A 54,363-nucleotide genomic window follows, 5' to 3' on the forward strand; every position below is an offset into this window, starting at 1 on the left:
TCACTCCGGAGCGTGATGTCGACTTCGCTCATGGCCTGGAACGGGTGCTTGATGCGCTTCCGCTCACTTCCGCAGTGCGTACTCTGTCTCTCGAAGTCCCGTGAATCCAGCCGCTCGGTCGTCTCGTCGTCGGTGTAGACCCACTCGCTCCCGACCGTGTGGCCCTCGTCGTCGGTGAACCGGCGGAGCCCCAGTGGCTCCCCGTCGACGCGCAGTTCATCCGGCAGGTACGAGAGTCGGTCTTCGTCCCTCGGATGTACCTTCTCGGCGGCCTCTCCTCCGTCCTCGTTCATTCAGAACCGAACCCAGTGGCGATGCGAACGTCAGCTGGGCGTCGTCGTAGCTCCGACGAATGGTGTCCGGGGTCGGGGCCCCGGACTCTAGTCCGTTTCAGACGACCTGTCCACGGATCTCTCCTGCCGGGTTCGCCGCGGTGTGGACGTTCACGTAGGTGTGGTCGCCACGCAGCGCAGTCAGCACGTCGTCGAGTGATTCCCAGCCACAGCCGTTCTCGTCGTCGGGTTCGGTGATAGTTCCCTCGGCCAGCGTGCCGTCGGAGCTCTCCGGCCCGCCCTCGAAGAGGGTCACACCGACCGGCCCGTTCGCGTCGTGTGGGGCGCAGTGGATGTGGGCGGCGACGACGTCCTCGATGTTCTCGACGGTGACCTCGTAGTCGAGCTCGTCGCCGTTCCCGTTCAGCTCGAACGTCGCCTCGCCGGTGGCGTCGGTGTCGACGGGTGGAACCTCGTTGCTGCCACGAAGCGTCGCACCGAACTCCGCCTGGAGCCCCTCGAGCCGTTCGACCTGGACCATCGCGGCGGGTTCGCGCCAGCCGTACACCGCGGGGTCGAGGTCGCCGTCACCCTGGATTCCGGGATGGGGTCTGATGACGTCGTTCTCGGTCAGTTCCGGGTCGCTCTCGGTGGTCCCCTCCGGCTCGCCGCCGACGATGAGCGTCTTCGCGGGTGGGACGAGGTCCTCGAACAGTTCGGTGTTGCGCTCGGTGCCGACGTCGTAGCCGTTGGCGTAGTACGTCCGTGACTCGTTGACTGCCTCGGGGAGTGGGACGGTGTCGAGGCCGGTGATGCCGTCGTTGGTCGCGATGAGCATGCTCGCGAACGTGAGGTACGCCCCGCTGGCGTCGGTCGTGAGGTGGACGGTGTCGTAGTAGGGGAGCCCCGTCTCCCCGGGGTCGTCCTCGGGGACGAGTGGGCTACCGCCGACGGCCGCGTCGCGGATGCTGTTGGTGCTGTCAGCGAGGTCGACGAGCGGGCCGAGGTTGCCGTTCTCGGCGAGCGCTTGCGTCGGTTCGTTGGCCTGGTCACCGACGGCGAACACCTCCACGTCGGGCCGGTGGGCCGCCACGAGTGGCGGTGTGAACGGCTGACCGGGCGTGAGATTGCTCACGGTGACGCGGTAGGTACGGGCCGGCTGGTTCCCGCCGCCCTGGGCCCCCGTGAGCGAGATGCCACCGAGGGCGAGGCCACCGAGCGTCGCCCCGGCGGCGGTCAGCGCCGTTCGCCGGTTCATCGAGAGACCGCTGTCGTCGGTGGTCATCTGTCGGTTCCTCCCGTCCGTTTCGGGTGCTGTCTGGGTGTCATAGTTGGGTCCGCGGAGGGGCCTGGACCGTGCAGGATGCTGGACCGTTCAGGATGGCGGATGGAGCGTATGGCGGGCCAGTGCTTTGTTATAGAGGACGGTCAGCGACATCGGCATGTCATACAGATGTATTGGTTCGGAAAATACCAGATTTCGGGGCCGGTGGCCGGAGGGGCACTGCGTGCGAAGAACCGGTGGACGCTCGTCTGGCCGAGTCAGTAACAGTCCCTTTGCGGACGGTCCGTCACGGACCGCGCGACGGCGACCGTGGTCCCGCGTCAGCCCGACCCCGGCATCGGACAGAGACTCGCCGTGAACACGGCCCGCTCGTCAGTGTCGTTGCGTGCGCCGTGGACGACGCCGCGGTCGTGCTGGACGACGCCCGGAGCTTCGACGAGGGCCTCCTCGTCGCCGCGAATCACGACGACCGTGCCCTCCAGCACGTGGAAGACGTTGGTCGAGTCGCCGTGCTCGTGCGGCGTCAGCTCCGCACCCGGACCGAGCGCGAACGCCTTCACGAGTACGTCGTCGGTCACGACGACCTCCGCGTCGAGGACCTCGCCGTCGTCGGGGTCGAGCTGTGGATAGCTGTCCATGGAGAGTGGGTCGACAGGTGGCTGCAAAACGTTTCTGCCGGTTTCGACCGTCGCGGACGGACCTCTAGCTACTGAACGTCTACAGACATGACGACGCCCGGCTTCGGGATGGCATGGGTCCGACGACACGACGACGGATGCTGGCGCTGGCAGGTCTCACCACGGCGACGGGCCTCGCGGGCTGCCTCGGTGGTGGCGTTCGAGGTGGTCGGGGGATCAAGTTCGACGGTGAGACCGTCCGACTGGTGGGCCTGCCCGACGCTCAGATCCCATCGTACCGGTTCTGGCTCCCCCACGGGACGGGCCCGCGGAGCTACTACCGGGCGGAGCTCGACGCGCTCACCTCCATCCTCCGGCCGGGCGAGGAGGATCCGAACCGGACACGCTGCGTCGAGGAGACGGTGGCTGCCGTCGAGACCATCGTGGACAGTCTCGGACCCGATCCGGAGACGACCATCGACGAGGTCAGAGAGAAGATCAGGCCGACTCGCCGTCCTCGGCGGGCGGGTCGGGGCGGATGGGTGGCAGGCTCGGGTCGCGGTAGGGCGAGCGGCCGAACACCGCGTCCGCGAGGTCCTGCTCCGCGAGCTGGTCGCGGAGCGTGCGGGTGAGCCGGTTCACGGCGGTCACGTCGAGGCCGTGTTCGTCCATCAGCAGACGGAACTGGCCGTCGTCGGTGAGCGATTCGAACTGCTCGGACAGGTCGGCGAGCTCCTCGGGCGAGCGCGCTTTCACCCAGTCGTCGTCGTGGAGGCCGAGGCGTCGTTTCCGTTCCTCGTCTACGACGTGGCGGATGACGACGAGGGCGACGCGCTGGATGGCGCGCTGGCTGCCGAACGCGGTAAGGTCGAGGTCGGCCATGATGCCGAGCGCGCGGTCGCGTTCCCAGGGCGTGAGCGCGAGGTTGTTGCAGAAGGCGTGGGTGATGCGGACCTTCTCCAGTCGGTGCATCCGCTCGCTGTGGCCGGCCATCGCGGGGTGTTGTTCGTCGTGGAGTCGGCGAAGGCTCTCGCTGACGTCCTCGTGGGCGTGTCGTGGCCGCCCGATGAGCGTCGCACTGGGCGTGACGACGTCCCACCGGCGGAAGCGTTCGTCCTTCACCGCGTCGACGCGGCCGAGCGAGCCGTCGCCGGGGCCGGCGTGTACGTCGCGTGGGTCGCGCCGCTCCGGTGGCTCGGGGGACCGAGGGTCGGCCGCCGGAGGGACTGCAGAGTCGGTCATTCGACTCCCCGTTGCTGCTCCAGCGTATAGAAAGGCGGGGCTCCGCGGTTGATATCTCGGCAGCCCCACTTCGCTCACTATGAACCCTTGTGACGAGAATGACTTAAAGGAATCCGCGAGGGTTCCGGGCTGGTCGCGGGTCACGGAGGGCTCGCCCGCTACCGCGAGTACAGCGAGTAGAGGATGCAGCTCAGCCCCGACAGCTGGGTCACGCGCACCAGTACGGTGTGGGCGTCCTGGTACGCGAGCGGGACGATCCCCTCACGGAGGAGGATGCTCCCGCCGAAGGAGATACTGTAGGTCACGGCCGTCAGCAGCAGCAGGCCGATGGAGAGCAGCTGCATCGGGCGGCTGTCGTGTCGGCGGAAGCCCCGGTAGGCCTGGTAGCCGATGAGCAGGCCGATGGCCGTGGACAGCGCTGCCAGTACCACAACCAGCGCCTGCACCGGGTCGCCGATGATGTCGAGCCCGAGCATGGTCAGAGTCTGTGCCACATGTCGGTGAACGTGTCCGCGACGTCCTGTTCGGTTCGCTGTAGTTCCATGTCGAATGTGCCCTCCGTGAGTTCGACCGAGAACCGCTCCAGCGTGGCGAGGTAGACGCTGTAGTGGTTGCCGTCGTCCTGGAGACGGGTCTCCTCGCGCAGCAGGCCACACTCCTGCAGGGACTCGGCCCGTCGGTACACCGTCGGAAGCGAGGCGTCGCACTCCTCGCTCAGCTCCTTGGCCGACTTCGGCCCCTCGCTGGTGGCTTCGAGGATCGCGCGGGCGTACTCGTCGTCGAGCAGCGCGACGACGTCCGAGAGCGCCGGGTCCTCGGTCACTGGCACCGGCTTCGCGTCCTCCGACGTAAAAACTGTCCGTCGTGTTCCGGGTCGGAAAACGCGGTCGGTCCCCGGGGTCCAGTCCCACGAATCGGGGCGTTTATCGGGGGCGGGTGCGGGGCTCTGAGTATGACGCTCGCGGCACGGACACGAGAGGCAGCGGCGGCGCACCCGTTCCTCGTCGACGCACTCCGCGCCGGCGTCGTCAACTACGCCGCGGCGGCGCGGTTCGTCGACGTCGAGGGCGAGACGGAGGCCGTCGCGACCGCACTCCGTCGGTACGCCGAGGCACTCCCCGACTACGCACCGTCGTCCCCGTCGGTCAGGGTGACGATGCAGCGCGGCCTCGGCCGGGTGGCCGACGACGGGGTCACGGCGGACGGCTCGCAGAACGAGCTACTCCTCCGCGTGAACGGCGTGGGCTACGGCCCGGCCGGGGACGGCGACCGGACGGCGGTGCTCGCGACCGGCGCTGTCGACGCGGCGTTCGCCGCGGCCGCGCTCGACCGTCTCGCGCTCGCGGACGTGTCCGTCCACGCGATGGGCTTCGACGGGGACGCGCTGGTCGCACTCGTCGGCCGGCGCGCCGGCGCGGACGCCATCCGGGCGGTCGAGGCGGCCGCCGGCTCGGTGCCCGACCGCCCGGCCGCCGATGCGTGAGGCCGGGGCGAGACGGCTCCGACGGTCGAGCGCGGCCGGACGGGCGACGACGAACCAGAATCCTCAAACGAATCGCGCGAGTTCGCACGGTAGACATGAACGAACCCGTCCGGAAGGGTGACGCGGCGGATATCGGACAGATCGCACTCGTCGGTCTGTTCGTGACGGCGCTGGCGACGGCACAGGTCACCGCGAGCAAGCTGCTCGCATTCGGTATCCCCATCTCGCTCCCGCACACCGGCGAGGCGCTGATCCTGCCGGGTGCGGCGCTGGCCTACGCGCTGACGTTCTTCGCGAGCGACTGCTACTCGGAGCTGTACGGGCGTCGCGCGGCGACCGCGATGGTCAACGTCGGTTTCGCGATGAACTTCGTCGTGCTCGTGCTCGTCTGGAGCACCATCGCTTCGCCCGTGGCCGGCAACAGCGCGGTCGCCGCCGACACGTTCGAGACGGTGCTCGGCGCGAGCACCAACATCGTCGTCGGCTCCTTGCTCGCGTACGTCGTGAGCCAGAACTGGGACGTCTACGTCTTCCACCGACTCCGTGAGGCGACGGACGGCGAGTCGTTGTGGCTCCGGAACATCCTCTCGACCGCCACGAGCCAGGCCATCGACACGGTCATCTTCGTCTCTGTCGCGTTCTACGTGGCTCCCAGAGCGTTCGGCGTGGGCGGCGATCTGCCGGTCTCGGTCATCTTCGCGCTCATCGTGGGACAGTACGTGTTCAAACTGCTCGTCGCCGTGGTCGACACCCCGTTCGTGTACGCGGTCGTGTCGCTCGTCGAGCAGTACGAGGCTGAACGGTCGGAGTAGACCGAGGCTACCTCGAGTTCGCCGTCGCTACCTGTCGTCGAAGACTGGACGCCGGCGATGGAACTCACTCGGGGGGTGGTAGTTCCAGGAAGGGGGGGTTGGGGGGAGTATGGGGGTGGCGACAGCACGTCGCTGCAATTCGCCAAGCTACCCTTGGATTGCAAGGTAGGTAACGTTTGACTCTAATCTGTAAGTGCCATTCGCATCCGACATCTAATCTATTAGAGTCGGGTCCGTCCGACACCACCGTCGACGATGACCGCATCAGGGGATGACAGGCAGCCGCTGTGGCCTTCCTGAAGGGTTAAGAGGATGCACCGAGCAGGGCCGAGCATGGACATCGAATCGTTCTTCGAGGAGATGCCGTTCGCCGACCTCCTGGGTGTCGAAGTGACGGAAGCTGCCGACGGACACGCCGAGGGGCGACTGGAGATGCGCGAGGAACTGTCCTGGAACGCGGACCAGCTGATGGCCCACGGCGGCGTGACGTTCACCCTCGCGGACACCGTGGGTGGAGCGGCGCTCGTCTCGCAGGTCGACCAGCCGGTCCCGACCATCGACATGCGTATCGACTACCTCGACGCCGGGACGGGTGACCTGTACGCGGAGGCCGACGTGGTCCGCTGTGGTGGTGACGTGGGCACCGTCGACGTCGACGTGTTCGCCGCGGAGGACGACACGCTGATCGCGGACGCCCGCGGCGTCTACAAGACGGGATAACCGAACGACGCTCGGCGGCCACGAGTCGCCAGTCCCGGTCCACTTCACTCCCGTCCCCCGACTGTCGGGGCGGCGGGAGATTGCCCGTCAGAGTAAAGCGTGTCCGAACCTGTTCTTCCACAGACCTGCCGCCATGGACTGGCAACCTACCGTCTACCTCGTCCCGTTCGTCTTCTCGATGCTCCTGTCGTTCGGGCTGTTCCTCTACGTCGTCGTCGGCCGGACGCACCTGCTCGACCGGCCGGTCGTCCGTATGTTCGTCGCCCTCACGTTCAGCATCGCTGTCTGGGCCGTCGGCGACGTGTTCCAGCTCCTCACGACCGACCTCGTCGCCAAGCGTGCCTGGCTGGCGGTCCAGTTCATCGGTGCGAGCGCCTCGACGCTGGGCCTGCTCGGGTTCGCGCTCGCGTACACGGACAACGACGAGTGGCTGACGCCGCGGGTGTTCGGTCTGCTGGCCGTCGAGATGGTCGTCGCACTCGGCCTCCTCGCGACGAGCCCGGGGTACCACCAGCTCTACGTAACCGCCGTGGACACGGCAGTGGACCCCGACACCGGGCTGGTGATGCTCGAACGGAGCCTCGGCCCGGCCGCGACGTTCCACGTCGTCTACTCGTACGCGCTCATCCTCGCCGCCCTCGCCCTGCTCCTGCGGGCCGCGGTTCGCTCCGAACAGTTCTTTCGCTCGCAGTCACTGGCCGTCATCGCCGCAATCGTCGTCCCGTTCGTCGTCAACGTGGGCTGGTTCGTCAGCCTCGGTTCGGGAGCGATCCTCGATTTCACCGTCCTCGGGTTCTCGTTCTCGGCCGTCGCGCTCTGGTACGCCATCTCGCGGTACTCGCTGCTCGCAGTCTCCCCCGTTGCACGCAAGACGGTCGTCGAGAACATGCAGGATGCGGTGGTCGTCGTCGACAGCGATGGCCGTATCGTCGACGCGAACCCGGCCGTCGAAGGACTCGGGATGGTGCGACCGACCGCACTGATCGGCGAGACCGCGGTCGAGGTGCTCCCGTCGTTCGCGCCGGTCCTCACGGGCGACGAGCCGGCCGACGAGCTGTCGGTCGAGACAGACGACGGGACGCGGCACTTCGCGGTCACCAAGCAGCCTCTCGAGTCGGCGTCGGCGGGGACTACGCTCCTCATCCTCAGGGACGTGACCGAACAACGTCGCATCGAGCAGCGCTACCAGCGGCTCATCGAGAACTCCTCGGACATGATAACCGTCCTCGGCGCGGACGGCCGCATCAAGTACGACAGTCCGGCTATCGAGGGACTGCTGGGCTACGACCAGGACGAGTGGGTCGGTCGCCGGGGGCGGGAGCGGCTCCACCCCGACGACCAGGACCGGTTGGTCGCGGAGTTCCAGCAGGCGCTCGACGAACGCGCCCACACCTCGCGCCACGAGTACCGGATCCGCCACGCCGACGGCTCCTGGCGGGTGTTCGAGTCGTTCGCGTCGAACCTGCTCCACGACCCCGTGGTCGAGGGCATCGTCCTCAACTCCCGAGACGTGACCGACCGAAAACGTCGCGAACGGGAACTGGAGCGGACGAACGAGCGGCTCGACGAGTTCGCGAGCGTGGTGAGCCACGACCTCCGGAACCCGCTGACCGTGGGCAACGGCTACCTGCAGGCCGCGAAGGAGGGCGATATGGCGGCACTGGAGGTCGTCGAGGAGACCCACGAGCGCATGGAGCGCATCGTCGACGACGCGCTCGAACTCGCGCGGCAGGGGGACACCGTCGAGCAGACCGACGCGGTCGAGCTGACCACCGTGGCGCGGCGTGCCTGGGCGACCGTCGAGACGGGCGACGCCGTGCTCCAGTTCGACGGTGAGGGCACCGTGTCGGCCGACCGGGACAGGCTCCGTCGGCTCTTCGAGAACCTGTTCCGGAACTGTGTCGAGCACGGGACGACCGACGAGGGCGCAGTGACCGTCACCGTCGGGTTCGAGCACGAAGAGGACGCGGACGATGCGACGGTCGCCCGTTTCTACGTCGCGGACGACGGGCTGGGGATTCCAGCCGACCAGCGAGAGCGGGTGTTCGAGTCCGGCGTCACGACCAACGACGAGGGGACCGGGTTCGGGCTCGCCATCGTCGAGAGCATCGCCCGGGCCCACGGCTGGTCGGTGACCGCCGAGGAGAGCGAGACGGGCGGTGCGCGGTTCACCGTCGAGCTGAGCGGGTCGACCGCTGGATGAGCCACCCGGCGGGTCGGTTACTCGAACACCTGCGCCATGAGCGCGGCCTGTCCGCGCCGGAGCCGTTCGAGGAACGCCGACTTCCCGATGCCCAGCTCCGCGGCGACATCGCCGGCGTCGGCGCGCCGCGGTACCTCGAAGTAGCCCATCTCGTTGGCGAGCCGTAGCGCCTCCTCCTGGGCCGGGGTGAACCCCCACCGGCGCGCGACGGCCTCGTCGTCCTCGCTCCCGAGCGGGTAGATGCGTTCGAGGGTGACGCCGACCGCCTCGCCCGCGGCCTCCAGGACGCCCTCGAGCACGTCGTACCCGACGACCGCGCCGGTGTAGGTCTCGATGCCGTCGTCGTAGCGGAGCGCCTCAGCCATGAACCCGGCGTCCGTCAGCTGGTGGACGACGCAGGGGTGCTTCGACAGACAGCGGTAGTTCACCCGGTCGTCCGTCGTCGAGGCGTGGAGGTACCGGATGCGTTCGTCGGCGTCGAGGACCGACGCGATGGCGGGGTCGCCGCTGAACTGGAGGAGCGCGTTCCCGTCGGCACGCCGCTGCGGGGGCTTCGCCTCCACGGCGGTGTCCGTCTCGCGTGTCGCTGTCGCGAGCGGGCAGTCGTCACCGGTCACGGCGAACTCGACGACGAGACACTCCTCGATCATGGGAATCCGTTCGCTGGGGCCACGTATGGGGCTGTCGGCGAACCGAACGTCTTGCCGAAATAGTATATAAACCCCACACATGAACGGGTTAAGCTGTTAGTCGTTGGGTCCCGAAATATGGGACGAACTATCATGGATATCGAGGAGGTCAAACAGCGGGCCGGACCGCGGGAGTTCAGTCCGAAGGACGACATGCCGGAGGAGTACCGGAAGGCGGCGACGCGGATGATCCAGTTCCACGCGAACTCGGAGATCATGGGCGCGTACCTGGAGAAGCCGTTCATCCGCCAGGCGCCGAGCCTCGACCGCAAGCTCGCGTTCAGCGCGAAGGTGCAGGACGAGATCGGGCACGGGCAGCTGCTCTACCGGGCCGCCGAGAGCCTGGGCATCAAGACCCGTGACGAGATGCTCGACGAGCTCGCCGAGGGCGAGGGGAAGTTCCTGAACTGCTTCCACTACCCGATGGACAGCTACGTCGAGACGCCGATGATCGCGTTCTTCGTCGACGGCGCGGCGATGCGTCGACAGGCCACACTCAAGTCCACCTCGTGGGAGCCGTACGCCCACGCGATGGACAAGGTCTGCTTCGAGGAGGGCTTCCACGTCAAGCACGGCGAGGCCATCCTCTACGAACTGATGACCGGCTCGAAGAAGGAACAGGAGATGACCCAGGAGGCGTTCGAGGAGTGGTGGCCGCGCATCATCCAGTTCTTCGGCCCCACCAACGACAAGTCGACCCACCACGGCTTCGCCAGCGAGGTCGGCCTGAAGCAGATGGGCAACGACGAGCTCCGGACCGCGTTCCTCAACGCCTACATCCCGAAGGCCGAGAAGTACGGCCTCGAGATCCCCGACGAGCCGCGCATCTCGAAGAACGACGACGGCACCTACGAGGTCGTCGAGGAGGACCTCGACTGGGACGAGTTCTTCACCATCGCGAAGAACGACTACGAGCCCGGCGTCGGCCAGATCGAGGGCCGGAAGGCGTCCCAGGACGCCGTCGAATGGGTCCGCGAATCGCTCGACAACCACGAGAACCGGCTCTACGGTTCCAGCCAGCCGCAGGCGGCAGACTGAGACCATGATCTGGGAAGTATTCCGACAGGAGAAGTCGGGCGACTACCACAAGCACTGTGGGAACGTCCACGCACCGGACCGGGAGATGGCGCTGCTGTTCGCCGAGATCCAGCACGGGCGACGCAAGCCGACGAACAGCCTCTGGGTCACCCCGCAGAAGGAGATCGGCGAGGTCGACACCGAGGACGCCGCGTTCGGGGGCACGACGGACAAGTCCTACCGGTGGGCCATGACCTACAACTTCGAGGCCGCGGCCTCGGAGGTCGAGGAGTCCGAGAGCGAGCAGGTCACCGCAGACCGCGAGCGCAAGGCCCAGATCGAGAAGGCGGGTGGTAACTGATGGCGGCCGTCGAGGAGCTCTCCGAGCCCGGGTCGCTGTCCGAGGAGGAGCGCGAGGCCGTCCGTCACCAGCTGTTCCGGCTGGCCGACGACGAGTTCGTGCTCGCCGAGCGCTACACCGAGTGGCAGGTCAAGGCTCCCACGCTGGAGTCCGACCTCGCGTTCTCGAACATCGCACAGGACGAGCTGGGCCACGCCCGGCTCTGGTACGACCTGCTGCAGGACTGGGGTGCCGAGGAGTCCGAGCTCATCTGGGAGCGCGACCCGTCGGAGTGGCGCCACTCCACGCTGGTCGAGCTCCCGTTCGAGGAGGGCGACTGGTCGGACCCCGTCCTCCGGTCGTACCTCTACGACGTGGCCGAGGACATCCAGCTCCGCGCGCTGCAGGACTCGACGTACCCGCGCATCCGCGACCGCGTCGGCAAGATCCTCGGCGAGGAGGACTACCACCGCGAGCACGCGGCGAGCTGGCTCGAACGGCTCTGCGAGGAGGACGAGAGCCGTGCCCGCGTGCAGGACGCCCTCGACCGGCTGTTCCCGCACGCGCTGACGCTGTTCGCGCCCACCGACGAGGCGGTCGAGGACCGCATCGACGAGCTCGGCATCCGCAGCGAGCCCCTCGTGACCATGCGCGAGGAGTGGCTCGACGAGGTCGTCCCGTTCCTCGAGTCGCTTGGCCTCAGCGTCGATGACGCCGAGCTTCCAGAGCAGTACGACGTCCACCACAGCCAGCTCGAGCTCCCCGAGCACACGGGGCGAGACCAGTCCCACACCGACGACTGGTTCGACCTGTACGACGAGTTCACGCGCTCGTACCGGGAGCTCGGGCGCACCAGCGCCGCGCGCATCATGAAGGACCCCGACGATGAGTAACGCCTACGACACGGACATCCCGGACTCTGTCGACCCCGTCGACGACGACTGTGTGGAGCCGGCCGGGGAGGCCTGTGTCTACACCGAGTACGTCGAGGGCGAGGCGTACGACGACGTGCCCGCGACCGGCGAGGGCGCAGAGGGCGTCGAGCGCGACGTCTGGGACACCCTCTACGGGATCGAGGACCCGGAGATGCCCGTCTCCATCGTCGACCTCGGGCTCATCTACGGCGTCAGCGTCGACGCCGACGACGGCGAGACCGTCGCCACGGTCGACATGACGCTGACGTACTCGGGCTGTCCCGCACGGGACATGCTCCAGGACCAGATGCGCGAGGCCGTCGAGGCCGTCGACGGCGTCGACCGCGCCGACCTGCGGCTGGTCTGGTCGCCCGAGTGGAACCTCGAACTGGTGACCGAGCAGGGCAAACAGGACCTCCGCGAGTTCGGACTGAGCATATGAGACGCGCAGACCCCTCCGTCACGACCAGCGGCGACCTGGAGGGAGCCGAGTGTCCGTACTGCGGCTCCGAGAACACCGTGCGCGACCACCCGAAGGGACCGTCGCTCTGCCGGTCGATGCACTACTGCAACGACTGCGAGCAGCCCTTCGAAAGGTTCGAATAGCCGTCCGTCTCCTCGTTTTCCGCCCACGAGCGACCGCGTCGACCGCCGGAGCTTTGGTCGTCCATGCTGACCCGGCAGGTATGGACGCGCAGCCGCTCGCGGAGCTCGCTGCCCCCGCCGCCGTGTTCGAGCGGATGCTCTCGCTCGCGGCGGTCGAGCCCCCGGGCAGCGACGAGCCGTACTACGACGAGATGCTGCTGCAGATCGACGAGTCGTCGCTCCGGACGCCTGCCGGGAGTGTGGACGCACCGCTGTCCGCGTACTGCACGGCCGAGGCGGACCTGCTCGACGCGGTCGACGGCGTCGAAGGGGGCCCGGTCACGGCGGTGTTCGACATCGTCGAGCTCCGCGACTGGATGGCCTGGGTGGACGACGGGGGCGAGGGCGTCTCGGTCCGGGTGGACGGCGACCCCGAAACCAGCGAAGCGTCGGCGCTCGTCGTCCGGAGCGGTGCGGCGACCGCCCGCGTGGACTGTGTCCGTGACTCGGGGCTGCTCGCGGACGTCCCGCGCGAGCTGCCTGGTCGGTTCACGGCAGACGAGCGGTTCCGCCTCGCCGACGGGACGCCCGCCCCGACGGTCGTCGAGACGGACGCCGACCAGCTCCGTCGGATCGCCAGCGGCGTCCGCACGGCGGGGACGGCGACGTTCCCGTTCGTCGTCGCGGACGGGGCGCTCCGGTTCGAGCTCGAAGAGGGTGGTCGGGCCAGGGCGAGTGCCGAGCTGGCGGGCGAGGTCAGCGGGCCGGATGTACACAACGAGTACGGCGGGGCGCTCGGGCGTGTCGCCGACGTGCTCACCGGTCCCGTGACGCTCCAGACCGGGCCGGACGCACCGCTGGCCGTCGTCAGCCGCCACTCCGGGTTCACGCTGCGCTACGTGCTGTCGCGGGTAGAATCGTGAGGCAGGTCAGTTCGGTCCCGCTACATCGAGTGTGTAGTCGGACCGGATCCACGCGTCCTCGTTCTCCGAGTCGAAGATCTCGACTCGGCCGTCGTCGGATTCGCGTGCTCTGAATCTCGTGTCGATAGCTGGGGGGCCGTCGGAACTCGTGTTGTTCGCGCTACTCATTGTCTGTGTCGGGCGTTGGCACCCGAATCGAGTATCAGAAGGAGATGGGTCTGCAGACATAAGCTTTCCGCCGTGACTGATTGGGAACATCGAACTATTTAATCACGTACCAGGGCCGCGCCGAGTCGGTGGCCTTTACTCGTCTGGCCGGCGAAGACGTGGCCATGACAGGAGACGGGTGGTTCGTCGGCACACAGCGCGACGACACCGCCACGGGGGCCGAACACGTCCGGGAGGGGCGTGCGGACGCGCCGGCCGACTGGCCCGCACGGGCGGTCGAAGCCGGCTTCGCACCCGACGAGGAGGCGTACTACGCGGCGCTACACGAGGCCTGCATCGCGGCGACGCGGGGCGAGGCGACCGAGGCCGAACGCGCGGGCGACCAGCAGCTCGTCCACGCCGTCCGGGCGATGGACGACTGCACGCGGACGGCCAACGAGCTGGCCGAGCGCCTGAGCGAGTGGGCCGGCGCGCTCTTCGACGAGGAGGGCGGCGGCATCGCGTTCGCCCGCGAGGTCGCCGACCGGGAGCCGACGACGCCCGACGAGGAGCGTGCAGTCTCGCTGGCCGACCGCGTGGTCGGCCTCGTCGACGAGGCAGACGAGCTGGAGGCCTACGTCGAGAGCCGCGCACCGACGGTCGCGCCGAACCTCGCCGCGATGGCCGGGCCGGTGCTCGCAGCGCGGCTCATCGCGCTCGCGGGCGGACTGGAGCCGCTGGCGAAGAAGCCCAGCGGGACCGTGCAGGTGCTCGGCGCGGAGGACGCGCTGTTCGCACACCTCCGCGGACACGCCAGTTCGCCGAAGCACGGCGTCATCTACACCCACGAGTACGTCCGCGGGACCCGGCCCGAGGACCGCGGCTCGGCGTCCCGTGCGCTCGCCGGGAAGCTGACCATCGCGGCCCGTGTGGACCACTACTCCGGCGAGCGCAAGCCCGAACTCGACGAGGAACTGGACGAGCGCATGGCGACCATCCGTGCGCGAGCCGAGGACGACGCATCGGCGGCGGAGGACGACACATGAGCGACGACAGCCACCTTCCCGACGGTGTCGAGCCCCGGACGTTCGACGGCGACCAGCGGCTCGCCACCCGCGGGGAACCGGTGTACGGCGAGCCCGTGCAGGACGGCTGGCGGGCGTGGGACCCGGGTCGCTCGAAGCTGGGGGCGATGCTCGGCCGCGGCATCGAGACCGGGTTCGAGGGCGGCGACACCGTGCTCTACCTCGGCGCGGCGAGCGGGACGACGGTGAGCCACGTCGCTGACTTCGCTGGCCCGACGTACGCCGTCGAGTTCGCGCCCCGTCCGACACGGGACCTCGTCCGGGTCGCCGAGGACCGCGCGAACCTGTTCCCGTTGCTGAAGGACGCACGCAGGCCGGAGACGTACGCCCACGTCGTCGAGTCGGAGGTCGACGTGCTGTTCCAGGACGTGGCGACCCGCGGACAGGGCGACGTGGCGTGTCGGAACCGGCAGTTCCTCGCGGACGACGGCTGGCTCGTCGCGACCATCAAGGCCCGCAGCGAGGACGTGACCGGGCCGACCGAGGTGACGTTCGGGCACGTCGTCGAGACCATCGAGGCGGAGTACGAGGTCGTCACCACGGAGCGGATGGACCCGCTCCACGAGGACCACCTGGCGGTCGTCGCGCGTCCGCGGTGAAGATACCCGACTCCGCACGCCTTTTTAGGCACCCACTCGAAGGAGCGTCCGATGGAGCGAGGGTCACCCGAGGCGTTCGCCGAGCAGGGAACGCTCGGGGTCGAGGAGGAGTTCTTCGTCGTCGACGAGGCCGGCCACCCGGTCTCGGGCAGTGACGAGCTGGTCTACGAGGGCGAGCCCCCAGAGCTGCTGGCCGACCGACTGGACCACGAGCTGTTCAAGACCGTCATCGAGACGCAGACGCCGAAGTCCGAGGGACTGGCGGAGGCCACGGAGAACGTCCACGCCGTGCGAGAGGCGCTGGTCGAGTACGCCACCGAGTACGACTTCCGGGTCGCGGCGGCGGGGCTGCACCCGGCCGCACGGTGGCGCGAGCTCGAACACGCCGAGAAGGAGCGCTACCGCGCCCAGCTCGAGCGCATCCAGTACCCACAGCACCGGAACACCACCGCCGGGCTGCACGTCCACGTCGGCGTGGACGACCCCGACAAGGCGGTCTGGGTGGCGAACCGGATGCGCTGGCACCTTCCGGTGATGCTCGCGCTCTCGGCGAACTCGCCGTTCTGGAACGGCTACGACACCGGCCTCGCCTCGGCGCGGGCGAAGATATTCGAGGGGCTCCCCAACACGGGGATGCCGACCGCCTTCGCGGACTACGACGAGTTCGAGCGCTTCGAGAACCGGATGATAGACAGCGGCTCGATAAACGACCGAGGCGAGCTCTGGCACGACGTGCGGCCGCACTCCGGCCATGGCACCGTCGAGGTGCGAGCGCCGGACGCACAGGCCGACCCGGCAGTCGTCCTCGCGTTCGTCGAGTACACGAAGGCGCTCGTGACCGACCTCTCCGAGCGGTACGAGGACCTGGCGGACCCCGCCGGCACCGACGGCTGCATGCGCCGCGAGGTGCTCGACGAGAACAAGTGGCGGGCGCTCCGGTACGGCCACGACGCCTCGTTCGTCGAGCGCGAGGGCTCGCGCACGGTCGGCCTCGGCGAGGTCGTCGACAGGGAGTGCGACCGGCTCGGCGTCACCGGAATCCGCGACGTGTACGAGGCCGACAGCGGGGCGACACGGCAGCGGCGCATCCTCGAGTCCGATGGCCTCGACGCCCTCTGTCGGGACCTCCTGCTGTGAGCAATGGGTTTTTACCACTCCGAGGCTTGTGTCCTCCTGTAGAGGACATGTCTTCTGACGATACAGACCACGACGAGCACGTGACCGACGACGACTTCGACGAACTCGACGACCGGTCGAGGCGAGACAGAGCCGTCGAAGGGTTCGACCAGGGCCTCGTCGACCTCCTCTCGTGGGTACTCGACACCGAGACCCGCGCGAAGATCTACGTCTTCCTGCAGAAGCGCCCCGGCAGCACGAGCGAGGAGATCGCCCAGGGCACGGGCCTGTACCCCTCCACCGTCCGGGAGGCCCTCGCGGAGCTCCACGACGAGGAGAAGGTCGAACGCGAGAAGCGCGAGAGCGCCGGCGCGGGCAACAACCCGTACGAGTACACGGCCATCGCGCCGAGCGAGCTCGTCGGCGGTGTCGTCGGACAGGTCCAGGAGGAGCTGAACACCGTCTTCAACCTCGACAAGGTGCTCGAAGGTGAGCGACGGACCGAGGACAGCACCGCCGAGCCGGTCACCATCACCGTCGAGGAGGTTTCCGACGCCGACGAGGACGACGCCGACGAGGACGACGAGGGTTCCGCGGCGGACGACGGCCAGCCCACCTCGGAGTAGCTCTCGGCGGGCGGTAACCCGCGGTTTCGACTCTTTTATTGCACGGGCCGGCTTTGGCCCGTGCATGAAGGTCGCGCTGGGCGGGACGTTCGACCCGGTGCACGACGGCCACCGTGCACTGTTCGAGCGAGCGTTCGAACTCGGTGACGTGACAGTCGGGCTCACGAGCGACGAGCTCGCCCCGAAGACGCGCAACGTCGACCGGTACGTCAGACCCTACGACGAACGAAAGGCGGCTCTGGAACGCGAGCTCGACCGCCTCGCCGGGGAGCACGACCGCAGCTACGAGGTCCGCGAGCTGACCGAACCGACGGGCATCGCCACCGAACCACAGTTCGACTACCTCGTCGTCTCCCCCGAGACGCGCGACGGCGGCGAGATGGTCAACGAGGTCCGACGCGAGCGCGGCCACGACCCCCTCACCGTCGAGGTCGTCGACCACGTCTACGCCGAGGACGGCGAGGTCATCTCCAGCACCCGCATCGTCCAGGGCGAGATCGACGAGCACGGGAACCTCACGCCAGGCCGCGACGGCCGGGACGCGACACGCTAGTTACCAGGTCGGCGGCTGGAGTCCGGCCGATTCGAGCACGTCCTTCCACCGTTGCTGGATGGACAGGCGCGATACATCCGCAGCCTCGGCCACCTCGGTCTGACTCCGGCCGTCGCTCGCCACCAGCGCGCCGGCGTAGAGGCTCGCAGCCATCGCCGGCCCCTTCGACCGGTCCGACTCCGGGACCGACGACAGGAACATGTCCACCGCGTACGAGCGTGCGTCGGCGCTCAGGTCGAGCCGGTCGGCGGCGGCCTCCATCTCGGCCAGCCACTCCTCGTTCTCGACCTGGTCCCGTGCGCTGTACATGCCCGGTCGTAGCGCGTTCTCGTACATAAATGGCCTGCCGTCGGAACCCGACAGGTTCATACAGCCCTCGGGTGAAATTCGGGCCGAGCGCGGGTAGCCAAGCCAGGAAACGGCGCAGCGCTTAGGACGCTGTCCCGAAGGGGTCCGCCGGTTCAAATCCGGTCCCGCGCACTGAGCGAGGGAGCGCAGCGACCGAGCGAGGGAGCAGGACCGGATTCTGAACCAGGGAGCGAACGAAGTGAGCGACCGTGGTTCAAATCCGGTCCCGCGCATGCCGTCTCGAACGCCAGTGAGAGACGTGTATGCGCCCCGAACGGATTTGAGGTGGACCAAGGTTCTGCGCCGGGAGCGCAGGTTCTCTGGCGTGGTTCGACTCCGGTCCGGCACGGACCGGAAAAACGGCGCGAGAGCTCTCACCGAGTCCGGATTATGTGAGAACAGATTTCCCATACATACCTTAATATTCAAAAACAAATCGGCATAAAATGCGCGATTGGCCAACAGGCATTAATACCCGAACGGCCATGTCCCGCGTATGAGAGGGCAACGGGGGGTTTCGTCGGTGGTGGCGACGGTACTCCTCATCGCAGTGGTGCTGGTGGTCGCGGTGGCGGCGGCGAACTTCGCGCTGAGCTTCGCGGACAGCACGCAGGAGCCAGCACCGCAGGTCCACGCGTCGATGGACCCGATCGAATCGAGCGACGGCTACCTGAACATCACCAAGAACGGCGGTGACGACGTGCGGGTGTCGGAGCTGGAGATTCAGATCCGGAACGCGAGCGGTGGCGGGACGGTTCGGCTTGTGGACCTGCCAGCGTCGGGTGGGCTCGTGGGTTCGAACTTCGAGGGCGACGGGAGCATGGTTGATAACGGGAGCGGTGTTATCGTGAACAGCCCCGCGAACGTCGAGTGGACCGCCGGCGACGAGATCGGCGTCAGGCTGTCGGACGCCAAGTCGGGCGACCGCATCGTCGTGCGAATCATCCACCCCGAGACGGACAGTATCGTCTGGGAGGATACCGTGACGGTGTCGTAGCTGACACATCGACCGAGTCGACCCCGCAAACCTTTTTCATACCGGCTTTGTTGTCTTTCCCAATGGCGAACATGGCAGCGTTGTTCGGCGAGATACTGTCGGACGTCGATACGGTGGTGCTCTTCTCACCGAGCGGGTCCTACTACGAGCGGTTCGCGGAGGAGGAGGACCTCGACGTACTCGTGGTCGGGACCGAGAACGCGGTCGGGGCCGACGCGTTCGTCGAGCTCCCGCTGGAGTTCGAGAACATCGCCCAGCGGGTGCACTTCGGGCTGGAGGGCGCGATGGAGGCGGGCTACATCGACGACGGCGACGTGTTGCTCTGTGCGACGAACGTGTTCGAGGGGAGCATCGACACGGTATCGCGGGTGCGCGCCGAAGCCTCGGACACCTCGGGCGTGTACGACCTGTTCTCCAGTTCGCGTGCCGACCCGGCCGTCATCAAGGACGTGCTAGAACTGGCCGTCGAGCTCGGCAAGAAGGGACAGAAGGGCAAGCCCGTCGGCGCGCTGTTCGTCGTCGGCGACGCCGGGAAGGTGATGAACAAGTCGCGGCCGCTGTCGTACAACCCGTTCGAGAAGTCCCACGTCCACGTCGGCGACCCCATCGTGAACGTGATGCTGAAGGAGTTCTCGCGGCTGGACGGCGCGTTCGTCATCTCCGACTCGGGCAAGATCGTCTCGGCGTACCGGTATCTGGAGCCGTCGGCCGAGGGCGTGGACATCCCGAAGGGCCTCGGCGCGCGCCACATGGCTGCCGGTGCCATCACCCGGGACACGAACGCGACGGCCATCGTGCTCTCCGAGAGCGACGGGCTGGTGCGGGCGTTCAAGAACGGCGAACTGTTGCTGGAGATCGACCCGGAGGACTACTGAGGATGACTCTGCTCGGTGGGCTGTGGTGGCTCTCACAGCAGACGAACGCGACGGCCGACGGGGCCACGCCAGGCGTCCCGACGTGGGAGGCGCTCATCAACGAACCGCTCGTTCGCGCCGCAGTCGTGCTGTTTCTCGGCATCGTCCTCGGTATCGTCGTCGGCAAGCTGAACCGTCGCCTGCTGAAGGCCGCGGGCGTCCCGGAGATGGTCGAGGGCACGCCGTTCGAGAGCAGCGCGCGGAGCCTCGGCAGTTCGACGGTCGACATCGTCGCCCGGCTGAGCGCGTGGTTCACCTACGGTATCGCGGCGCTGGCGGCGGTCCACGTGGCGAACATCGTTCGGACCGACCAGTTCTGGCTGGGCGTCGTCCGCTTCATCCCGGACGTGTTCGTCGCCGCGCTCGTGCTCATCGTCGGCTTCGTCGTCGCTGACAAGGCCGAACTCGTCGTCTCAGAGCGCCTCCGTGGCGTCAAACTGCCCGAGGTGAACCTGCTCCCACGGGTCGTGAAGTACAGCGTCATCTTCGTCGCGTTCCTCGTCGCGCTCGCCCAGCTCGGCGTGCACATGCTCGCGCTGCTCGTGCTGTTCGCGGGCTACCTGTTCGCGCTCATCTTCCTCGGCGGGCTGGCGTTCCGCGACCTGCTCCGGTCGAGTGCGGCCGGCGTCTACCTGCTGCTCGACCAGCCGTACGGCATCGGCGACCAGATCGAGATCGACGGCCACGAGGGCGTCGTCCAGGAGGTCGACCTGTTCGTCACGCAGATCGAGTCCGACGGCCGGGAGTACATCGTCCCGAACCACCGCGTGTTCAAGACCGGCGTCGTCCGGGTGCGGGAGTAGTCGTCGATTCTCGCGGGCTCTCCGGTCGCCAGTCAGTCGTCCGCCAGCTCCTCGCTCGACATCGGTCGGGCGGGCACGCCGGCGACGGTCTCGCCGGGCGGCACGTCCTCGGTGACCAGCGAGTTCGCGGCCACCTGCGCCCCCTCGCCGATCTCGACCCCGGGGAGCACGATGGCACCCGCGCCGATCATCGCCCGGTCGCCGAGCACCACGTCGCCGACCCGGTACTCCGCCTGCAGGAACTCGTGACAGAGCAGGGTCGCGTCGTAGCCCACGATGACGTGGTCGCCGAGCGTGATGTGCTCCGGCCAGAACACGTCCGGTGTCGCCTCCAGCCCCCAGGAGACGCCCTCACCGACCGTGATGCCGAGCCGACGCATGAGCCAGTTCTTCAGCCGCAGGCTCGGCGAGACGCGGATCAGCCAGATGAGGACGTAGTTGAACGCGACGCGCGGCGGCGACTTCGCGTCCGGCCAGTGCTGGAGGGAGTTGCGCGGACCGGTCGTCGGGTGCGACGTGACCCGTGCATGCCGACCGTCGGTGTCGTCGCTCACGACCAGCCGTAGTCGGGCAGGGGTATTGAAACCGGTTGGTCCCCGGTCGATCGCGTCGGAACCGGCTGGTTTCCAGACGGCATCGTGTGTCTAACAGGTTGTTACCAGTTCGATTCGGCTGCCTACCGGGACGATACCGTGTCGGTACCAAATAGCCGAACCCGCGAACGGGCCACCAGAACGCCGATGTCACGACCGCCGACGCAGACCGGGCAGACGACCCTCCAGAAGCAGGAGTCGGAGTACCAGGTCAGGGGGTACCGACCGGACGACCGCGAGTCGTTCCTGTCCCTGTACGAATCAGTCTGGGAACGAGGACAGACCGAAGCGTGGTTCGAGTGGCGCTTCGAGGCGAACCCGTACGACGACGGCGTGGAGATGGTCGTCGTCGAACGGGACGGAGAACTCGTCGGGGCCGAGCCGTGTCTGCCGTTCCGTCTCGGTGCGGGGGGAACGCGGGTGTCGGTGCTCCAGCCGGCGGACTGGATCGTCCATCCGGACCACCGTCGCCGGGGGCTGTTCACCCGGATGACGGAACGGACGCTGGACCGACACGAGCGGAGTCGCTACGACCTCTACTACAACTTCCCGACGGACGTACTGCTGCCCGGCCTGGACTCGTTCGGCTGGCGGGTCGTCGGGGAACGGCCGACGTACTACCGCATCGAGCGGCCGGCGCGGCTCGTCGACGCGAAAGCCGACGGGGGACTCCCCCGGCATGTGGCGAAGCTCGCGTCGCCGCTGTCGCGACTCCAGCTCCGAGTCAGGGACAAGCTGGCGTCCGTGCCGGACGACATCACGGTCGAGCGGTACGACGAGGTGCCGAGCCGACTGTTCACCACACTCTACCGGACGGGAGCACCCTCGAAACTCCACGTCGCCCGGGACGAGGCGTTCTACGACTGGCGATTCGAGAACCCCGCCTGGGAGTCGACGGCCTTCGTCGCCCGGCGTGACGGGCGGCCCGTCGGTGGTCTGGTCGCCTGTCGGGAGGTGCTGAAGGGAGTGACCTGTACCCGCATCGTCGACGTGCAGCCGATGGACCCGGACGGGGACCGGACGGGCGTGTACGCGGCGCTCGTCGAGGCGGTACTCTCAGACGACACCGCGACGGACGTGTACAAGGTCGAGGGCGACGTGCTCCCCACGCAGGTCCTCACCGGCTGTGGGTTCTGGAGCGACGCGAGGTTCCCGTTGTCGAAACTGGGCCGGCGGACGGTCCACGTGGTGAGACCGACGGGATCGCCCGGCGGTGACCGCTGGCGTCTCGGCGGTCGTGACCCGACCGACCCCGACCACTGGGTACTCTCGCTCGCCGGTCAGGATATCGCCTGAGTCAGCTGCCGGTCCAGAACGAGGCCCGCAGCATCACGAGGATGGGGATGATCTCGATGCGGCCCACCCACATGACGAGGGTGAGCACGAGCTTCGTCGAGCGGGGGAGCCACTCGTAACTCCCGTACGGTCCCGCCTTCCCGAACGCGGGACCGATGTTGAAGAACATCGAGGCGGCGACCGAGAGCGCCTCCAGTTCGGTCACGGCGTTGCCGGCCCGGGCGCTGTCGATGACGACGAACACCGACGCGAGTACGAAGCAGACCAGCGCGACGAGCGTGTAGGCGTACACGTCGCGGATGACGTCCTCGTCGACCACGTCGCCGCTGAGTCGGACCGGGCGCACGGCGTTGGGCGAGGCGGCGACGAACAGGTCCCTCCGGAACGCCTTGACCACGACCAGCCACCGGACGGTCTTGATGGAGCAGGTCGTACTGCCGGACATCCCGCCGATGAACATGCAGAGCAGGAGGATCTGCTTCGCCGGCGCGGACCAGAGTTCGAAGTCGGTCGAGGCGTAGCCCGTCGTCGTGACGATGGAGACGGTCTGGAAGACGCCGTGGCGGAGCGTCTCCTCCGCGGTGCCGTCGAACCGCGCGTCGACGGCGAGCAGGCCGACCATGACCGCGGAGATGGCGACGAGGAGTCCGAGGTAGAACCTGAACTCCTCGCTCCGCCGGATGCGGTTCAGGTCCCCGCCCACGACCGAGTAGATGAGGACGAAACTGGTCGCACCGACGGCCATGAACGGGACGACGGCCCACTGGACCGCCGGGGAGAACGCGCCGACGCTCTCGGCCCGCGGGGAGAACCCGCTCGTCGAGACGGAGGTGAGCGCGTGGGCGACGGCGTCGAAGGCGGTCATCTCCGGCGCGAGCCCGGCGACGTGGAGCGCGTAGTAGGTGGCCGCCGCGAGCGCGGTGAGGCCGATGTAGAGCGTCCAGATGAGCCGGGCGGTGTGCTCGATGTGCGGCGTGAGCTTCGTGACGTTCCGCGTCTGCGTCTCGGTCTCCATCAGCTGTGCGCCACCGACACCGAGTCGCGAGAGCAGCGCCGTCGCGACGATGAGGATGCCGAGCCCGCCGAGCCACTGGATGACCTGCCGCCACAGGAGCACGGGCCGGGAGTGGGCGTCGAAGTCGGTGATGACGGTCGCACCGGTCGTCGTGATGCCGCTCATGCTCTCGAACAGCGCGTCGACCGGGTCGGCGAACTGGCCAGTGCCCGCGAGGTAGAGCGGAATCGCCCCGATGACGGCGACGAGCAGCCAGGCGAGTGCGACGAGCAGGAACGCCTCGCGGCTCCGGACCTGACGCTCGACCGAGAGTCGCTCCATGCCGACCCCGAGCGCACCCGCGACGACGATGGCGACGAGGAACGGAACGACGTCGGTGCCGTCGTAGAGGGCCAGCACGAGCGGGGCAGCGAGCGGGAGCGTCAGTATCTTGCAGATGGAGCCGACGACGCTACAGCTCGCACGCCAGTCGACGCGAACGCGCATTCGTTCCCCGACTCGCGCGGGGGGTGCCTCAATCTATCGCCGATGACGTGCCCGGAGACACAGTCCGCGATCCTGGCTGGAAGACCGCCGCCTCACTCGGTGAGCCGCTCGACGTGGTCGATGCGGCTCTGGACGAGCTCCTCGGTGCCGATGTCGTGGCGGACGTGGAACCCCTCCTCGCCGGCGACGGCGATGGCGTCCTCGGCGATGGCCTCGGCCTCGCTGATGGTGTCGGCGACGCCGACGACGGCGAACGAGCGCGAGGTCGTCGTGTAGAGCCCGTCGTCGCGCTCGTCGACTGATGCGTAGAACAGGAACGCGTCGCCGTCGTGGTCGGCCGCGGCGGCGGCCGCGCTCTCCTTGTCGACCTCGATGCGGGTGCCGGCCTGCGGGTCGGTCGGGTAGCCCTCGGGGACGGCGTACTTGCAGACCGTGGCGCGCGACTGGAACTCGAGTTCGGGGATGCGCGAGCCGCCGTCGCGAGCACCCACGAGCACCTCGTAGAAGTCCGTGTTCAGGATGGGGAGGACGTTCATCGCCTCGGGGTCGCCGAAGCGGGCGTTGAACTCCACGACCTTCACCCCGTCCTCGGTGAGCATGAACTGGCCGTACAGCACGCCCCGGTAGTCGTCGAGGGCGTCGACGGTCGCCTCCAGCACCTGCAGCGCCTCGAAGCTGTGCAGCTCCGTCATGAACGGGAGCTGGAACGTCGCGTCCGTGTAGCTGCCCATGCCGCCCGTGTTCGGGCCCTCGTCGCCCTCGTATGCGCGCTTGTGGTCCTGCACGGCGGGCGTGATGAGGACGTCGTCGCCCGCGACGAGCGCCTGCACGGTGAACTCCTCGCCGACGAGGCGCTCCTCGAGGACGACCTTCTCGTAGTCCGACTCGCGGAGGTACTCCTTCGCCTCCGCCTTGGTGATCTGGTCGCCGGTGACGCGGACGCCCTTGCCGCCGGTCAGGCCGGCGGGCTTGACCGCGAGGTCGCCGTCGTACTCGTCGATGTACTCGCAGGCCAGCTCCATGTCGGTGAAGATGGCGTAGTCCGGACAGCCGGGGATGTCGTTGGCCTCCATGAACTCCCGCTGGAACGACTTGTCCGTCTCGATGCGGGCGTCGGCCTGGCGCGGGCCGAACGCGTAGATACCGGCGTCCTCCAGCGCGTCGACGACGCCCTCGGCGAGGGGCTTCTCCGGCCCGATGACCGAAAGCGTCGCGTCGACGGACTTCGCGTAGTCGACGACGGCGTCGGTATCGCTCGTGTCGAGCGTCTCGAAGCCCTCGGTGAGTGCGGCGATACCCGGGTTCCGGTTGCCGGCACAGGCGTAGAACTCGAACTCGTCGCGGTCCTCGGAGCGGTCGAGCGCGTGTGCGATGGCGTGTTCGCGGCCGCCGCCACCGACCAGGAGCACGGTCTCTGTCATACCCGAAGTCGGTACGCAAGAGAGTGTAATGGTTTCGGTTCGACCGGTTGCAAGTATACACGTGGGTGGATACAAACGGCTCTCCAATCGCTCCATGAGGGTGGCAGCTACTGTGCGGACAGCCCTGTCCCGAGGGCGATGCCGACGCCCATCCCAATCGCGATCCCGAGTGGGATGTCGTCCATCGCGACCCCGAGCGAGACGCCGATTCCCGCGCCCAGTGCGATGCCGACGCCCATCATCTGTCCGTCCAGCTCCCCGTCCTCGACATCGTCCGACATACCCCTCCGTACACCGACGGCCGCGAAATACGCTCCGCTCCAGGAGTCGGACGCTTTTACCCGTCACCGGCCCAAGGGACGGACATGAGCGACCCCACAGCCCGGAACCGACTCGACGAGGAGGCGTCGCCGTACCTGCGCCAGCACGCGGACAACCCCGTCGACTGGCAGCCGTGGGACGACGCCGCCCTCGAAGCAGCGAGAGAGCGCGACGTGCCCATCTTCCTCTCGGTCGGCTACTCGGCGTGTCACTGGTGCCACGTCATGGCGGAGGAGAGCTTCGAGGACGAGGACGTCGCGGCGGTTCTGAACCGGGACTTCGTCCCCGTCAAGGTCGACCGGGAGGAGCGTCCGGACCTCGACTCCATCTACCAGACCGTCTCGCAGCTGGTGTCCGGGCGCGGGGGCTGGCCGCTCTCCGTCTGGCTCACTCCCGACGGGAAGCCGTTCTACGTCGGGACGTACTTCCCGCGCGAACCGCGCCGAAACATGCCCGGCTTCCTCGACCTGCTGGAGAACATCGCGAACTCGTGGTCGAACCCCGAGGACAGGCGGGAGATGGAGAACCGCGCCGAGCAGTGGACCCACGCCGCGAAGGACCAGCTGGAGGACGTGCCCTCCGCCGGAGCGGACGCCCCAGACGAGACGCTGCTGACCGATGCCGCCGACGCCGTCCTCAGAGCCGCCGACCGCGAGTACGGCGGCTTCGGCACCGGGCAGAAGTTCCCGCAGGAGGCTCGCCTGCACCTGTTGCTGCGGGCGTACGACGAGACCGGCCGGGACGCCTACCGCGACGTGGCCACCCAGACGCTCGACGCGATGGCGAACGGCGGGCTGTACGACCACCTCGGCGGCGGCTTCCACCGCTACTGTACCGACCGCGACTGGACCGTGCCACACTTCGAGAAGATGCTGTACGACAACGCCGAACTCCCGCGGGTCTTCCTCGCGGGCTACCAGCTCACCGGCGACGAGCGCTACCGGACCGTCACCGAGGAGACGCTCGAATTCGTCGAGCGCGAGCTGACCCACGACGACGGCGGCTTCTTCTCGACGCTCGACGCCCGCTCGCCCGACGACGACGGCGAAAGCGTGGAGGGCGCGTTCTACGTCTGGACGCCCGAGGAGGTCCGGAACGTGCTGGACGAGGGCGACGCCGACCTGTTCTGCGCTCGCTACGGCGTCACCGAGTCGGGCAACTTCGAGCACGGGCAGACCGTGCTGACCATCGAACGCGAGGTTTCGGACCTCGTCGACGAGTTCGACGTCGACGCGTCGACCGTCGAAAAACGGCTGGACGACGCCCGCGAGCGGCTGTTCGAGGCACGCGCCGACCGTCCGCGTCCCCGGCGCGACGAGAAGGTGCTCGCCGGCTGGAACGGGCTGATGGCCTCCGCGTTCGCCGAGGCAGCCATCGTGCTGGACCCCGCATTCGCCGACGCCGCCGCGGACGCGCTCGAATTCGTCCGGCAGCAGCTCTGGGATGCGGATTCGGAGACGCTCTCCCGGCGGTTCAAGGACGGAGACGTGAAGGGCGACGCGTTCCTCGAAGATTACGCCTTCCTCGCCCGCGGGGCGTTCGACACGTATCAGGCGACGGGCGAACCCGACCACCTCGGTTTCGCGCTCGACCTCGCCCGGGCCGTCGTCCGGGACTTCTGGGACGCCGACGAGGGAACGGTGTTCTTCACCCCACGCGACGGCGAGGAGCTGGTCGCCCGCCCGCAGGAGCTTCGCGACCAGTCCACGCCGTCGAGCCTCGGCGTCGCGCTGGACGTGCTGCTCTCGCTCGACGGCTTCGCACCCGACGAGAAGTTCGCCGACGTGGTGGAGACCACGCTCGCGACCCACGGCACGCGCGTCGAGACCAGCCCGCTGGAGTACCCCTCGCTCGCGCTCGTCGCGGACCGCTGGAGCGCCGGCGACGCAGAGCTGACCGTCTCGGCCGACGACCTGCCGGTGCCCGAGGCGTGGCGCGAGACGCTCTCGGGCACCTACCTGCCGCGACGGCTGCTCGCGCCGCGCCCGCCGACAGCCGACGAGCTGGCGGACTGGCTCGATTCGCTCGGGCTGGAGGAAGCCCCGCCAGTCTGGGCCGACCGGGCGGCCCGCGACGGCGAGCCGACGGTGTACGCGTGCCGTGGTTTCGCCTGCTCACAGCCGACGCACGACATGCAGGACGCGCTCGACTGGTTCGAGGATTAGTTCGACAACTCGTCTTCGAGTTCCTCCGCCAGCCAGACCGCGATTGGGCGGTCCTCCTCCTCGACGAAGCGGGCCAGCTCCGCCCCCGTCTCGCGGTCCTCGACCACGACCGTCGGGATGTACTCGATGCTGTACTCCTCCACGCCGGGGCCGACCTTCTCGCCGTCCCCGCGCTCGACCGGGTAGTGCTCGACGTGTGCGACCTCGGCCGCATCGAGTGCCGCGCCGAAGTCCGGCAGCAGGCTCCGGCAGTCCTTGCACCAGTCGCCACCCCAGACCTTGACGACGATGCGGTCCGCGAGCGCCTCCCAGACCGCGAGGGTGTCCTCGTAGGCGTCGGGTGCCCACGCGGGGTTCGGTCGCATCGTCTCCAGTTCTGCCTCGCTCATACCCCGGCCTACCTCGCCGACGGGCAAAACGCTCCCGCTCCTCGCATGGGTTGCCGATGGTCCGGAGTCCCCGGCCACATCTGCCGGCGTCGGCCGTCCCTTAGTCGTCGGGGCCGTACCGCTCCCCATGAAACGGAGCATACTGGACGCCATCGGCTCGCCGCTGGTCCAGGTGGCCTCGCCCCCGGGCGCGACGGTCGCGGCCAAGGTCGAGTCGTTCAACCCCGGCGGCTCCGCCAAGGACCGACCCGCCCGCGAGATGGTCCTCGACGCCGAGCGACGGGGCGAGATCGCGCCCGGCGACAGTCTCGTCGAGCCGACGAGCGGGAACACCGGTATCGGCATCGCGATGGTCGGCGCGGCGCGCGGCTACGACGTCACCATCGTCATGCCGGAGGGGATGTCCGAGGAGCGGAAGGGCATCCTCAGAGCCTACGGAGCCGACATCGAACTCGTGGACGGCGGGATGGTCGACGCGAAAGAACGCGCGGACCAGATCGAGGCGGAGACCGGCGCGTTCCAGCTCCGGCAGTTCGAGAACCCCGCCAACCCCCGGGCGCACTACCGGACGACCGCCGAGGAGATCATCGAGCAGGTCGACGGCCGCGAGATAGACGCCTTCGTCGCCGGCATCGGCACCGGCGGCACCATCTCGGGCAATGCCCGCCGGCTGAAGGAGGAGTTCCCCGACGTGCGCGTCGTCGGCGTCGAACCCGAGGACAACGCGGTACTGACGACGGGCGAGGCCGGCGAGGACGAGTTCCAGGGCATGGGCCCCGGTTTCGTCAGCGAGAACCTCGACCGCGACCTGCTCGACGAGGTCCGGACCGTGAACTTCGAGGCGGCGGAGGCCGAGTGCCGCCGCCTCGCCCGCGAGGAGGGCATCTTCGTCGGGCAGTCCTCAGGCGCGTCGTCGCTGAAAGCCCGCGAGGTCGCAGCAGAGATAGCCGAACCGGAGGCCGACTGCCCGGCGTCGGGTCGGGACGCCGTCGTTCCCGGCGGCGTCGAGACCGACGGCGGCGACTACACGGACTGCCCACTCGTCGTCACCGTGTTCTGGGACTCCGGCGAGCGGTACATGTCGGCGGGGACGTTCGACTGAGGGTCAGTCGAGTATCATATCGTAGACGACGAGGCGGTCGATGTCGTAGTACGTGCCCGCCGCGTGGATGGCAGTTGATGGCGCATGTTCGTAGTTTTCCTCCCTGTACGGTTCGAGTCGCTGCATGGCATAGTTTGTCCACAGGCGGCGAAAAATACCGTACGGACCCGCTCGGGCTACTCGCCGTCTCTCGCTTCGGACGGCACCTGCGCGCGCAGGAACCCCAATAACGTCTCGTCGAACTTCTCGGGGTGTTCCCGTGTCGGCCAGTGGCCGCAGTTCTCGAACACGACGAGTTCGGAGCCGGGAATCCGCTCGTGGGCCCGCCGCGCCCACGACACGGGGAACAGCGGGTCGGTCTCCCCGTGGACGAGCAGCGTCGGCACCGAGAGCTCTCCGAGTCGGTCGGCGAAGTTCGTTCGGGCGCGGCCATCCGGGGTTATCTCGTTGCGCTGGAAGGCGGTGAACGCCCGGCCCGCGCCGCGCTGGCTTGCGCGCTCGTTGATCGACTCGACGAACGCCTCGTCGAGCGTCGAGGGGTCGTAGACGACGTTCGCGAGCCCGGTGACGGTCGCGGTCCTGGAGCTCCCGAGCATCGACCAGCCCGTGGCGTTCGCGCCGGGGACGTTGGCCAGCACGTACAGCATCGAGCCACCGGGGATGGTGCCGCCGAGGCCGTAGCTGTCGACCAGGCCGAGCGCGCGGACGCGGTCGGGATGGTCGAGCGTGTAGCCGAGCGCGACCGCCCCGCCCATGGAGATGCCGACGAGCGCGAACTCGTCGAGGCCCACCGACTCGACGAAGCCCTCGAACACCTCTCGGTAGGTGTCGATGGAGGGGTCGTCGACGGGGTCGCTGTCGCCGTACTCCGGCCAGTCGGGTGCGTACACCTGGTACTCCTCGGCCAGCGTCTCGACGGTGTGCCGCCAGGAGAGGTCGGCGTCGTCGACCCCGGCACCGTGCAGGAGGACGACGGTGGGGCCCTCGGTACCGGCTCGCCGGTAGTGGATGCGGAGCCCGTCGACGCGGGCGATGCCGTGGCCCGTCATCCGGCGAACTCCTCCTCGCTGACGCGGACGACCATCGTCTCCTCGACCTCGGGGCGGAGGTCGTAGGTGGGGAGCTCGCCGTCGACGCGCTGGGCGAACAGCGGCTCGACGGGCTCCGGCGGACCGTCGTCGGGTTCGAGGAGGCCGAACAGCTTACAGTACTGGTCGGTTTCGCCCGGAGCGACGGCGTCGTTGCGGACCTGCGTGGCGAGCCCGCGCGAGAGCCACTCCTCGTCGTCGACGCTCGGTTCGCGGACGAGCACCTCGTCGACGAAGCGGACGATGTACCAGTCGAGGTCGTTCAGCAGCGAGACGGCGGCCCCCAGGCTCACGGTGCGGAGCGCGATGGCGTTCTCGTAGGGCTCCCAGAGGTCGTAGGTCGACAGGGCCTCGCGGGAGGTCTCCCGCGAGAGCAGCTCGTACCGGAGGACCACGTCGGACGAGCCGATGAGACAGACGTCGGTCACTGTGCGTGGGTTGGAACCCGGGGGGTATGTGGATTTCGCTCGCTCGCGCCTCAGAACGGGAGTCGCTCGGCCCGCTCGACGGCCGCCACGGCCCGCTCGCGCAGGTCGTCGGGCTCCATCCTGCGGACCGTCTCCACGGAGCCGTGCGTCTCGGGCTGGTCGGGGACGACCCGGTTGCAGCCCGCCGGGACGGTCGAGTCGACGAACGTGCCGATGTCGCGTGACTGCGAGACGATGTCCTGCTTGTCCCGGGAGAACAGCGGCCGGTGGACCGGCAGGTCGATGGCCTGCGAGGTGACGGCCATGTTCTGCGCTGTCTGGCTCGACTTCTGCCCCAGCGCCTCGCCCGTGACGACGCCGACCGCGCCCGTCTCCTCGGCGACGGCCTCGCCGACCATGAGCAGGAACCGACGGAAGGCGAGCATCCGCCCGGTCCCCATCGTCTCGACGAGGTCGTTCACCACGTCGCCAGCGGGGACCCGCCAGAGCTCGAACTCGGCGTCGGGCACGCGCTCGGCGAGCGTCCGGACGGTCTCGACGGCCCGGGCTTCGTGGTCGGCCCCACCGTACTCGCCGAGGTCTGCGTAGACGGGGACGACGGGGCTCCCCCGTCGCATCGCCTCGAAGGCCGCCACGGGCGAGTCGATACCGCCGCTGACGAGCGCGACGAGTGGTTTCTGGGTCCCGTACGGCAGCCCGCCGGGACCGTCGTAGCGCTCGTGGAAGACGAACGCCTCGTCCTCCCTGAGGTCGACCTCGAAGACGATGTCCGGGTCGTCGAGATCGACCTCCGGCTCGAACTCGTCCTCGACGGCGTCCCAGACGGCCTGCCCGCCGGAGCGTTCGAGGTCCTCGCTGGTGTACGGGAGCGACTTGTCGGCGCGGTTGACGCTGACCGCGAATGCCCCGCCCTCGTACACCGCGGCCCCCGCCGCGGCGAGCGCGTCCTCGATTGCGTCGCGCTCCGACGGGACCGTCACAGCCGGACTCGTCGAGACGACGCCGAACGCGCGGGCGACGGTCTCGGCGGCGGTCTCGGCATCGCCGCAGACGTCCCTGACGATGGGGCGGGACCAGCGGCGGTCCACCTCCGCGTCGACACCCGCGGCCGCGAGCAGCGACTCGGCGTGGTCCAGCAGCCGGTGTTCCATCCGTCGCTTGACCCGGGTGCTCTTGACGTTCAGGTCGCCGTGGCGTACGAGGACGGCGTCCGCACCATGCATGCGCGGCGATAGCCCGTCGACGTATATACCGCCGTCGGAGCGCGGCCGTGGTCGCCGGGGCGGAACCCCGATTCAGAAAGTCGTCAGTTCGCCGTCGATGACGCGACGGGTGATATCGGTCACGTCGGCCAGCTCGCGGTCGACGATTGCGGACACGTCGTCCTCGATGTCGGCGACATCGATGCCGTCGGCGGTGACGACGTGTGCGTCGGCGACGTGGGGCTCGTCGATGGGCCGACCGATCTGGGAGAGCAGGCGGATGCGGAGATCGCGGATGCCGTCGACCTCGCTCACGACGGACTCGGCGATCTCCGTCGAGAGGAGATTGTATATCTTCCCGATGTGGTTGACGGGGTTCTTGCCGGAGGTCGCCTCCATCGACATCGACCGGTTCGGCGTGATGAGCCCGTTCGCGCGGTTGCCACGCCCGACGGAGCCGTCGTCACCCTGCTCGGCGGAGGTGCCGGTCGTGGTGAGGTAGATCGCACCCTCGTCGTAGTCGTCGGCCGTGTTGACGTGCACGTCCACGGTCCGGTCCGTGATCTCGGTGGCGACGTCGGTGACGAACTCGCGGACGCCATCGACCTCGTCGATGTAGTCCTCCATCCCCTCGACGTAGCTGTCGACGATGGCGGCAGCGACCGTGATCTCGATGTCGTCGCCCTCCCGCTTGCCCATTATCTTGATGTCCTGTCCCACGGCCGGGTTGTCGGTGGCGTAGGGGCCGTTGAGGCGCTTCTCGGCCTCGAGGACGATGCGCTCCGTCTCGGTCAGCGGCGCGTGGCCGACGCCGAAGGACGTGTCGTTGGCCATCGGGACCGTCGCCCCCTCCTCGGAGAAGACCTCCTGCAGGTCGCCCGAGCCCTCGCCGAGCTTCACGTCGACGACGACGTCGGTGCCGAACTCCAGTTCGGGGAAGTACTCGGCGAGGTAGTCGCGGGCGGCACGGAGCGCGACGGTGTCAGTCGGGATGTGGTACTCGGTCCCGTCGGCGTCGACGTAGTGCTTCGTGGCACGCCCGACGATGAGGAGATAGATCGGCTCGATGACCTCACCGCCGCCGAAGGCCGGAGCCGCAGACCCGGCGACCAGCTGGGTCTCGTCGGTGTTGTAGTGGAGGACCTTGCCGACGCGGTCGAGGTAGGTCTGGGCGAGCGCCTGCGAGACGCTCTCGGCGATGCCGTCGCAGATGGAGTCGGGGTGTCCGAGCCCCTTTCGCTCCACGATCTCGACCTCCTGGTCCTCGACCGCGAACCGGTCGATGGGTTCTACGCGAATATTGCGCTCTGTCATTGCTCCGAGTTGAACAGGGCAGGTTCTATAACTTGCGAAACGATTCATGGCCGATAATATGCCCGTGAGTAATCTCTCGGCCTACGACTCGAGCAGGAGACCCAGGTACGACGTCCGGATGCCGTCGGCGGGGTCGAGGCCGAGGGCGTCGAGCACCTCGACCGCGCCGTCGCGGGCGGCCTCGATGTCGCCGGAGGCGGCCTCGGTCTCGACCTCGACGAACTCCCCGAGCCCGTCGACGTCGTCCAGCGTGACGGTGTAGCCTGACAGTGCGAACCGGCGGCGGCGCTTGCGGACCGTCGCCGCGGGCTCGAAGCCCAGCCCGTCGAGGATGCCCTCCATCGCGTCGCGGTCCGCGACCGCCGTCTCGAACTCCTCGCGGGTCTTCGAACTGTCGTCGACGAGGGGGCCTTTGTAGGTGACCTTCGTCGTCCCGTCGTCGGTGGACCAGTCGAAGCCAGCGTCGGTACCGGCCCCCGTATCGTCCAGCGAGACCTCCCCACGGATGCGCAGCGCCTCGTCCGTCTCCGCGAAGTCGCGGTGCGGTGCGTCGTAGTACACGTCTGTCTGGCCGACACCGCCCACCGGCTCGGCGTCGAGTTCGGCCAGCCGTCGCCGGACCACGGCGTGTTCGGCGCGGACCTTCAGTTCGACCTCGTACATGTCCCGCACCTCGCTCACCAGGAACTAAAGCCCTCCCGACTCCACACCAGCGACTCGCGGGTCCAAAACGTGGTTCTTAAATGCCGCGTGGGAGACGTTCATGATATGACCGATGACCAAGAGGCCGAGACGGCCGACAACGAGGAAGAGACACCGGACGTCGAGGACGAGGCAGCCGAGTCCGAGAAGGAGGAGACCGAGGACGAAGTGACCGGACTGCAGGACGGCGACTTCGTCAAGCTCGACTACACCGCCCGAACCGTCGAGAGCGAGCGCCTCGTCGACACGACCGACCCCGAGGTCGCCGAGGAGGAGGGCATCGAGGAGGAGGACCGCGAGTTCGAACCGCGCGTCATCGTCCTCGGCGAGGGCCACATGTTCGAGCAGGTCGAGGAGGAGCTCCGCGGCAAGGAGGTCGGCGACTCCGGTACCGTCGTCATCCCCGCCGCCGACGCCTTCGGCGAGTACGACGACGAGCAGGTCCGCACCGTCAGCGTCGAGAAGCTCCCCGAGGACTCGCGCCGCCCCGGCTCGCAGGTCCAGGTCGACGGCGAACAGGGCTTCGTCAACGCCGTCATCGGCGGCCGCGCCCGCGTCGACTTCAACCACCCGCTCGCGGGTGACGACATCGAGTACGACTACGAGATCGCCGGCGTCGTCGACGACCGCGTCGAGAAGGCACAGGGCCTGATGGAGATGATGTTCGACGTCGACCTCGACATGTGGTTCGAGACGGACGAGGTCGAGGAGGAGGTCCAGGTCGAGTCCGACGACGACGACGAGGACGCCGAGCCCGAGTTCGAGACCCAGACCGTCGAGAAGGAGACGCTGTACATCGAGTCCGACCCGCAGCTGCAGATGAACCAGCAGTGGATGTTCGGCAAGCAGCAGGTCGCACAGCAGCTCATGCAGCACCTCGACATCGACCGCGTCATCGTCCAGGAGACCATCTCCGGCGGCATGGGCGGTATGATGGGTGGCATGGGTGGCATGATGGGCGGCATGGGTGGCGGCGCAGACGGCGCGGACGCGGCCGACATCGAGGAGGCCCTCGAGGAGGCCGACATCGACGCCGACGACATCGAAGCCGACCTCGAAGAGTAAGTCGAACCCCGGACGCCGAGTCCAGGACGGTACCACTATTGCGGTGCCGTTTCTCCGCCGAATCATGGACGAACAGCGACGCGTCGCGGAGTTCGTCGCGACGCACGACATGGAGGCGGAGCCGGCGTATCGACTGCTCGACCTGCAATGCGAACTCGGCGAACTGGCGAAGGAGGTGTGCGAGTCGACGGACTACGGCGGCAGGCCGGCGGACGTGACCGTCTCGGACGACGAGCTCGGCGACGCGCTGTTCGCGCTGCTGGCGCTCGCCGGGTCGCTGGACATCGACGCGGGTGCGGCGCTCGAAACGTCGCTCGCGAAGTACGAGGGTAGAATCGAGGAGACGGGAGACGCGGCCTCCGGCCGGTAGCCTACCGGCGGTACCAGTCCTTGAGGGTATCGAACACGAGCTTCGCGTCGCCGAGACGGAGCATCTTCGCGAGTTCGAGCTTGTTCCCCTGGTTCGCCTCGGTGAGGTCGTCGGCCGACATCCGCGAGAGGTCGTCCATCAGGGCGTCGTAGCGCTCGTTCGAGGCGCGGTACAGCAGCTCGGTCATGAACAGCCGGGTCTTGACCTTCGGTGCGACGCGCTCGTGCCAGAGCTGGTCGTAGATGGCCATCTCGGAGGCGCTGGTGTCGCGCTCGCTGTGGGTCAGCACGCGGTCGGCGACCGCCGCTGCGGCCCGGCCGGAGCGCATGCACTTGTCGATGCCCTCGCCCCAGAGTGGATCGACCGTCGGGACGGTGTCGCCGATGGCCATGAAGCTGTCCGTGCTCATCTTGCCGGGGAGCTGGATGTGCGCGGAGCCCCGGTGCTGCTCGCCCTCGATGCGCGTCGCGTTCTGGAGGCGCGGGTCCTTGTCCTCCCAGTACGAGAGGTAGTCGTCGATGCTGAAGCCCTCCTTCGCGTTCTCCTGATGGGCGGCGTTCTGGATGTAGCACACGCCGACCTTCGCGGTGTCGTCGCCGGTGTGGAAGATCCACGAGTAGCCGCCGGGCGCGAGGTCGTGGTCGAGGCGGAGCATCATCGCGTCGGTCAGGTCGGCGTAGCCGCCAGCGTTCACCTCGACGCCCTCCATCTCGAACTCGACGCCGATGGCCTGCCGTTCGCGCTTGAGGTTCACGACGTCGAGCGCCTTCGCGAGCGGCGCGCTCGGTCCCGTCGCGTCGATGATGACATCGCCGTACACCTCCTCGTCGCCGTTGTAGCGGACGCCGACCGGCTCGCCACCCTCGACGATGGGCTTCGAGACACGGGCGTCGAAGATGTACTCCGCGCCGTCCTCGCGGGAGTCCTCGACCAGCCAGTTCTTGTAGTCGGCGAACTCGAGGACGGCACCGGGCTGGTGGCGCGTGTAGTAGTGGTTCGGCGACTCCAGCACCACCTCGTCGGTGAAGTTCATCACGACCTCGTCCGGGATGTTGAAGTCGGACATCGTCGACGGGAACGTTCCCGCGGTCGACTTGTTGCTCCGGCTCGGGAACTCGTCTTCGCCCTCCGTCTCGAGTACGACCACGTCGTACCCCCGTGCGGCGAGGTCCCGGGCGGCCTGCCCACCAGCAGGCCCGGCACCGGCGATGACCGCGTCGTATGTTTCAGTCATGGTAGAGTAGACAGCGTCGGAGTGTTCGCTGAACGCCGTTACCCCTACATTCGAATCCGGAGTGTAATTCTTTCTGATTCGTGTCCGTCGGGGTGAACTGACCAACGAACCGAGAAGACCGACCTACGCGATGTCGCGGCTGGTGTCGATGGCGACCTCGTCCGCGAGCTCCAGCTTGACCGTCTCGACGAGGGCGGTGCCGCCGCGGAACTTCGGCACGGAGAGTCGGTTCTCCAGCTCCGCACCGCGGACATGGGTCTCCAGGGCGAACACCACGTCCGCCATGTGCTTCGTCGTGTCCCGGTTCGTGGGGATGTGGTGGCCGTCGAGGCAGTGCATGAACGCGATGGAGCCGGTGTTGACCATGTGGGTCTGGAGCTCGGTCATGAAGCTCCGGTAGCGGTTCCGGTCGCCGCGCTCCAGCACGTCCGCGGTGTCGATGACGAGGTTCGCACCCTCGGGGAGCGCGCGGATGAGTCGATTGGCCTGGTCGAGCGGCTCGGAGCCGGAGATGTCACGGACCGTCGGCGAGCCCACCGGTGCGTTGGTGTTCTCGATGGCGTCGCGGACGGCCTGGTCGGAGCGCTCGGTCGTCAGATACAGCGTTCCCCGGGCGGCGGTCAGTTCGTAGAGCAGTAGCTCGGACTGGCTCGCCGGAGATGCGGTGAACGCGACGATGGAGCCCGGGGGGAGCCCACCGTTCAGCTTCCGGTCCAGAACGTCGATTCCAGTCTCTAACCGACCGGCCATGTACGTCAGTCGTTAGCCGGCCGTGCCTAAATAACTGTTTGCCTCCGGAGGCGTTCCGCGACCCGGTCGTATGCAGTCCAGACCGCCGGATCCGAGAGGGGTTCGGTCGCCGGCGGGACAGTTCCGAGGACCGGTATCTCGAGGAACCGTTCGACGCCGTCGGGCTGTTCGAGGGTGCCCACGAGGACGACGCCGACGATGGCCACGCCGAGCTCCCGGGCGATGGCACCGGTCTTGGCGGCGTCACGGAGCGCCTGTGGCGTTCCGTCGGCGACCAGCAGCGCGTGGTCCGCCACCCGGAGCGGGGCGACCGCATCCGGTCCCGCCCCGGCGGGTGTGTCGACGACAGTCGGTCGGTCCCGGAGCCGGCCCAGCGCCGACGTGACGGCGGCCCTGTCTTCGGCCCGCGGTGCGGCGACGACCCGGACCCCGGGAATCGTCGCGACGGGCTGTTCGGGTACCCGCTCGCCGTCGAGCACCGCAGAGAGCGGAGGGTCGCGCTCGCAGCCCGCGAGCGCGTGGAGGTCGGGCATCTCGCAGTCCGTGTCCACCGCCCGGATCGGCCGGCCATCGCGGGCGAGCGCCCCCGCCAGCCCGAGCGTCGTCGTCGTCTTCCCCACGCCTCCCTTGCCACCGGCGACTGCGAGCATGCCCACTCTGGGACCGGCATCGTACTTGAACCCGGGCCCGGCGACCGAAACCAGTTTGCCGCCGCCGGCCGTGGCTCCGGGCGTGCACGTCCACGTCAACGCCGCGACGAGCGCGGACGGCAAGCTCGCCTCGCGCGAGCGCAGCCAGCTCCGCATCAGCGGCCCCGAGGACTTCGACCGCGTCGACGCCATCAGGGCCGAGAGCGACGCCGTCGCGGTCGGCGTCGGCACCGTCCTCGCCGACGACCCGTCGCTGACGGTCAAGGACGAAGACCGGGTCGCCGACCGTGAGGGCGACGGCAGGCCGTCGCATCCGGCCCGGGTCGTCTTCGACTCTCGGGGGCGAACCCCGACCGACGCCGCGCTCCTCGACGACGCCGCGACGACCTACGTGCTCGTCGCCGAGGCAGCACCCGAGGGGCGACGCGAGGCGTTCGCGTCGGCCGGGGCAGAGGTGGTCGTCGCCGGCTCCGACCGCGTCGACCCCTCCGCCGGGCTCGACGCCCTCGCCGACCGGGGTATCGACCGGCTGCTGGTCGAGGGCGGCGGCGAGCTCATCTTCTCGCTGTTCGAGGCCGGGCTGGTCGACGAGCTCACCGTCTACGTGGGTGCGACGGTCGTCGGTGGCCGCGACGCGCCCACGCTCGCCGACGGGGAGGGGTTCGTCGAGGGCTTCCCCGAGCTGTCGCTCGATGGCGTCGAACGGCTCGACGACGGTGTCCTGCTGCGGTGGGCGGTCGATGGGCGACCGGCCGACGAGTAGCGTCAGACCCCCTCGAACACGGCCTCGACGAACTCGTTCACCCGTCCGGGGTCGATGCCGCGCACGGCGTGTTTCTCGGGTGGAATCTCCGCCGGGAGCGCCAGCGAGCCGTCGGTGAACAGGTCGGGGACCAGCTCGGCACCCCGGCCCGCCCGCTTGCGCTCGACCAGCAGCCGCGCACGGTCGAGCACGTCGTCGACGAGCCAGCCGGTCGCCTCGCACTCGTCGAGGAACGCCGGGAAGTCGAGTGTCGGGAACTCGTGGGTGTCGCGGACGAACCTCGCGTACAGCGCGGCCCTGGCGAGGTAGGTCGTCCGGTCGACCGTCGGGTCCCACTCGCCGAGGTCGTAGCGGTCGTCGTCCTTCGGGATGCGCGTCCGCGTGTCCGACGGCGGCGCGGCCAGGCCCTCACCGTCGTCGGGGGCACAGACCCACTCGTCGTCGGTCTCGCCCACGACGACGTACGCCGGCTCGCCGGCCCTGAGGAGCCGCCGCTGGCAGTACTTCCGGAACTGGCGGTCGGCGAACGAGCGGTAGTGGTGGTAGAGCCGGATGGGCTCGAACTCGTCGCCAACGTCGACCTCCAGTGCGGCGAGCGGCTCGCAGGTCCGGTACCGAAGTGGCGAGTGGAGGAACTCGAGCGTGGCAGGGTTCGAGTCGACCAGCAGTTCGGCGAACCGTCGGACGTTCCAGGCCGTCAGCTCCACGTCGTCGCTCTCGCGGTGGACGGTGGGGACGTACCCGTCCAGTGTGGCGTAGCGTACGAGCGGCTGGCGGAACAGCACGGTCACGTCGAAGTCGCTGTCGGGGTGGTCGAGGCCCCAGGCACGGCTCCCCACGTCCCGGGCGGCGACGACCGAACAGTCGTGTTCGGCCTCGAGCGCCGCGATGGCGTCGGCGAGTGCGGGTGGCGGGTCGGCGACACGGTGGTCGGTGGACGCTGGCGTCATGACTGGTGGTGGTCGTGCCGACGTGAAAAGCGTGTGTCGGGTGGGGCACCCGGTCGCAGTGTGGCCGCCTCAGTGCTGGTGGCCGGTCGCCTCGCCGAAGGTGACGCCGAAGCGCTCCTCGAACAGGTCCATCGCCTTCCCCTCGACCGCGTCGATCTCCGGGCTGTCGCCCTCGCCGTGGTGCGCGAGGTGGTGTGCGCGGGAGGCGAACGATAGCAGCGTGATGTCGGCGACGACCTCGGCGGGGGACTGACCCTGCTCGGCGAGCATGTCGATGAGGTCCGCGGGGAGCTCGACCTCGTCTGCGTCGTCGTCGGATTCGATGGCGAACGTGATTGTCTCGACGTCGTCTGACATAGTTCGGGATTCGTTGGCAGGCATAAACCTCTGTGGGTTCAGAACTCCGAGACGGGTCGACGCGGGCCGTGACGTACGTCGACTCCGTCGAAGACGAACCGCGCGCCCCCCGCATCGCTCTCCGTCACTGAGACGTTCCACCCGTGCCCCGCAGCGACCGTCTCGACGATGGCGAGGCCGAAGCCCGTGCCGTCCTCCCTCGTCGTGAAGCCACGGTCGAACACCGACGCCCGCTCGTCCGCGGGGATACCGGGGCCGTCGTCCGAGACGGCGAAGCCGTCCGCCGTCGATTCGACGGTCACGGTGATGTCCTCGTGACCGTGGTCGACCGCGTTCCGGAACAGGTTCTCGAACACCGTCTGGAGCCGCTCCGGGTCGGCGTTCACCGTCGCGTCCTCGTCGACGACCAGCGTCGCGTCACCCGTCGGCAGCGACCGCCACGCCCGCGTCGCCGTCTGGACCAGGGACACCTGTTCGGGCTCGCCGACCGCCTGTCCCTCCCGGGCCAGTGTCAGCATCTCGCCGATGAGTCGATCCATCCGCTCGACCGCCCGGTCGATGTCGTCGAGATAGCTCGTGTTGCCGGTGTCCCGTGCGAGCTCGACGTTGCCGGAGATGATCGAGAGCGGCCCCCGGAGGTCGTGGCTCACGACGCTCGTGAACTGGTCGAGCCGCTCGTTCCGGCGCTCCAGCTCGCGGTGCTTGCTCGCCCGGTCGAGTGCCACACCGACGTTCCGTGCGAGCAGGGAGAGGAGTTCGACGGTCTCCTCGCCGACCCCGCCGGCGTGTGGGACCGCCGTGCCGAGCAGGCCGTAGTCCCCGACCGGGACGAGGAGCACCGACGAGAGCGGAAGGTCTGGGAACGCCCGGTCCGGCCGTGAGGAGTAGTCCTGGACGAGCGACCGCTCACCGGACTCGAACGTCTTCATCTCGAGGGTGCCCGGCTGCACGGCCCTGAGTTCGAGGTCCTCGTAGCCGGCGAGTACACGGGCCGCGTCGCTGCCGGCGACGGGAACGAGGTCGTCGCTGTCCGCTTCGGCCAGCCAGAGGGTGGCGAACGGCTGGTCGAGGACGCACTTGGACACGTCGATCGCGGTCTTCGCGATGACGCTCGTCCGCTCGGTCGCGAACAGGTCCCGTGTCGCCTCGTTCAGCGCCGCGAGGCGGTCCTCGTGGGAGAGCCGTCTGTCACCCGCATGGACGACGACGACCGTCTCCCCGGTCGTCGACCGAACGAACGTCAGCTGCCACTCCCGCTTCTCACCGTCGCTGTCGCTGAACTCGCGGACGGTCCCGAACCAGCGGCCGCTGCGTTCGACCGCACTCAGCCCGTCGGCGACGCAGTCGTGGTGGCTCGACGGTAGACACTCCCGCCAGGTCTCGTCGAGCAGCTCGATCGGGTCGTCGTAGCCGTAGAGGCCCGCGTACTCGCCGTTCGCGAAGACGTGCCGTCCGCTCTCGTCGAACACCGCCACGCCCACCCTGGTAGACGACCGGACCCCTTCCCCACTGGCGTCCATTCGAACGTGTAGACTGGCCGAAGAAACATAAAACCGCTAGCGTAGCATTCAGGGTTCAGTCGTCGGCCTCGGCGGCCGTCTCGGCGGTCGCATCGACCGTCCTCGCGTGCTCCTCGAGGTAGTCGTCCGCGTCCAGTGCCGCCTTACAGCCCATGCCGGCCGCGGTGACGGCCTGCTGGTAGTGGTAGTCGACGACGTCGCCGGCCCCGAAGACGCCATCGACGGCGGTCTGGGTCTGGCCGCCGCCGAAGCCGCCGACCGTCTTGAGGTAGCCCTCCTCGTCCATCTCGACGCCAGTCCCGTCGAGGTACTCCGTGTTCGGCGTGTGGCCGATAGCGTAGAACACCGCCCCGACGTCCTTCGCGTACTCCGTCGTGTCCGGGTCGTCGGGCCTGGCCGTCGGGTGTCCCTCGGGGTTCTCGACGAGCGTCACGTGGTCCACACCGTCCGCCTGTGAGCCGTGGATCTCGGTGAGCTCGGTGTTCCAGAGGATCTCGATGTCGCCCTGCTCGACCTTGTCCATGATGCGGTCGATCCAGACGTCCTCGGCGCGGAACTCGTCGCGTCGGTGGGCGATGTAGACGGTGTCGGCGAACTTGGTGAGGAAGTTCGCCTCCTCCATCGCGGCGTCGCCGCCGCCGACCACGAGCATGTCCTCGTCGCGGAAGAACGCGCCGTCGCAGGTCGCACAGGTGGAGAGCCCGTAGCCCATCAGCTCGTCCTCGCCGGGGACGCCGAGGGTCCGCGCGGACGCACCGGAGGCCGCGATGACCGCGTCGGCGGTGTAGACGTCGCCGTCGGTGAGCTCCACGCGGAAGGGTCGCGAGGAGGCGTCGACGTCCGCGATGATGCCGTTCCGGGTGTCGGCACCGAACTTCTTGGCCTGCTCTTTCATGTTGTTGATGAGGTCGGGCCCGGAGATGCCCTCGGGGAAGCCGGGGTAGTTCTCGACGTCCGTCGTCAGAGTGAGCTGGCCGCCGGGCTCGTCGCCCTCGACGACGAGGGGCTCGTTGTTCGACCGCGCCGCGTAGATGGCCGCCGTGAGGCCCGCGATGCCAGTGCCCGCGATGAGCAGTTTGCGGTGCTCGAGGACGTCGTCGCGTGGGTCCGGACCGCCTTCGGCGACGTCCTCGCCGCCGTCGGTCGCCTCGGCCAGTCCCAGCAGCTCGTCCAGCTCGCCGGTCTCGTCGAGCGCCGACGTGTCGTCCCAGCCACCGACGAGCTGGCCGTCGATGAACACCTCGGGTGCGGTCTTGCGGCCGTCCGCACGCTCGACCATCTCGTCGAACAGCTCATCGTCGCCGGTCACGTTGTACTCCGCGTACTCGACGCCCTTCTCGTCGAAGAGCTCCTTCGCCTTGTCGCAGTACGGGCAGTTCACCTTCGTGTATATCTCTACGTGCGGCTCGTCTGTCATGGCCAGATATAGCCCTCGTAGGTGTTTTATATTTGCGTTGTCCGACGCCCTTGCTGCACACCCGGCATGTGATGACGAACCACGGCGGGGCACCAATCGTTTTAACCGCTCCCACCGGGAACCACCGGGTAATGACCCTGCACGTGACGAACACGTTGACGGGCGAGAAGGAGCCGTTCGAGCCGAACGACCCCGACGACGTCCTCCTCTACTACTGCGGTCTGACGGTGTCGGACCCGGCTCACCTCGGCCACGCACGCGGCTGGGTCCACGTCGACGTGATGCACCGCTGGCTGGCACATCTCGGCTACGACGTCCGGCACGTCGAGAACTTCACCGACGTGAACGAGAAGATAGTGGCCCGGGCGGGGGACCCCGAACTCGGCGCGGACGAGGCGGCGGTCGCCGAGCACTACATCGCCGACGTGCTCGCCGACATGCGCGGGCTGAACCTGAAGCGTGCGGAGGTCTACCCCCGGGTCTCGGAGCACGTCCCGAAGATCGTCGACCTCGTCGAGACCCTCGTCGAGAAGGGCTACGCCTACGAGGCCGACGGCTCGGTGTACTTCGACGTGACCAGATTCGAGGAGTACGGCAAGCTCTCGAACCAGCGCGTCGAGGACATCGAGGAGCAGGGCGACCCCGACGAGCTCGGCGAGAAGCGGCACCCGGCGGACTTCGCGCTCTGGAAGGCCGACGGCGTCGCCCCGGACGCCGTCCACGAGCACCGCAAGGCCGACCACCCGGGCGACGACGGGGAGACACCGAGCGGTCAGACGTGGGACTCGCCGTGGGGCGAGGGGCGACCCGGCTGGCACATCGAGTGCTCCGCGATGGCGATGACCCACCTCGACAGCTCCATCGACATCCACGTCGGCGGACAGGACCTCGTCTTCCCGCACCACGAGAACGAGATCGCCCAGTCCGAGGCGGCAACGGGCCAGCAGTTCGCGAAGTACTGGCTCCACGTCCGCCTGCTGGAGACGAAGGCCGAGAAGATGTCCTCCAGCCTGGGCAACTTCACGACCGTCGGCGACGCGCTCGAATCGGAGGGCGCGAACGTCGTCCGGATGTTCCTGCTCTCGACGGCGTACCACAACGAGGCGGTCTACAGCGACGAGACGCTGGCCGAGGCCCGCGAGCGCTGGGAGCGCCTCGAACGCGGCTACCGGACCGCCGTCAAGGCCTGCGACTCCGTCGACGCGCGGACGACCGCCGACGACCGCGACCTGCGCAACACCGTCGACCGCGCCCGCCGGGAGTTCACCGAGGGGATGAACGACGACTTCAACACCCGCGAGGCGACGACGGCGCTGCTCGAACTCGTCGGCGCGGTGAACCGCCACGTCGACGACCACGACGAGTACGACTACCGCGGTCTCCGCGAGGCCGTCGAGACGTTCGACGAGCTGGGCGGCGACGTGCTCGGCTTCCAATTCCGCGGGGAGACCGACGGGAGCGCCGAGGTCGCGGGCGAGCTGGTCGAGCTGGTCCTCTCGGTCCGCGCGGCCGAGCGCGAGGCGGGCAACTACGAGCGCGCCGACGAGCTCCGCGACGAGCTGGAGGCCATCGGCGTCACGGTGGAGGATACGGACGACGGCGCGACGTTCCGCCTCTGACCCCCTCGGTGCGTTGCCACTCCATTTAAGCCCCCGTACCGATTGGAACCGCTCATGAGAACCAATCGACGAACGTTCCTCGCGACGACAGCCGGTGCATCGCTGGCTGCGACCGCTGGCTGTCTCGGACTGCTCTCCGACGCGACGACCTTCGAGGCACAACAGGCCGCGACGGCCGAGGCTGTCGCCAACGAGGGGAACTACGTCCCGCAGGAGCCACGCAAGCTCGAGGCCGAACGGACGTTCTCCGTCGCCGACCGGGAGCAGACCGTGACGGTCGTCAACTGGGTGTCGGAGTACTACAAGACCATCGACGCGGGACCGCTCAGCGGCCAGCGCGCGGGCGTGTTCGCAGCCGTCTCGACGCCCCAGGTCGAGATCCTCGGCGAGTCGTTCAACCCGCTCGCCGACGCCAGCCCCCGCGACATCATCAGTCGATTCCAGCAGCAGTACGAGGGTATGAGCGTGGGCGACCGCATCGGGCAGACGACACTCGGTGCGCTGGGTGGGAGTGCGCTGGTGTCGACGTTCGACGGATCGGCGACCATCCGGGGCCAGCAGGTCGACACCAACTTCGTCGTGAGCGGCTCCGTCGAGAACGCGGGCGACCACGTGGTCTCACTGGGCGTCTTCCCGGCCCAGCTCGACGAGCAGGGGAACATCCACGCGATGATCGAGAACCTCGACCACCCGGTCTCGAGCGAGTAGATCGACAGCGAGCGCGTAGCAGTTCGAGAGGAACGTGGTCCGAACGCTCAGGCGGCCCTCGCCCGCGGTTCTGCGGCCAGTTCTACCGAGGACGGACCGACAGGTGGCCCAGCAACGGAGCTGTTCGAGCCCGCCTGTGAGACGCTGATCTCGTAGACGGAGAGGTGCAGATACGTGATCGGCGGCGGGTAGAGCCCGTGTTCGAGCTGGAGCGACGGTTGGATGTCCACCAGGTCCTGGTCGTAGACGACCTCAGTGCTCTGGCCGACGATGGTCGGCCCGGCGATGATGGCACCCGATACCTCGCTGCTCCCAGCGACGATGCAGGTGTCCCACCCGTCGCATTTGCTCCCGGTCCCGAAGGGTTCCGCCGCGGCGTTCGATTCGTTGTCCCCGAGCACGGGCTCCTCGCGGGGTGCGAAGATGGTCCCGTACAGCTCCGCCTGGCTCCCGCCGGTGATGGCGACCTGCATCTCCGACGTGCCGTACAGCTGGAAGTACTGGGACTCGTCGACGACGCCGACCTGGCTGTTGCCCATCCCGAAGTTACCGGTCGAGTAGATGCGGAAGGCGCGGTTGTCGCCGCCGTTCTCGATTTCGATGTTCCCACCTTCGAGGGAGATGTTCCCGTCCACGATCATCGTGACGTTCCCGGCGCTCAGGTCCACCGTGAGGTCGTCGCCGTTCTCGAGGACGAACCCGTCGTCGTCGTAATATGTTTCACCCCCACTGAGGCTCGCTCCGTAGACTTCGGGGTGCATCACCGGCATCGTCGTGTCGTTCTCCGCGTCACGGACCTTCTTCTCGATGACGTCGTCGAGGATGCGGAGGTCGTTCGTCGCACCCTCGGTGACGTTGCCGGTGACCCGGCTGTGGTCGGAGACGTTACCGCCAGCGGAGACGTCGCCGTCGATCACGGCGGAGCCGCCGTCGAACTGGACGTCGCCGCCGGTCGCGTAGACGCCCTCCGAGAAGGTGCTGTCGATGGCGGGCTCTCCGAGGCGCATGACGACCGTCTCGTTCTCGTGGTCGACGGTGATGCTGACGTCGTTCGTCTGCTGACGGAGGTAGTCCGCCCAGCCGCCGTAGTACTTGCTCTGTATCTCGACGGTGACGAGCTGGCCCTGGACGACGGACTGCCGGTCCAGCGCCTGGCCCGTGCCGTTCCGCCGGAGGTCGATGCCGCTGGCGGTGAGCGTCCGTTCACCGGTCACCAGCGGTATCCAGGCGTTCAGCGACCCGTCGGCGTATTCGAACGGGGGCGGTGAGACCATGGTGGCGTCCTGGCCGGTCCCGCGCCACACGCCGCCCGCCTGGTACGCGACCGTGCTGCCCTCGCGGGTGTACTCGACGGACCCGAAGGTGCGGTTGGCAATCAGCGTGTCGTCCGTGTAGACGCGGATGCGCCCCGTCTCGTCGTGCCGCACCGCCGCGTCGTTCGCGCGGATGTCGAAGTCGACCCGTTCGGTCGTTCCCTGCCCGAAGGCGACGGACGTCACCGACTGACTGAACTCGACGAACACCATCTCGATGCGCTGGTTCTGGGCGTTGTCCTGCGCCCGGTCGAGCGTGACGCTCCCCACGAGTGCGACCGACAGCATGCCCAGGACCACGAACCCGATGAGCAATGCCACTGCCAGCACCGACGACTGTCCACGGTCGTCCGCACCGCTCGTTCGGCCGCCCGATTCGCCCGTTACTTCCCTGTGTTTCGACGCTCCCCCTTCCCAAGGGGCTCGTCTCATCGGTAACTGAAACGCAGGGCACACGTAAATAAAGAATGTAATATAAACATCAATAATGTAGATGGTAACAAAACGGTCTGGGAAGAAATAACGGGCGAACTCAGTAAAGAAACAACGGGAACGTTCGAGAGTAGATATCGGCCACTCTCAATCGGTACCGCCTCCAACGACAACAGCGGCCACAACCCTATTGTGTCGGTATTCGTCAAACCGTTGAATGGAAAACCGCTGGACGGCGGTTACCGCCCTGACCACTCAGGCTCGCGGTCCTCGAAGAAGGCGTCGATGCCCTCGTTCTTGTCCTCGCCCGCGAACAGCAGTGCGAACAGTTCGGCCTCGTACTCGATGCCCGCCTCGAGCTCCATCCGCGAGGCCGCCTTCACCGCCTTCTTGGCGTGTTCGAGCGCGACCGGCGACTTCGACGCCATCTTCCCCGCGAGGTCGTATACCCGGTCGTCGAGCTCCTCGGCCTCGCACACCTCGTCGACGAGGCCGATGTCGTCCGCCTCCTCGGCGTCGATGAGCTCGCCCGAGAGGACGAGCCGCATCGCCTGCCCCTCGCCGACGAGACGGGGGAGCCGCTGGGTCGCGCCGCCGCCGGGCATGATGCCGAGGTTGATCTCGGGCTGGCCGAACTTGCCGCCGTACTGCGCGATGCGCACGTCACAGCCGAGGGCCAGTTCGGAGCCGCCGCCGAGACAGTGGCCGTTGATACGGGCGATGACCGGTTTCTCCAGGTCGTCGACGTACTCGTAGACGCGGGGACGCTTCGACGCCTCGCGCTGTTCGAGCGCGTCGCGCTCGCGCAGCTCCGTCACGTCGGCACCGGCGACGAACGCACTGGACTCGTCGGAGCCCGTGAGGACCACGACGCGAACGTCGTCGTCGGCCTCGACCGCGTCGAGCACCTCCTTCAGCTCCCGCCGGAGCTGGGCGTTCAGCGCGTTCCGGGCGTCCGGACGGTCGAGGGTGACCGTCGCCACGCCCCCGGCTTCCTCGCCGACGGCCACGCTGACGAGCTCGCAGTCCGCCGCCGCAGCCTCGGCGTCGACGGACTCGGCCACCGGGCCGTCCGAACCGTCGTCGCCATCGCTCATTCGTCGTCACCCCAGTCGCCCGACGTGCCGACGATCTCGCCGTCCTCCCACACGTAGAACCCCTCGCCGGTCTTCCTGCCGAGCTTGCCCGCGCGGACCTTCTGCTTGAGCAGCTGGGGCGGCCTGAACCGCTCGCCGAGCTCCTCGCGCAGGTACTCCAGGATGTCGAGGCGCACGTCGAGCCCGACCACGTCGCCGAGCTCGATCGGACCCATCGGGTGGTTGTAGCCGAGCTCCATCGCGGCGTCGATGTCCCGCGGCGAGGCGACGCCCTCCTCCAGCATCCGGATGGCCTCGACGCCGAGCGTGACCCCGAGCCGGGAGGACGCAAAGCCCGCAGAGTCCCGGACCGTCACGGGCGTCCGGTCGATACCCTCTACGAATTCCTCGGCGAACTCGACGGTCGTCTCGCTCGACTGCTCGGGGACGACCACCTCGACCAGCTGCATCAGGTGGACCGGGTTGAAGAAGTGCAGGCCGACGGCGCGCCCGTCGTGCTCCAGCGCGCTCGCGATCTCCGTGATGGAGAGCGATGATGTGTTCGTTGCGATGACGGTGTCGTCGTCGACGACGGCCTCCACGTCGGCGAACGTGTCCCTCTTCAGCTCCATCTGCTCGGGCACGGCCTCGACGACGAGGTCGGCACCTTCGAGCGCCGGTTCGAGCTCGACCGCGGTGTCGATGTGTTCCAGCGTGGCGTCCATCTCGGCCTGCGTGACCTTGTCGCGGTCGACGCCGCCCTGGAGGTTCGACTCGATGGTCGCGAGGCCGTCGTCGACGAACTCCTGTTCGATGTCGCGCATCGTCACGTCGTGGCCTGCCATCGCCGTGACCTGTGCGATTCCGTTACCCATGGTCCCCGCACCGAGTACAGTGACCTTCATACCTGAGACCGTGATTGCCCGGCAAGTAAGCGTTGTCCGTTCCGGCGGCCTCTGCGGTCCTAGCTTGAAGTTCACCCCTGCCGTCGACACGGGTATGAGTCAACGCACGACGACCATCGAGCGACTCCGGGAGCCGGTCGCGAGCTACGGGCTCCCAGCCCGGACCGCGGTCGCCCTCGTCGCCGCACTCCTCGGCAACCTCGCCATCCTGAACCTGGCTATCTCGGCCGCCCTCGCGCCGGATCTGATGGCACTCGACTACCCGCCGGTCGCCATCCTCACGACCGTCGGCGTCCTCGGGGCAGCCGTCGTCTACTGGCTGCTGTCGACGCGGGTCGAGTCGCCGACGCAGACGTTCACCGGACTGGCGTGGGGCGTGCTCGTCCTCTCGTTCGTCCCCGACATCGGCATCCTGCTGGTCGACGAGACGGCGACGGCGGCGGGCGTCGGTGCGCTCGCGTTCATGCACCTCACGGCCGCGGTCGCCTGCATCGCGTTCATCCCGTCCGGGGACTGAGAAACCGGGTCGCGGCGGTCACTCCGCCGGTTTGACCTTCGAGCCGTAGCGCGTGACGCCCTCCTGCGTGTAGATGCGGCGGAACTCGGCTGCGACGGCGTCGCCGACACCCACCGACGCGGGCTCCGCGTCGGTCACCTGCACCGGGACGCTGACGCTCCCACCGTCGGGGCCCTCGAAGGCGACCACCGCGACGGCGAAGTCGCCGGACTTGGACTGCTGCTCGGCGAACTCCGGCGGTGCGCCACCCTGCGAGATTGTCGTGACCGCCTCGACGGAGCCGGTGCCCGGGAGCTCGACCGGCTCCACGCCGGCCCGCTCGTTGCAGGACTCGCAGGCACCCTCCGGCGGGAAGTTCAGCGCGCCGCAGGCCTCGCATCGGCCGGCTTCGAGCCGGTAGCGCTGCGGGATGGAGCGCTTCCACGACGGGACCGAGACGTACGCACCGCCGCCGTCCGGCGGTCCGGAGGTGACCTCGCCGCGCTGGCGCAGGTACTCGGCGTAGGAGAGCGTCGCACCGCCGTCGAGTGCGAGGTCGGCCGCGACGTCGTCGCCGCCGTCACCATCGCTCCCGGTCTCGACCACGAGCGCATCCGCCCCCGCGCCGGAGCCGACGCCGACGACCAGCGTGGTCTCGACACCGTCCGCGAGCGCCCGGGCGAGCGAGAGCGGCGCGCTGGCGGCGGCGGTGTCGCCGAGCTCCTGCACGGTCGCGACGTCGTAGATGGCCGAGTTGTCGACGCCGAGCGCACCCGCGACGCGGTACGGGCGCTTCCCGTCGGGGGCCTGGATGGCGACCGCGTCCGGCTCGGGGTCGGTATCGAGCGCATCGACCGCGCCCGTGACGACCTCGCTGAACGCCGTGCGCTCGTAGGTCGTCACGTCGAGCCCCTCGGTACGCTCGCTGCCGGCCTCCCGGAACCGGGTTCCGGGGTACGGCGTCGCGTACTCGGCATGGTCCGTGACCGTCGCACCGCCGTCGTCACTGCCGTCGCCGAGCACGAACGCGGCCGCACCCGCGCCGGCGGCGTGGTCCACGGAGTCGTCGAGGTGTCCCTTCGGACAGTCCGCGGCGACGACCAGCGCGCGACCTCCGTCGAGGTCGGCTGCGACGGCGTCGACGAGTGCCGAGGTGCCGGCCCTGGTGCTCCCACTCTGGAGGCGGCGGGTCGCCGTCTCCGGCACGCCCAGCGCCGCGCCGAGTCTGCTCGTCAGGTCCCCCTCGGCGAGCGGCGGCGTCGTGGAGGCGAACGCGAGGTAGTCGACCGCCGCACCGTCGCTCCCGTCGGCGGCGAGTGCGCGCTTCGCGGCCGCGACGGCCATGGTGAGCGCGTCCTCGTCCGCCCCGGGGACCGCCTTCTCCTCGATGCCCGACGCCTGGAACTGGCCCCAGGCCTCCTCGAACGCCTCGGCGGTGATGCGGAACCGCGGCGCGTACGCCCCGACGGCGCGGATGCGGTTCCCGGTCATGCTCCGACCTCATCACGTTCGAAGGCGTGGACGACGGCCGCGCCGCCGCTCCCACCGACGTTGTGGGTCAGCCCGCGCGTCGCGCCCTCGACCTGTCGCTCGCCGGCCTGTCCGGTGAGCTGCTTGAACGCCTCGACGACCTGGCCCGCGCCGGTCGCGCCGATGGGGTGGCCCTTCGACTTGAGGCCGCCGGAGGTGTTGACGACGACCTCGCCGCCGAAGTCGCTCCGGCCGTCGGCGACGAACGCCCCGGACTCGCCCGGTTCGCAGAGGCCGAGGTCCTCGTAGGCCATCAGCTCCGCGATGGCGAAGCAGTCGTGGACCTCCGCGAAGTCCAGGTCCTCGGGGCCGAAGCCGGCCATCTCGTAGGCCGTCGCGGCGGCCTCAGCGGAGGCGGGCACGTTCACGTAGGAGTCGCGCTGGAACAGCCCGACGCGGTCCGAGGCCGCGCCGACGCCCGCAACGCGCAGGGCCTCGTCGGCGTACTGGTCGACCACGTCCTCGCTGACGACGATGGCCGCCGCCGCGCCGTCGGTGGTCGGACAGCAGTGGTAGAGGTTCAGCGGGTCGGCGACGACCGGCGCGTTCATCGCGTCCTCCAGCGAGCAGGTGAACCCGAGGTGGGCGTGCGGGTTGTTCGCGCCGTGGGCGTGGTTCTTCACGGCGACGTGGGACAGTTGCTCGCGCGTGGTGCCGTGCGCTGCCATGTGCGCGCTGGCCATCTGGGCGTAGACCCCGGCGAACGTCGTGCCGGAGAGACGCTCCCACTCCGTCTCGCCGCTGACGCCGAGCCAGTACTTCGTCGCGTCGCCGGAGGCGTCGGTCATCACCTCGACGCCGCCCGCGAGGACCACGTCGGCCATTCCCGACTTGACCGCCTGCACGGCCTGCCGGACCGCGTAACCGGAGGCGGCACAGGCGTTCTCGACGCGGGTCGTCGGCACGCCGTGGAGTCCGACGTGCTCGGTGACCGCCGGGCCGGAGAGCCCGAGCTGGCGGCCCCCGACGCCGAGTGTGCCGACGACGGCCTCGTCGAAGTCATCCGGGTCGATGCCTCCCGCGACACTGTCGACGGCCGCGTCGTAGGCCGTCCCGAACAGCGACCGGTAGCTCTCGTCGGGGAAGGAGCCGAAGTCTGACTGTCCCGCCCCGACGACGTACGCATCTCGCATACTGGACCGTCGAACGCCACGCGCCAAGTAGCTTCGCGCTTCGGCAGCAACGGCGAGGCGGCGACGCGACCGGTATCCCCCCAGAATCGCCGTGAGATACAAGCCAATCCCCCGTCTCTACCGACCATGAGCAACTCGCGGATCACCGTCTCGCTCGACGAGGATGCCCAGGAGGCGCTCGAAGACGTCACCAAGCGCACCGGGCAGGGCCAGAGCGAGCTCGTCCGACGGGCGCTGACGTTCTACGCGGCGAACTTCCAGGCAGCGACGACGGACGCGAGCGAGAAGCTGGAGGACTACCACAAGATGCTCTCCGGTGGCGAGCACGTCCTCCTCGACGTCGACTTCCTGCACTGCTTCCTCGACTTCGTCTCCGACGAGGAGGGGAACCGGGCCGAGGAGTTCCTCGAGGCGGCCGACGAGGTGTCGGCGTACCACGCTCGGGAGTACGAGGACGAGTTCGAGAGCCTCGACGAGATGCTGGAGTGGCTCTCGCTCTGTGGCTTCCTCTCGGTCCGCCGGAGCGACGAGAGTCGCTACCACGTCGTCTTCCCGTCCGAGGAGATCCGCTGGTTCATGACCCGGTTCATCGAGCGCAGTGCGGTGCGGCTCCCGTTCGACATCGAGATCGAGGAGGGGTACACGAAGGTCATGATGACCGAACATCCCGCCGAGGAGTCCTGAGCCCCCTGGACTGCTGGCCATCAGTTCCTGTCGTTCGGCGAGTATGAAGTCTTCATACGTCTTCATACGAACGCGTAAGCGCCGACAGAGGTGTGTTACTCGGTAACAACAGACTATAAGCCGGTTCACCGACTGGTACCTTTCGTCATGGCACAGGATGACACGTTCGCGGACAGGCTGCGGCGGCGGCGGTTCCTGCGCCTCGGTGGGGCGGTCGGTGCGGCGGGCCTCGCCGGGTGTCTGAACCAGGGTGAACTGCAAGGTGAGACCGACGACGGTGACGGTGAGACCGACGGTGGTGGCGGTGGCGGCGGCGACGACACGGACGATGACGACGGCGGCGGCGGTGGTGGTGGCTCGTCCGAACCGATACAGGTCGGGACCGCCATCCCGTTCTCGGGCGACCTCAGCGACTTCGGTGAGCCGATGCTCAACGCCATGCAGATGGCGGTCGAGGACATCAACGCGGCCGGTGGCCCGCTCGGACGGGAGGTGGAGATACTCGACGAGGACACCGGGACGGACTCCACACAGGGCGTCAACGCGGCGAACAAGCTCGTCGAGACCGACGGCGTCTCCGGGCTCATCGGAGCGGTCTCCTCGGGGGTCACCATCAGCATCGCGCAGTCGGTGACCATCCCGAACGAGGTGCTGCACATCACGTCGGCGTCGTCCTCGCCGAGCATCTCGACGCTGGACGACGACGACTACGTCTTCCGTACCCGGACGAACGACCGGTTCGTCGCGAAGGTGATGGCCCGCATCATCCAGAACCAGGGTGCCGACAGCGCGGCCGTCATCTACGTCAACAACGACTTCGGCCAGGCGCTCGCCGACACGTTCGAGTCCTCGTTCGAGGGCACGACGACGGCGACGGTCGGCTACACGTCGGGGCAGACGAGCTACGAGCAGATCCTCTCGGAGGCGTTCAGCGATGACCCCGAGTTCATCGCGTTCGCGGGCTACCCCGAGTCCGGGACGACGATGCTCAGCCAGTGGAACGAGGGTGGCTACGGTGGCAACTGGGTGTTGCACACCAGCATGCTCTCCGAGGACGTCATCAGCAACGTCGGTGCCGACGTCATCGACGGGATGTACGGCGTCCGGACGCGCCCGCCGACGGGTGACGCCACGGAGTCGTTCGTCAGCGACTACGAGAGCGCCTACCCCGACGCCGACGTGTTCTCGCCGTACTCGTGGAACTCATACGACGCGCTCGTGTCGTACTGTCTCGCCGTCCACGCGGCCGGCACGACCGACTCCTCTGCCGTCAAGGAGGAGATGCGGACGGTGTCGAACCCGCCGGGCGACACGTACAGCTACACCGAGTTCGGCGACGCCGTCTCGGCGCTCGACGACGGCGGGCAGGTCGACTACAGCGGGCCGAGCGGCAACGTGAACTACGACGACAACGGCGACGTGGCCAGCGACATGGTCGTCGTCGAGGTCGTCGACGGTTCGTTCGAGGACCAGGAGGTCATCCCGGCCGACGAGCTGGTCTGAGACGGCAGTCTGTCATCCCCCATTTTCGATACACATGCACGCTGCAACAGTACGACGAAACCGCCGGAGACGGAGA

At 68.4% G+C, this 54,363-nt stretch carries 60 protein-coding genes and 1 tRNA gene (1 of these 61 only partly in view); 30 read left to right on the forward strand and 31 right to left on the reverse strand.

From position 1 onward, the window contains the following. The 6 genes from NOW55_RS04750 to NOW55_RS04775 all read right to left on the reverse strand — a co-directional run. Positions 1-293, reverse strand: the 5' portion of a protein-coding gene (locus tag NOW55_RS04750; protein ID WP_256398931.1) for a hypothetical protein. The gene continues 154 nt to the left of window position 1, outside the view; only the first 293 of its 447 coding nucleotides appear in the window; it begins with the start codon at positions 291-293; the stop codon falls past the left edge of the window. Between the two features lie 97 nt (positions 294-390). Then, on the reverse strand, positions 391-1,557 hold the full coding sequence (locus tag NOW55_RS04755) for a spondin domain-containing protein (protein ID WP_256398932.1): 1,167 nt from the start codon (positions 1,555-1,557) through the stop codon (positions 391-393). 320 nt (positions 1,558-1,877) lie between these two features. Continuing rightward, entirely contained in the window at positions 1,878-2,195 is a 318-nt protein-coding gene (locus NOW55_RS04760) for a cupin domain-containing protein (RefSeq protein WP_256398933.1), read from the reverse strand. A gap of 477 nt (positions 2,196-2,672) precedes the next feature. Next, a complete protein-coding gene (locus tag NOW55_RS04765) occupies positions 2,673-3,416 on the reverse strand; it encodes a DNA-directed RNA polymerase subunit epsilon (RefSeq protein ID WP_256398934.1) in 744 nt (247 codons plus the stop codon). Positions 3,417-3,574: 158 nt separating this feature from the next. Continuing rightward, entirely contained in the window at positions 3,575-3,892 is a 318-nt protein-coding gene (locus NOW55_RS04770; protein WP_256398935.1) for a DUF7521 family protein, read from the reverse strand. Positions 3,893-3,894: 2 nt separating this feature from the next. Continuing rightward, positions 3,895-4,239, reverse strand: a complete 345-nt coding sequence (locus tag NOW55_RS04775) for an ArsR/SmtB family transcription factor (protein WP_256398936.1) — start codon at positions 4,237-4,239, stop codon at positions 3,895-3,897. Positions 4,240-4,368: 129 nt separating this feature from the next. Between NOW55_RS04775 and NOW55_RS04780 the strand changes: the two genes are divergently transcribed. The 4 genes from NOW55_RS04780 to NOW55_RS04795 all read left to right on the forward strand — a co-directional run bounded on the left by NOW55_RS04780 (position 4,369) and on the right by NOW55_RS04795 (position 8,634). Then, a complete protein-coding gene (locus NOW55_RS04780; RefSeq protein ID WP_256398937.1) occupies positions 4,369-4,899 on the forward strand; it encodes a DUF7523 family protein in 531 nt (176 codons plus the stop codon). Positions 4,900-4,994: 95 nt separating this feature from the next. Then, on the forward strand, positions 4,995-5,711 hold the full coding sequence (locus tag NOW55_RS04785; protein WP_256398938.1) for a queuosine precursor transporter: 717 nt from the start codon (positions 4,995-4,997) through the stop codon (positions 5,709-5,711). Positions 5,712-6,044: 333 nt separating this feature from the next. Continuing rightward, on the forward strand, positions 6,045-6,431 hold the full coding sequence (locus tag NOW55_RS04790) for a PaaI family thioesterase (protein WP_256398939.1): 387 nt from the start codon (positions 6,045-6,047) through the stop codon (positions 6,429-6,431). Positions 6,432-6,564: 133 nt separating this feature from the next. Further along, positions 6,565-8,634 (forward strand): histidine kinase N-terminal 7TM domain-containing protein, encoded by a 2,070-nt coding sequence (locus NOW55_RS04795; protein ID WP_256398940.1) that lies wholly within the window; start codon positions 6,565-6,567, stop codon positions 8,632-8,634. 17 nt (positions 8,635-8,651) lie between these two features. Here the strand turns inward: NOW55_RS04795 and NOW55_RS04800 are convergent, their stop codons facing one another. Then, positions 8,652-9,284, reverse strand: coding sequence for a helix-turn-helix domain-containing protein (locus NOW55_RS04800; protein WP_256398941.1), 633 nt, complete (start codon positions 9,282-9,284; stop codon positions 8,652-8,654). 132 nt (positions 9,285-9,416) lie between these two features. On the opposite strand from NOW55_RS04800, the gene paaA reads away from it, so the two are divergent. The 11 genes from paaA to NOW55_RS04855 all read left to right on the forward strand — a co-directional run bounded on the left by paaA (position 9,417) and on the right by NOW55_RS04855 (position 17,228). Further along, positions 9,417-10,361, forward strand: coding sequence for a 1,2-phenylacetyl-CoA epoxidase subunit PaaA (paaA, locus tag NOW55_RS04805; protein WP_256399338.1), 945 nt, complete (start codon positions 9,417-9,419; stop codon positions 10,359-10,361). Between the two features lie 4 nt (positions 10,362-10,365). Beyond that, a complete protein-coding gene (paaB, locus tag NOW55_RS04810) occupies positions 10,366-10,701 on the forward strand; it encodes a 1,2-phenylacetyl-CoA epoxidase subunit PaaB (RefSeq protein WP_256398942.1) in 336 nt (111 codons plus the stop codon). Continuing rightward, complete coding sequence (gene paaC / locus NOW55_RS04815; protein ID WP_256398943.1) at positions 10,701-11,573, forward strand: 1,2-phenylacetyl-CoA epoxidase subunit PaaC; 873 nt, start codon at positions 10,701-10,703, stop codon at positions 11,571-11,573. The genes paaB and paaC overlap by 1 nt, the downstream gene beginning before the upstream one ends. Then, positions 11,566-12,036 carry a 1,2-phenylacetyl-CoA epoxidase subunit PaaD gene (gene paaD / locus NOW55_RS04820; RefSeq protein WP_256398944.1) on the forward strand — a complete coding sequence of 157 codons (471 nt, stop codon included), beginning with the start codon at positions 11,566-11,568 and terminating at the stop codon, positions 12,034-12,036. The genes paaC and paaD overlap by 8 nt, the downstream gene beginning before the upstream one ends. After that, a complete protein-coding gene (gene paaE, locus NOW55_RS04825) occupies positions 12,033-12,200 on the forward strand; it encodes a 1,2-phenylacetyl-CoA epoxidase subunit PaaE (protein ID WP_256398945.1) in 168 nt (55 codons plus the stop codon). The genes paaD and paaE overlap by 4 nt, the downstream gene beginning before the upstream one ends. Before the next feature lie 80 nt (positions 12,201-12,280). Further along, entirely contained in the window at positions 12,281-13,102 is an 822-nt protein-coding gene (locus NOW55_RS04830; RefSeq protein WP_256398946.1) for a hypothetical protein, read from the forward strand. Between the two features lie 332 nt (positions 13,103-13,434). Next, a complete protein-coding gene (locus tag NOW55_RS04835) occupies positions 13,435-14,295 on the forward strand; it encodes an NOP5/NOP56 family protein (RefSeq protein WP_256398947.1) in 861 nt (286 codons plus the stop codon). After that, complete coding sequence (locus NOW55_RS04840; protein WP_256398948.1) at positions 14,292-14,933, forward strand: fibrillarin-like rRNA/tRNA 2'-O-methyltransferase; 642 nt, start codon at positions 14,292-14,294, stop codon at positions 14,931-14,933. The genes NOW55_RS04835 and NOW55_RS04840 overlap by 4 nt, the downstream gene beginning before the upstream one ends. Before the next feature lie 51 nt (positions 14,934-14,984). Then, a complete protein-coding gene (locus NOW55_RS04845; RefSeq protein ID WP_256398949.1) occupies positions 14,985-16,070 on the forward strand; it encodes a glutamate--cysteine ligase in 1,086 nt (361 codons plus the stop codon). A 47-nt stretch (positions 16,071-16,117) separates the two neighbouring features. Next, on the forward strand, positions 16,118-16,675 hold the full coding sequence (locus NOW55_RS04850) for a winged helix-turn-helix domain-containing protein (protein WP_256398950.1): 558 nt from the start codon (positions 16,118-16,120) through the stop codon (positions 16,673-16,675). 64 nt (positions 16,676-16,739) lie between these two features. After that, positions 16,740-17,228: a phosphopantetheine adenylyltransferase gene (locus NOW55_RS04855; RefSeq protein WP_256398951.1), complete on the forward strand. Its 489-nt coding sequence runs from the start codon at positions 16,740-16,742 to the stop codon at positions 17,226-17,228. On the opposite strand, the gene NOW55_RS04860 is transcribed toward NOW55_RS04855, so the two are convergent. Continuing rightward, positions 17,229-17,537, reverse strand: coding sequence for a transcription initiation factor IIB family protein (locus NOW55_RS04860; protein WP_256398952.1), 309 nt, complete (start codon positions 17,535-17,537; stop codon positions 17,229-17,231). A gap of 87 nt (positions 17,538-17,624) precedes the next feature. On the opposite strand from NOW55_RS04860, the gene NOW55_RS04865 reads away from it, so the two are divergent. The 4 genes from NOW55_RS04865 (at position 17,625) to NOW55_RS04880 (ending at position 20,290) form a co-directional block, all read left to right on the forward strand. Then, positions 17,625-17,708: transfer RNA gene (locus NOW55_RS04865), tRNA-Leu, on the forward strand. 364 nt (positions 17,709-18,072) lie between these two features. Then, complete coding sequence (locus NOW55_RS04870) at positions 18,073-18,573, forward strand: type IV pilin domain-containing protein (RefSeq protein ID WP_256398953.1); 501 nt, start codon at positions 18,073-18,075, stop codon at positions 18,571-18,573. A gap of 62 nt (positions 18,574-18,635) precedes the next feature. Further along, entirely contained in the window at positions 18,636-19,448 is an 813-nt protein-coding gene (gene dacZ, locus NOW55_RS04875; RefSeq protein ID WP_256398954.1) for a diadenylate cyclase DacZ, read from the forward strand. A gap of 2 nt (positions 19,449-19,450) precedes the next feature. After that, complete coding sequence (locus NOW55_RS04880; RefSeq protein WP_256398955.1) at positions 19,451-20,290, forward strand: mechanosensitive ion channel domain-containing protein; 840 nt, start codon at positions 19,451-19,453, stop codon at positions 20,288-20,290. 32 nt (positions 20,291-20,322) lie between these two features. Here NOW55_RS04880 and NOW55_RS04885 read toward each other — a convergent pair whose 3' ends face one another. Beyond that, positions 20,323-20,844: an acyltransferase gene (locus tag NOW55_RS04885; RefSeq protein WP_256398956.1), complete on the reverse strand. Its 522-nt coding sequence runs from the start codon at positions 20,842-20,844 to the stop codon at positions 20,323-20,325. Positions 20,845-21,030: 186 nt separating this feature from the next. On the opposite strand from NOW55_RS04885, the gene NOW55_RS04890 reads away from it, so the two are divergent. Next, entirely contained in the window at positions 21,031-22,179 is a 1,149-nt protein-coding gene (locus tag NOW55_RS04890) for a GNAT family N-acetyltransferase (protein WP_256398957.1), read from the forward strand. Position 22,180: 1 nt separating this feature from the next. Here the strand turns inward: NOW55_RS04890 and NOW55_RS04895 are convergent, their stop codons facing one another. From NOW55_RS04895 to NOW55_RS04905, 3 genes are all read right to left on the reverse strand, one after another. Further along, positions 22,181-23,680 (reverse strand): TrkH family potassium uptake protein, encoded by a 1,500-nt coding sequence (locus NOW55_RS04895; protein WP_256398958.1) that lies wholly within the window; start codon positions 23,678-23,680, stop codon positions 22,181-22,183. 92 nt (positions 23,681-23,772) lie between these two features. Continuing rightward, a complete protein-coding gene (purD, locus tag NOW55_RS04900; protein ID WP_256398960.1) occupies positions 23,773-25,101 on the reverse strand; it encodes a phosphoribosylamine--glycine ligase in 1,329 nt (442 codons plus the stop codon). A 107-nt stretch (positions 25,102-25,208) separates the two neighbouring features. Further along, the gene (locus tag NOW55_RS04905; protein WP_256398961.1) at positions 25,209-25,382 is read right to left on the reverse strand and encodes a glycine zipper domain-containing protein; all 174 of its coding nucleotides are present in this window, start codon (positions 25,380-25,382) and stop codon (positions 25,209-25,211) included. 84 nt (positions 25,383-25,466) lie between these two features. On the opposite strand from NOW55_RS04905, the gene NOW55_RS04910 reads away from it, so the two are divergent. Further along, positions 25,467-27,587 carry a thioredoxin domain-containing protein gene (locus NOW55_RS04910; protein ID WP_256398962.1) on the forward strand — a complete coding sequence of 707 codons (2,121 nt, stop codon included), beginning with the start codon at positions 25,467-25,469 and terminating at the stop codon, positions 27,585-27,587. On the opposite strand, the gene NOW55_RS04915 is transcribed toward NOW55_RS04910, so the two are convergent. Then, a complete protein-coding gene (locus NOW55_RS04915; protein ID WP_256398963.1) occupies positions 27,584-27,976 on the reverse strand; it encodes a TlpA family protein disulfide reductase in 393 nt (130 codons plus the stop codon). The two genes, NOW55_RS04910 and NOW55_RS04915, sit on opposite strands and share 4 nt — an antisense overlap. Positions 27,977-28,103: 127 nt before the next feature. Here NOW55_RS04915 and NOW55_RS04920 point away from each other — a divergent pair, with 127 nt between their 5' ends. Further along, positions 28,104-29,078, forward strand: coding sequence for a PLP-dependent cysteine synthase family protein (locus tag NOW55_RS04920; protein WP_256398964.1), 975 nt, complete (start codon positions 28,104-28,106; stop codon positions 29,076-29,078). Positions 29,079-29,081: 3 nt separating this feature from the next. On the opposite strand, the gene NOW55_RS04925 is transcribed toward NOW55_RS04920, so the two are convergent. The 6 genes from NOW55_RS04925 to cyaB all read right to left on the reverse strand — a co-directional run bounded on the left by NOW55_RS04925 (position 29,082) and on the right by cyaB (position 33,773). Beyond that, positions 29,082-29,204 carry a hypothetical protein gene (locus NOW55_RS04925; RefSeq protein WP_256398965.1) on the reverse strand — a complete coding sequence of 41 codons (123 nt, stop codon included), beginning with the start codon at positions 29,202-29,204 and terminating at the stop codon, positions 29,082-29,084. Positions 29,205-29,254: 50 nt separating this feature from the next. After that, positions 29,255-30,127, reverse strand: a complete 873-nt coding sequence (locus tag NOW55_RS04930) for an alpha/beta fold hydrolase (RefSeq protein ID WP_256398966.1) — start codon at positions 30,125-30,127, stop codon at positions 29,255-29,257. Continuing rightward, entirely contained in the window at positions 30,124-30,594 is a 471-nt protein-coding gene (locus tag NOW55_RS04935; RefSeq protein ID WP_256398967.1) for a DUF5804 family protein, read from the reverse strand. The genes NOW55_RS04930 and NOW55_RS04935 overlap by 4 nt, the downstream gene beginning before the upstream one ends. A gap of 50 nt (positions 30,595-30,644) precedes the next feature. Further along, positions 30,645-31,817, reverse strand: coding sequence for a tRNA sulfurtransferase (locus NOW55_RS04940; protein ID WP_256398968.1), 1,173 nt, complete (start codon positions 31,815-31,817; stop codon positions 30,645-30,647). A 72-nt stretch (positions 31,818-31,889) separates the two neighbouring features. Further along, entirely contained in the window at positions 31,890-33,110 is a 1,221-nt protein-coding gene (locus NOW55_RS04945; RefSeq protein WP_256398969.1) for a methionine adenosyltransferase, read from the reverse strand. 81 nt (positions 33,111-33,191) lie between these two features. Next, on the reverse strand, positions 33,192-33,773 hold the full coding sequence (gene cyaB, locus NOW55_RS04950) for a class IV adenylate cyclase (RefSeq protein ID WP_256398970.1): 582 nt from the start codon (positions 33,771-33,773) through the stop codon (positions 33,192-33,194). Positions 33,774-33,878: 105 nt separating this feature from the next. Here cyaB and NOW55_RS04955 point away from each other — a divergent pair, with 105 nt between their 5' ends. Continuing rightward, positions 33,879-34,877: an FKBP-type peptidyl-prolyl cis-trans isomerase gene (locus NOW55_RS04955; protein WP_256398971.1), complete on the forward strand. Its 999-nt coding sequence runs from the start codon at positions 33,879-33,881 to the stop codon at positions 34,875-34,877. A gap of 64 nt (positions 34,878-34,941) precedes the next feature. Continuing rightward, positions 34,942-35,247: a MazG nucleotide pyrophosphohydrolase domain-containing protein gene (locus NOW55_RS04960; protein ID WP_256398972.1), complete on the forward strand. Its 306-nt coding sequence runs from the start codon at positions 34,942-34,944 to the stop codon at positions 35,245-35,247. A 1-nt stretch (position 35,248) separates the two neighbouring features. On the opposite strand, the gene NOW55_RS04965 is transcribed toward NOW55_RS04960, so the two are convergent. From NOW55_RS04965 to NOW55_RS04975, 3 genes are all read right to left on the reverse strand, one after another. Further along, a complete protein-coding gene (locus NOW55_RS04965) occupies positions 35,249-36,481 on the reverse strand; it encodes a digeranylgeranylglycerophospholipid reductase (protein WP_256398973.1) in 1,233 nt (410 codons plus the stop codon). A gap of 123 nt (positions 36,482-36,604) precedes the next feature. After that, entirely contained in the window at positions 36,605-37,231 is a 627-nt protein-coding gene (locus NOW55_RS04970; RefSeq protein ID WP_256398974.1) for an RAD55 family ATPase, read from the reverse strand. A gap of 26 nt (positions 37,232-37,257) precedes the next feature. Continuing rightward, positions 37,258-37,881: a MinD/ParA family ATP-binding protein gene (locus tag NOW55_RS04975; protein WP_256398975.1), complete on the reverse strand. Its 624-nt coding sequence runs from the start codon at positions 37,879-37,881 to the stop codon at positions 37,258-37,260. An 82-nt stretch (positions 37,882-37,963) separates the two neighbouring features. Here NOW55_RS04975 and NOW55_RS04980 point away from each other — a divergent pair, with 82 nt between their 5' ends. After that, positions 37,964-38,644, forward strand: a complete 681-nt coding sequence (locus NOW55_RS04980) for a 2,5-diamino-6-(ribosylamino)-4(3H)-pyrimidinone 5'-phosphate reductase (protein ID WP_256398976.1) — start codon at positions 37,964-37,966, stop codon at positions 38,642-38,644. Positions 38,645-38,646: 2 nt separating this feature from the next. Here NOW55_RS04980 and NOW55_RS04985 read toward each other — a convergent pair whose 3' ends face one another. The 4 genes from NOW55_RS04985 to grxC all read right to left on the reverse strand — a co-directional run bounded on the left by NOW55_RS04985 (position 38,647) and on the right by grxC (position 42,888). After that, positions 38,647-39,594 (reverse strand): DNA polymerase beta superfamily protein, encoded by a 948-nt coding sequence (locus NOW55_RS04985; protein WP_256398977.1) that lies wholly within the window; start codon positions 39,592-39,594, stop codon positions 38,647-38,649. A 69-nt stretch (positions 39,595-39,663) separates the two neighbouring features. Continuing rightward, entirely contained in the window at positions 39,664-39,951 is a 288-nt protein-coding gene (locus tag NOW55_RS04990; protein ID WP_256398978.1) for a DUF7545 family protein, read from the reverse strand. 38 nt (positions 39,952-39,989) lie between these two features. Further along, the gene (locus NOW55_RS04995; RefSeq protein WP_256398979.1) at positions 39,990-41,471 is read right to left on the reverse strand and encodes an ATP-binding protein; all 1,482 of its coding nucleotides are present in this window, start codon (positions 41,469-41,471) and stop codon (positions 39,990-39,992) included. A 55-nt stretch (positions 41,472-41,526) separates the two neighbouring features. Next, positions 41,527-42,888 carry a glutaredoxin 3 gene (gene grxC / locus NOW55_RS05000; protein WP_256398980.1) on the reverse strand — a complete coding sequence of 454 codons (1,362 nt, stop codon included), beginning with the start codon at positions 42,886-42,888 and terminating at the stop codon, positions 41,527-41,529. Positions 42,889-43,019: 131 nt separating this feature from the next. Between grxC and cysS the strand changes: the two genes are divergently transcribed. Together cysS and NOW55_RS05010 are read left to right on the forward strand one after the other, a co-directional pair. Further along, the gene (gene cysS / locus NOW55_RS05005) at positions 43,020-44,507 is read left to right on the forward strand and encodes a cysteine--tRNA ligase (protein WP_256398981.1); all 1,488 of its coding nucleotides are present in this window, start codon (positions 43,020-43,022) and stop codon (positions 44,505-44,507) included. A 54-nt stretch (positions 44,508-44,561) separates the two neighbouring features. After that, the gene (locus NOW55_RS05010; RefSeq protein ID WP_256398982.1) at positions 44,562-45,215 is read left to right on the forward strand and encodes a DUF6517 family protein; all 654 of its coding nucleotides are present in this window, start codon (positions 44,562-44,564) and stop codon (positions 45,213-45,215) included. A 47-nt stretch (positions 45,216-45,262) separates the two neighbouring features. Here NOW55_RS05010 and NOW55_RS05015 read toward each other — a convergent pair whose 3' ends face one another. The 3 genes from NOW55_RS05015 to NOW55_RS05025 all read right to left on the reverse strand — a co-directional run bounded on the left by NOW55_RS05015 (position 45,263) and on the right by NOW55_RS05025 (position 48,941). Next, positions 45,263-46,960: a DUF7289 family protein gene (locus NOW55_RS05015; RefSeq protein WP_438266570.1), complete on the reverse strand. Its 1,698-nt coding sequence runs from the start codon at positions 46,958-46,960 to the stop codon at positions 45,263-45,265. Positions 46,961-47,199: 239 nt separating this feature from the next. Continuing rightward, positions 47,200-48,057 carry an enoyl-CoA hydratase/isomerase family protein gene (locus NOW55_RS05020; protein WP_256398984.1) on the reverse strand — a complete coding sequence of 286 codons (858 nt, stop codon included), beginning with the start codon at positions 48,055-48,057 and terminating at the stop codon, positions 47,200-47,202. After that, positions 48,054-48,941 carry a 3-hydroxyacyl-CoA dehydrogenase family protein gene (locus tag NOW55_RS05025; protein ID WP_256398985.1) on the reverse strand — a complete coding sequence of 296 codons (888 nt, stop codon included), beginning with the start codon at positions 48,939-48,941 and terminating at the stop codon, positions 48,054-48,056. Before NOW55_RS05025 ends, NOW55_RS05020 begins: the two co-directional genes overlap by 4 nt. 94 nt (positions 48,942-49,035) lie before the next feature. On the opposite strand from NOW55_RS05025, the gene NOW55_RS05030 reads away from it, so the two are divergent. Continuing rightward, the gene (locus NOW55_RS05030) at positions 49,036-49,458 is read left to right on the forward strand and encodes a DUF6069 family protein (protein WP_256398986.1); all 423 of its coding nucleotides are present in this window, start codon (positions 49,036-49,038) and stop codon (positions 49,456-49,458) included. A gap of 18 nt (positions 49,459-49,476) precedes the next feature. Here the strand turns inward: NOW55_RS05030 and NOW55_RS05035 are convergent, their stop codons facing one another. Then, a complete protein-coding gene (locus NOW55_RS05035) occupies positions 49,477-50,928 on the reverse strand; it encodes a zinc ribbon domain-containing protein (RefSeq protein ID WP_256398987.1) in 1,452 nt (483 codons plus the stop codon). After that, the gene (locus NOW55_RS05040) at positions 50,925-52,100 is read right to left on the reverse strand and encodes a thiolase C-terminal domain-containing protein (protein ID WP_256398988.1); all 1,176 of its coding nucleotides are present in this window, start codon (positions 52,098-52,100) and stop codon (positions 50,925-50,927) included. Before NOW55_RS05040 ends, NOW55_RS05035 begins: the two co-directional genes overlap by 4 nt. A gap of 126 nt (positions 52,101-52,226) precedes the next feature. Between NOW55_RS05040 and NOW55_RS05045 the strand changes: the two genes are divergently transcribed. After that, on the forward strand, positions 52,227-52,784 hold the full coding sequence (locus NOW55_RS05045; protein WP_256398989.1) for a ribbon-helix-helix protein, CopG family: 558 nt from the start codon (positions 52,227-52,229) through the stop codon (positions 52,782-52,784). Between the two features lie 147 nt (positions 52,785-52,931). Next, entirely contained in the window at positions 52,932-54,287 is a 1,356-nt protein-coding gene (locus NOW55_RS05050) for an ABC transporter substrate-binding protein (RefSeq protein WP_256398990.1), read from the forward strand. Positions 54,288-54,363: the final 76 nt, after the last annotated feature.

This window comes from Haloarchaeobius litoreus (assembly GCF_024495425.1).
Lineage (GTDB): Archaea > Halobacteriota > Halobacteria > Halobacteriales > Natrialbaceae > Haloarchaeobius > Haloarchaeobius litoreus.

Coding starts and splice junctions, on each gene's coding strand:
- NOW55_RS04755 (WP_256398932.1), bottom strand. CDS start 1,557: ATGACCACCGACGACAGCGGTCTCTCGATGAACCGGCGAACGGCGCTG.
- NOW55_RS04760 (WP_256398933.1), bottom strand. CDS start 2,195: ATGGACAGCTATCCACAGCTCGACCCCGACGACGGCGAGGTCCTCGAC.
- NOW55_RS04765 (WP_256398934.1), bottom strand. CDS start 3,416: ATGACCGACTCTGCAGTCCCTCCGGCGGCCGACCCTCGGTCCCCCGAG.
- NOW55_RS04770 (WP_256398935.1), bottom strand. CDS start 3,892: ATGCTCGGGCTCGACATCATCGGCGACCCGGTGCAGGCGCTGGTTGTG.
- NOW55_RS04780 (WP_256398937.1), top strand. CDS start 4,369: ATGACGCTCGCGGCACGGACACGAGAGGCAGCGGCGGCGCACCCGTTC.
- NOW55_RS04785 (WP_256398938.1), top strand. CDS start 4,995: ATGAACGAACCCGTCCGGAAGGGTGACGCGGCGGATATCGGACAGATC.
- NOW55_RS04790 (WP_256398939.1), top strand. CDS start 6,045: ATGGACATCGAATCGTTCTTCGAGGAGATGCCGTTCGCCGACCTCCTG.
- NOW55_RS04795 (WP_256398940.1), top strand. CDS start 6,565: ATGGACTGGCAACCTACCGTCTACCTCGTCCCGTTCGTCTTCTCGATG.
- NOW55_RS04800 (WP_256398941.1), bottom strand. CDS start 9,284: ATGATCGAGGAGTGTCTCGTCGTCGAGTTCGCCGTGACCGGTGACGAC.
- paaA (WP_256399338.1), top strand. CDS start 9,417: ATGGATATCGAGGAGGTCAAACAGCGGGCCGGACCGCGGGAGTTCAGT.
- paaB (WP_256398942.1), top strand. CDS start 10,366: ATGATCTGGGAAGTATTCCGACAGGAGAAGTCGGGCGACTACCACAAG.
- paaC (WP_256398943.1), top strand. CDS start 10,701: ATGGCGGCCGTCGAGGAGCTCTCCGAGCCCGGGTCGCTGTCCGAGGAG.
- paaD (WP_256398944.1), top strand. CDS start 11,566: ATGAGTAACGCCTACGACACGGACATCCCGGACTCTGTCGACCCCGTC.
- paaE (WP_256398945.1), top strand. CDS start 12,033: ATGAGACGCGCAGACCCCTCCGTCACGACCAGCGGCGACCTGGAGGGA.
- NOW55_RS04830 (WP_256398946.1), top strand. CDS start 12,281: ATGGACGCGCAGCCGCTCGCGGAGCTCGCTGCCCCCGCCGCCGTGTTC.
- NOW55_RS04835 (WP_256398947.1), top strand. CDS start 13,435: ATGACAGGAGACGGGTGGTTCGTCGGCACACAGCGCGACGACACCGCC.
- NOW55_RS04840 (WP_256398948.1), top strand. CDS start 14,292: ATGAGCGACGACAGCCACCTTCCCGACGGTGTCGAGCCCCGGACGTTC.
- NOW55_RS04845 (WP_256398949.1), top strand. CDS start 14,985: ATGGAGCGAGGGTCACCCGAGGCGTTCGCCGAGCAGGGAACGCTCGGG.
- NOW55_RS04850 (WP_256398950.1), top strand. CDS start 16,118: ATGTCTTCTGACGATACAGACCACGACGAGCACGTGACCGACGACGAC.
- NOW55_RS04855 (WP_256398951.1), top strand. CDS start 16,740: ATGAAGGTCGCGCTGGGCGGGACGTTCGACCCGGTGCACGACGGCCAC.
- NOW55_RS04860 (WP_256398952.1), bottom strand. CDS start 17,537: ATGTACAGCGCACGGGACCAGGTCGAGAACGAGGAGTGGCTGGCCGAG.
- NOW55_RS04870 (WP_256398953.1), top strand. CDS start 18,073: ATGAGAGGGCAACGGGGGGTTTCGTCGGTGGTGGCGACGGTACTCCTC.
- dacZ (WP_256398954.1), top strand. CDS start 18,636: ATGGCGAACATGGCAGCGTTGTTCGGCGAGATACTGTCGGACGTCGAT.
- NOW55_RS04880 (WP_256398955.1), top strand. CDS start 19,451: ATGACTCTGCTCGGTGGGCTGTGGTGGCTCTCACAGCAGACGAACGCG.
- NOW55_RS04890 (WP_256398957.1), top strand. CDS start 21,031: ATGTCACGACCGCCGACGCAGACCGGGCAGACGACCCTCCAGAAGCAG.
- NOW55_RS04895 (WP_256398958.1), bottom strand. CDS start 23,680: ATGCGCGTTCGCGTCGACTGGCGTGCGAGCTGTAGCGTCGTCGGCTCC.
- purD (WP_256398960.1), bottom strand. CDS start 25,101: ATGACAGAGACCGTGCTCCTGGTCGGTGGCGGCGGCCGCGAACACGCC.
- NOW55_RS04905 (WP_256398961.1), bottom strand. CDS start 25,382: ATGTCGGACGATGTCGAGGACGGGGAGCTGGACGGACAGATGATGGGC.
- NOW55_RS04910 (WP_256398962.1), top strand. CDS start 25,467: ATGAGCGACCCCACAGCCCGGAACCGACTCGACGAGGAGGCGTCGCCG.
- NOW55_RS04915 (WP_256398963.1), bottom strand. CDS start 27,976: ATGAGCGAGGCAGAACTGGAGACGATGCGACCGAACCCCGCGTGGGCA.
- NOW55_RS04920 (WP_256398964.1), top strand. CDS start 28,104: ATGAAACGGAGCATACTGGACGCCATCGGCTCGCCGCTGGTCCAGGTG.
- NOW55_RS04925 (WP_256398965.1), bottom strand. CDS start 29,204: ATGCAGCGACTCGAACCGTACAGGGAGGAAAACTACGAACATGCGCCA.
- NOW55_RS04930 (WP_256398966.1), bottom strand. CDS start 30,127: ATGACGGGCCACGGCATCGCCCGCGTCGACGGGCTCCGCATCCACTAC.
- NOW55_RS04940 (WP_256398968.1), bottom strand. CDS start 31,817: ATGCATGGTGCGGACGCCGTCCTCGTACGCCACGGCGACCTGAACGTC.
- NOW55_RS04945 (WP_256398969.1), bottom strand. CDS start 33,110: ATGACAGAGCGCAATATTCGCGTAGAACCCATCGACCGGTTCGCGGTC.
- cyaB (WP_256398970.1), bottom strand. CDS start 33,773: ATGTACGAGGTCGAACTGAAGGTCCGCGCCGAACACGCCGTGGTCCGG.
- NOW55_RS04955 (WP_256398971.1), top strand. CDS start 33,879: ATGACCGATGACCAAGAGGCCGAGACGGCCGACAACGAGGAAGAGACA.
- NOW55_RS04960 (WP_256398972.1), top strand. CDS start 34,942: ATGGACGAACAGCGACGCGTCGCGGAGTTCGTCGCGACGCACGACATG.
- NOW55_RS04965 (WP_256398973.1), bottom strand. CDS start 36,481: ATGACTGAAACATACGACGCGGTCATCGCCGGTGCCGGGCCTGCTGGT.
- NOW55_RS04970 (WP_256398974.1), bottom strand. CDS start 37,231: ATGGCCGGTCGGTTAGAGACTGGAATCGACGTTCTGGACCGGAAGCTG.
- NOW55_RS04975 (WP_256398975.1), bottom strand. CDS start 37,881: ATGCTCGCAGTCGCCGGTGGCAAGGGAGGCGTGGGGAAGACGACGACG.
- NOW55_RS04985 (WP_256398977.1), bottom strand. CDS start 39,594: ATGACGCCAGCGTCCACCGACCACCGTGTCGCCGACCCGCCACCCGCA.
- NOW55_RS04990 (WP_256398978.1), bottom strand. CDS start 39,951: ATGTCAGACGACGTCGAGACAATCACGTTCGCCATCGAATCCGACGAC.
- NOW55_RS04995 (WP_256398979.1), bottom strand. CDS start 41,471: ATGGACGCCAGTGGGGAAGGGGTCCGGTCGTCTACCAGGGTGGGCGTG.
- grxC (WP_256398980.1), bottom strand. CDS start 42,888: ATGACAGACGAGCCGCACGTAGAGATATACACGAAGGTGAACTGCCCG.
- cysS (WP_256398981.1), top strand. CDS start 43,020: ATGACCCTGCACGTGACGAACACGTTGACGGGCGAGAAGGAGCCGTTC.
- NOW55_RS05010 (WP_256398982.1), top strand. CDS start 44,562: ATGAGAACCAATCGACGAACGTTCCTCGCGACGACAGCCGGTGCATCG.
- NOW55_RS05015 (WP_438266570.1), bottom strand. CDS start 46,960: ATGAGACGAGCCCCTTGGGAAGGGGGAGCGTCGAAACACAGGGAAGTA.
- NOW55_RS05020 (WP_256398984.1), bottom strand. CDS start 48,057: ATGAGCGATGGCGACGACGGTTCGGACGGCCCGGTGGCCGAGTCCGTC.
- NOW55_RS05025 (WP_256398985.1), bottom strand. CDS start 48,941: ATGAAGGTCACTGTACTCGGTGCGGGGACCATGGGTAACGGAATCGCA.
- NOW55_RS05030 (WP_256398986.1), top strand. CDS start 49,036: ATGAGTCAACGCACGACGACCATCGAGCGACTCCGGGAGCCGGTCGCG.
- NOW55_RS05035 (WP_256398987.1), bottom strand. CDS start 50,928: ATGACCGGGAACCGCATCCGCGCCGTCGGGGCGTACGCGCCGCGGTTC.
- NOW55_RS05040 (WP_256398988.1), bottom strand. CDS start 52,100: ATGCGAGATGCGTACGTCGTCGGGGCGGGACAGTCAGACTTCGGCTCC.
- NOW55_RS05045 (WP_256398989.1), top strand. CDS start 52,227: ATGAGCAACTCGCGGATCACCGTCTCGCTCGACGAGGATGCCCAGGAG.
- NOW55_RS05050 (WP_256398990.1), top strand. CDS start 52,932: ATGGCACAGGATGACACGTTCGCGGACAGGCTGCGGCGGCGGCGGTTC.